Annotated in this window: 54 protein-coding genes and 2 riboswitches (1 of these 56 cut by a window edge); of the genes, 26 read left to right on the top strand and 28 right to left on the bottom strand. The window is 71.2% G+C overall.

Annotated features, from left to right (window positions below; all coding sequences use genetic code 11):
- From ABT324_RS24790 to lgt, 6 genes are all read left to right on the top strand, one after another.
- On the top strand, positions 1-75 hold the final stretch of the coding sequence (locus tag ABT324_RS24790) for an anthranilate synthase component I (protein WP_351182195.1). Its footprint begins 1,503 nt before the window's first position; 75 of the gene's 1,578 nt are visible here — the last part of the coding sequence; its start codon lies beyond the left edge, outside the window; it ends in the stop codon at positions 73-75.
- A complete protein-coding gene (locus tag ABT324_RS24785) occupies positions 53-655 on the top strand; it encodes a Trp biosynthesis-associated membrane protein (RefSeq protein WP_351182192.1) in 603 nt (200 codons plus the stop codon). The genes ABT324_RS24790 and ABT324_RS24785 overlap by 23 nt, the downstream gene beginning before the upstream one ends.
- A gap of 278 nt (positions 656-933) precedes the next feature.
- Entirely contained in the window at positions 934-1,746 is an 813-nt protein-coding gene (trpC, locus tag ABT324_RS24780) for an indole-3-glycerol phosphate synthase TrpC (RefSeq protein WP_351182189.1), read from the top strand.
- 38 nt (positions 1,747-1,784) lie between these two features.
- Entirely contained in the window at positions 1,785-3,053 is a 1,269-nt protein-coding gene (gene trpB, locus ABT324_RS24775; protein WP_351182186.1) for a tryptophan synthase subunit beta, read from the top strand.
- The gene (gene trpA / locus ABT324_RS24770) at positions 3,050-3,844 is read left to right on the top strand and encodes a tryptophan synthase subunit alpha (RefSeq protein WP_351182183.1); all 795 of its coding nucleotides are present in this window, start codon (positions 3,050-3,052) and stop codon (positions 3,842-3,844) included. Before trpB ends, trpA begins: the two co-directional genes overlap by 4 nt.
- Positions 3,845-4,061: 217 nt before the next feature.
- Positions 4,062-5,111: a prolipoprotein diacylglyceryl transferase gene (lgt, locus tag ABT324_RS24765; protein WP_351182180.1), complete on the top strand. Its 1,050-nt coding sequence runs from the start codon at positions 4,062-4,064 to the stop codon at positions 5,109-5,111.
- Here lgt and ABT324_RS24760 read toward each other — a convergent pair.
- A complete protein-coding gene (locus ABT324_RS24760; protein WP_351182177.1) occupies positions 5,108-5,863 on the bottom strand; it encodes an IclR family transcriptional regulator in 756 nt (251 codons plus the stop codon). The two genes, lgt and ABT324_RS24760, sit on opposite strands and share 4 nt — an antisense overlap.
- Before the next feature lie 79 nt (positions 5,864-5,942).
- Here ABT324_RS24760 and asnB point away from each other — a divergent pair, with 79 nt between their 5' ends.
- Positions 5,943-7,436 carry an asparagine synthase (glutamine-hydrolyzing) gene (gene asnB / locus ABT324_RS24755; RefSeq protein ID WP_351182174.1) on the top strand — a complete coding sequence of 498 codons (1,494 nt, stop codon included), beginning with the start codon at positions 5,943-5,945 and terminating at the stop codon, positions 7,434-7,436.
- 5 nt (positions 7,437-7,441) lie between these two features.
- On the opposite strand, the gene ABT324_RS24750 is transcribed toward asnB, so the two are convergent.
- Positions 7,442-7,783: a helix-turn-helix transcriptional regulator gene (locus ABT324_RS24750; RefSeq protein WP_351182171.1), complete on the bottom strand. Its 342-nt coding sequence runs from the start codon at positions 7,781-7,783 to the stop codon at positions 7,442-7,444.
- 128 nt (positions 7,784-7,911) lie between these two features.
- Here ABT324_RS24750 and ABT324_RS24745 point away from each other — a divergent pair, with 128 nt between their 5' ends.
- Entirely contained in the window at positions 7,912-8,109 is a 198-nt protein-coding gene (locus tag ABT324_RS24745) for a hypothetical protein (protein ID WP_351182168.1), read from the top strand.
- A complete protein-coding gene (locus ABT324_RS24740; RefSeq protein ID WP_351182165.1) occupies positions 8,100-8,513 on the top strand; it encodes a PIN domain nuclease in 414 nt (137 codons plus the stop codon). The genes ABT324_RS24745 and ABT324_RS24740 overlap by 10 nt, the downstream gene beginning before the upstream one ends.
- Here the strand turns inward: ABT324_RS24740 and ABT324_RS24735 are convergent, their stop codons facing one another.
- From ABT324_RS24735 to ABT324_RS24725, 3 genes are read right to left on the bottom strand one after another with little or no spacing between them, the layout of a single operon-like run.
- Entirely contained in the window at positions 8,514-9,287 is a 774-nt protein-coding gene (locus tag ABT324_RS24735; RefSeq protein ID WP_351182162.1) for an ABC transporter ATP-binding protein, read from the bottom strand.
- Positions 9,284-10,309, bottom strand: a complete 1,026-nt coding sequence (locus ABT324_RS24730; RefSeq protein ID WP_351182159.1) for a FecCD family ABC transporter permease — start codon at positions 10,307-10,309, stop codon at positions 9,284-9,286. The genes ABT324_RS24735 and ABT324_RS24730 overlap by 4 nt, the downstream gene beginning before the upstream one ends.
- Entirely contained in the window at positions 10,306-11,256 is a 951-nt protein-coding gene (locus ABT324_RS24725; protein WP_351182156.1) for an ABC transporter substrate-binding protein, read from the bottom strand. The genes ABT324_RS24730 and ABT324_RS24725 overlap by 4 nt, the downstream gene beginning before the upstream one ends.
- A 760-nt stretch (positions 11,257-12,016) precedes the next feature.
- Between ABT324_RS24725 and gltB the strand changes: the two genes are divergently transcribed.
- The 3 genes from gltB to ABT324_RS24710 all read left to right on the top strand — a co-directional run bounded on the left by gltB (position 12,017) and on the right by ABT324_RS24710 (position 19,156).
- Positions 12,017-16,567 (top strand): glutamate synthase large subunit, encoded by a 4,551-nt coding sequence (gene gltB, locus ABT324_RS24720; protein ID WP_351182249.1) that lies wholly within the window; start codon positions 12,017-12,019, stop codon positions 16,565-16,567.
- Complete coding sequence (locus ABT324_RS24715; RefSeq protein WP_351182154.1) at positions 16,560-18,062, top strand: glutamate synthase subunit beta; 1,503 nt, start codon at positions 16,560-16,562, stop codon at positions 18,060-18,062. Before gltB ends, ABT324_RS24715 begins: the two co-directional genes overlap by 8 nt.
- Before the next feature lie 275 nt (positions 18,063-18,337).
- Positions 18,338-19,156 carry a hypothetical protein gene (locus ABT324_RS24710; protein ID WP_351182151.1) on the top strand — a complete coding sequence of 273 codons (819 nt, stop codon included), beginning with the start codon at positions 18,338-18,340 and terminating at the stop codon, positions 19,154-19,156.
- A gap of 89 nt (positions 19,157-19,245) precedes the next feature.
- Here the strand turns inward: ABT324_RS24710 and ABT324_RS24705 are convergent, their stop codons facing one another.
- Both ABT324_RS24705 and ABT324_RS24700 read right to left on the bottom strand, forming a co-directional pair.
- Positions 19,246-21,537, bottom strand: coding sequence for a HelD family protein (locus ABT324_RS24705; protein ID WP_351182148.1), 2,292 nt, complete (start codon positions 21,535-21,537; stop codon positions 19,246-19,248).
- 132 nt (positions 21,538-21,669) lie between these two features.
- Positions 21,670-23,076, bottom strand: coding sequence for a GntT/GntP/DsdX family permease (locus tag ABT324_RS24700; protein ID WP_351182145.1), 1,407 nt, complete (start codon positions 23,074-23,076; stop codon positions 21,670-21,672).
- A 152-nt stretch (positions 23,077-23,228) separates the two neighbouring features.
- On the opposite strand from ABT324_RS24700, the gene ABT324_RS24695 reads away from it, so the two are divergent.
- Complete coding sequence (locus ABT324_RS24695) at positions 23,229-23,981, top strand: FadR/GntR family transcriptional regulator (protein WP_351182142.1); 753 nt, start codon at positions 23,229-23,231, stop codon at positions 23,979-23,981.
- 193 nt (positions 23,982-24,174) lie between these two features.
- Here ABT324_RS24695 and ABT324_RS24690 read toward each other — a convergent pair whose 3' ends face one another.
- The 3 genes from ABT324_RS24690 to ABT324_RS24680 all read right to left on the bottom strand — a co-directional run bounded on the left by ABT324_RS24690 (position 24,175) and on the right by ABT324_RS24680 (position 28,529).
- Positions 24,175-24,870: a transglycosylase SLT domain-containing protein gene (locus tag ABT324_RS24690; protein ID WP_351182139.1), complete on the bottom strand. Its 696-nt coding sequence runs from the start codon at positions 24,868-24,870 to the stop codon at positions 24,175-24,177.
- A gap of 315 nt (positions 24,871-25,185) precedes the next feature.
- Positions 25,186-27,543, bottom strand: a complete 2,358-nt coding sequence (locus ABT324_RS24685) for an ATP-binding protein (RefSeq protein WP_351182136.1) — start codon at positions 27,541-27,543, stop codon at positions 25,186-25,188.
- A gap of 260 nt (positions 27,544-27,803) precedes the next feature.
- Positions 27,804-28,529: a DUF4190 domain-containing protein gene (locus tag ABT324_RS24680; RefSeq protein ID WP_351182133.1), complete on the bottom strand. Its 726-nt coding sequence runs from the start codon at positions 28,527-28,529 to the stop codon at positions 27,804-27,806.
- 154 nt (positions 28,530-28,683) lie between these two features.
- Between ABT324_RS24680 and ABT324_RS24675 the strand changes: the two genes are divergently transcribed.
- Positions 28,684-29,349 (top strand): DUF2461 domain-containing protein, encoded by a 666-nt coding sequence (locus ABT324_RS24675; RefSeq protein WP_351182131.1) that lies wholly within the window; start codon positions 28,684-28,686, stop codon positions 29,347-29,349.
- Here the strand turns inward: ABT324_RS24675 and ABT324_RS24670 are convergent.
- Positions 29,327-29,689: a VanZ family protein gene (locus ABT324_RS24670; protein ID WP_351182128.1), complete on the bottom strand. Its 363-nt coding sequence runs from the start codon at positions 29,687-29,689 to the stop codon at positions 29,327-29,329. The genes ABT324_RS24675 and ABT324_RS24670 overlap by 23 nt on opposite strands.
- Before the next feature lie 74 nt (positions 29,690-29,763).
- Here ABT324_RS24670 and pyk point away from each other — a divergent pair, with 74 nt between their 5' ends.
- Together pyk and tesB are read left to right on the top strand one after the other, a co-directional pair.
- Positions 29,764-31,185: a pyruvate kinase gene (gene pyk / locus ABT324_RS24665; protein ID WP_351182246.1), complete on the top strand. Its 1,422-nt coding sequence runs from the start codon at positions 29,764-29,766 to the stop codon at positions 31,183-31,185.
- A gap of 72 nt (positions 31,186-31,257) precedes the next feature.
- Entirely contained in the window at positions 31,258-32,196 is a 939-nt protein-coding gene (gene tesB, locus ABT324_RS24660) for an acyl-CoA thioesterase II (protein ID WP_351182125.1), read from the top strand.
- Between the two features lie 12 nt (positions 32,197-32,208).
- Here tesB and ABT324_RS24655 read toward each other — a convergent pair whose 3' ends face one another.
- Positions 32,209-33,282, bottom strand: coding sequence for a 5,10-methylene-tetrahydrofolate dehydrogenase (locus ABT324_RS24655; protein WP_351182122.1), 1,074 nt, complete (start codon positions 33,280-33,282; stop codon positions 32,209-32,211).
- Positions 33,283-33,378: 96 nt separating this feature from the next.
- Positions 33,379-33,885, bottom strand: coding sequence for an Lrp/AsnC family transcriptional regulator (locus ABT324_RS24650; RefSeq protein ID WP_351182119.1), 507 nt, complete (start codon positions 33,883-33,885; stop codon positions 33,379-33,381).
- A 91-nt stretch (positions 33,886-33,976) separates the two neighbouring features.
- On the opposite strand from ABT324_RS24650, the gene ABT324_RS24645 reads away from it, so the two are divergent.
- The 3 genes from ABT324_RS24645 to ABT324_RS24635 all read left to right on the top strand — a co-directional run bounded on the left by ABT324_RS24645 (position 33,977) and on the right by ABT324_RS24635 (position 37,391).
- Positions 33,977-34,588 carry a LysE family translocator gene (locus tag ABT324_RS24645; RefSeq protein WP_351182116.1) on the top strand — a complete coding sequence of 204 codons (612 nt, stop codon included), beginning with the start codon at positions 33,977-33,979 and terminating at the stop codon, positions 34,586-34,588.
- 283 nt (positions 34,589-34,871) lie between these two features.
- Positions 34,872-36,452 (top strand): D-alanyl-D-alanine carboxypeptidase/D-alanyl-D-alanine endopeptidase, encoded by a 1,581-nt coding sequence (gene dacB / locus ABT324_RS24640; protein WP_351182113.1) that lies wholly within the window; start codon positions 34,872-34,874, stop codon positions 36,450-36,452.
- Positions 36,453-36,791: 339 nt separating this feature from the next.
- A complete protein-coding gene (locus tag ABT324_RS24635) occupies positions 36,792-37,391 on the top strand; it encodes a DedA family protein (RefSeq protein ID WP_351182110.1) in 600 nt (199 codons plus the stop codon).
- Here the strand turns inward: ABT324_RS24635 and ABT324_RS24630 are convergent, their stop codons facing one another.
- From ABT324_RS24630 to ABT324_RS24620, 3 genes are all read right to left on the bottom strand, one after another.
- Complete coding sequence (locus ABT324_RS24630) at positions 37,392-37,661, bottom strand: DUF6191 domain-containing protein (RefSeq protein WP_351182107.1); 270 nt, start codon at positions 37,659-37,661, stop codon at positions 37,392-37,394. It abuts the gene before it with no gap.
- Between the two features lie 70 nt (positions 37,662-37,731).
- Positions 37,732-38,046: a bifunctional 3-phenylpropionate/cinnamic acid dioxygenase ferredoxin subunit gene (locus tag ABT324_RS24625; RefSeq protein WP_351182104.1), complete on the bottom strand. Its 315-nt coding sequence runs from the start codon at positions 38,044-38,046 to the stop codon at positions 37,732-37,734.
- Between the two features lie 258 nt (positions 38,047-38,304).
- Positions 38,305-38,949: a DedA family protein gene (locus ABT324_RS24620; protein WP_351182101.1), complete on the bottom strand. Its 645-nt coding sequence runs from the start codon at positions 38,947-38,949 to the stop codon at positions 38,305-38,307.
- A 174-nt stretch (positions 38,950-39,123) separates the two neighbouring features.
- Here ABT324_RS24620 and ABT324_RS24615 point away from each other — a divergent pair, with 174 nt between their 5' ends.
- The gene (locus ABT324_RS24615; RefSeq protein ID WP_351182098.1) at positions 39,124-40,251 is read left to right on the top strand and encodes a sensor histidine kinase; all 1,128 of its coding nucleotides are present in this window, start codon (positions 39,124-39,126) and stop codon (positions 40,249-40,251) included.
- Positions 40,242-40,892, top strand: a complete 651-nt coding sequence (locus tag ABT324_RS24610) for a response regulator (RefSeq protein WP_351182095.1) — start codon at positions 40,242-40,244, stop codon at positions 40,890-40,892. The genes ABT324_RS24615 and ABT324_RS24610 overlap by 10 nt, the downstream gene beginning before the upstream one ends.
- 48 nt (positions 40,893-40,940) lie before the next feature.
- On the opposite strand, the gene ABT324_RS24605 is transcribed toward ABT324_RS24610, so the two are convergent.
- The 4 genes from ABT324_RS24605 to ABT324_RS24590 form a co-directional block, all read right to left on the bottom strand.
- Positions 40,941-42,323 (bottom strand): amino acid permease, encoded by a 1,383-nt coding sequence (locus tag ABT324_RS24605; RefSeq protein ID WP_351182092.1) that lies wholly within the window; start codon positions 42,321-42,323, stop codon positions 40,941-40,943.
- A gap of 376 nt (positions 42,324-42,699) precedes the next feature.
- Entirely contained in the window at positions 42,700-43,980 is a 1,281-nt protein-coding gene (glyA, locus tag ABT324_RS24600; protein WP_351182089.1) for a serine hydroxymethyltransferase, read from the bottom strand.
- Positions 43,981-44,004: 24 nt separating this feature from the next.
- Positions 44,005-45,108 (bottom strand): glycine cleavage system aminomethyltransferase GcvT, encoded by a 1,104-nt coding sequence (gcvT, locus tag ABT324_RS24595; protein WP_351182086.1) that lies wholly within the window; start codon positions 45,106-45,108, stop codon positions 44,005-44,007.
- A 117-nt stretch (positions 45,109-45,225) separates the two neighbouring features.
- Positions 45,226-45,325, bottom strand: a riboswitch (glycine riboswitch).
- Positions 45,326-45,423, bottom strand: a riboswitch (glycine riboswitch).
- 109 nt (positions 45,424-45,532) lie between these two features.
- Positions 45,533-46,171, bottom strand: coding sequence for a TetR/AcrR family transcriptional regulator (locus tag ABT324_RS24590; protein ID WP_351182083.1), 639 nt, complete (start codon positions 46,169-46,171; stop codon positions 45,533-45,535).
- A 101-nt stretch (positions 46,172-46,272) separates the two neighbouring features.
- Between ABT324_RS24590 and ABT324_RS24585 the strand changes: the two genes are divergently transcribed.
- The 3 genes from ABT324_RS24585 (at position 46,273) to ABT324_RS24575 (ending at position 48,371) form a co-directional block, all read left to right on the top strand.
- Complete coding sequence (locus ABT324_RS24585) at positions 46,273-47,451, top strand: acyl-CoA dehydrogenase family protein (protein WP_351182243.1); 1,179 nt, start codon at positions 46,273-46,275, stop codon at positions 47,449-47,451.
- A 57-nt stretch (positions 47,452-47,508) separates the two neighbouring features.
- Positions 47,509-47,667, top strand: coding sequence for a hypothetical protein (locus ABT324_RS24580; protein ID WP_351182080.1), 159 nt, complete (start codon positions 47,509-47,511; stop codon positions 47,665-47,667).
- 143 nt (positions 47,668-47,810) lie between these two features.
- Entirely contained in the window at positions 47,811-48,371 is a 561-nt protein-coding gene (locus tag ABT324_RS24575) for a hypothetical protein (RefSeq protein ID WP_351182077.1), read from the top strand.
- A 6-nt stretch (positions 48,372-48,377) separates the two neighbouring features.
- Here the strand turns inward: ABT324_RS24575 and ABT324_RS24570 are convergent, their stop codons facing one another.
- On the bottom strand, positions 48,378-48,818 hold the full coding sequence (locus ABT324_RS24570) for a GtrA family protein (protein ID WP_351182074.1): 441 nt from the start codon (positions 48,816-48,818) through the stop codon (positions 48,378-48,380).
- Between the two features lie 432 nt (positions 48,819-49,250).
- The gene (locus ABT324_RS24565; protein WP_351182071.1) at positions 49,251-50,156 is read right to left on the bottom strand and encodes a sulfite exporter TauE/SafE family protein; all 906 of its coding nucleotides are present in this window, start codon (positions 50,154-50,156) and stop codon (positions 49,251-49,253) included.
- Positions 50,157-50,894: 738 nt separating this feature from the next.
- Between ABT324_RS24565 and ABT324_RS24560 the strand changes: the two genes are divergently transcribed.
- Entirely contained in the window at positions 50,895-51,686 is a 792-nt protein-coding gene (locus tag ABT324_RS24560) for a M23 family metallopeptidase (protein ID WP_351182068.1), read from the top strand.
- A 121-nt stretch (positions 51,687-51,807) separates the two neighbouring features.
- Here ABT324_RS24560 and ABT324_RS24555 read toward each other — a convergent pair whose 3' ends face one another.
- The 4 genes from ABT324_RS24555 to ABT324_RS24540 all read right to left on the bottom strand — a co-directional run bounded on the left by ABT324_RS24555 (position 51,808) and on the right by ABT324_RS24540 (position 54,543).
- On the bottom strand, positions 51,808-52,626 hold the full coding sequence (locus ABT324_RS24555; protein ID WP_351182065.1) for an RNA polymerase sigma factor SigF: 819 nt from the start codon (positions 52,624-52,626) through the stop codon (positions 51,808-51,810).
- Positions 52,623-53,066: an ATP-binding protein gene (locus tag ABT324_RS24550; RefSeq protein ID WP_351182062.1), complete on the bottom strand. Its 444-nt coding sequence runs from the start codon at positions 53,064-53,066 to the stop codon at positions 52,623-52,625. Before ABT324_RS24550 ends, ABT324_RS24555 begins: the two co-directional genes overlap by 4 nt.
- 92 nt (positions 53,067-53,158) lie before the next feature.
- On the bottom strand, positions 53,159-53,788 hold the full coding sequence (locus tag ABT324_RS24545; protein ID WP_351182059.1) for a vitamin K epoxide reductase family protein: 630 nt from the start codon (positions 53,786-53,788) through the stop codon (positions 53,159-53,161).
- A complete protein-coding gene (locus ABT324_RS24540) occupies positions 53,785-54,543 on the bottom strand; it encodes a DsbA family protein (RefSeq protein WP_351182057.1) in 759 nt (252 codons plus the stop codon). The genes ABT324_RS24545 and ABT324_RS24540 overlap by 4 nt, the downstream gene beginning before the upstream one ends.
- A 159-nt stretch (positions 54,544-54,702) precedes the next feature.
- Between ABT324_RS24540 and ligD the strand changes: the two genes are divergently transcribed.
- Complete coding sequence (ligD, locus tag ABT324_RS24535; protein ID WP_351182054.1) at positions 54,703-55,698, top strand: non-homologous end-joining DNA ligase; 996 nt, start codon at positions 54,703-54,705, stop codon at positions 55,696-55,698.
- Positions 55,699-55,762: 64 nt separating this feature from the next.
- Here ligD and ABT324_RS24530 read toward each other — a convergent pair whose 3' ends face one another.
- On the bottom strand, positions 55,763-55,918 hold the full coding sequence (locus ABT324_RS24530; protein WP_351182051.1) for a hypothetical protein: 156 nt from the start codon (positions 55,916-55,918) through the stop codon (positions 55,763-55,765).
- A gap of 98 nt (positions 55,919-56,016) precedes the next feature.
- A partial coding sequence (locus ABT324_RS24525; protein WP_351182048.1) for a GntR family transcriptional regulator occupies positions 56,017-56,575 on the bottom strand: 559 nt, incomplete at its 5' end.

Genomic DNA, 56,575 nt, shown 5'->3' with positions numbered 1-56,575 from the left:
ACGGCGGAGACGTTGTCCCGGCCGCGCGGTGAGCAGGTGACGGAGGAGCGGGTTGACCACCGAGCCGGGATCTGAGCCGAGCCGGTCCCGCGGCCTGTTGTGGCTGGTCTTGCTGCTGGCGCTGGCCGCTGCCGGGACGCTGTGGGGCGCCAGCGCGCTGGTCTGGGCCGAGCAGCTGTTCCGCGGCTCGTTCGGCAACGAGGCCCTGGTCGGGCTGACGGGTGCGGACCTGCGCCCGGAGCTCGTGCCGATGGCGCTGGCGTCGCTGGCCGCCGTGGCCGCGGTGCTGGCCACCGGCGGCTGGTTGCGGCGGCTGGTGGGCCTGCTGGTGGTCGTCGCGGGTGCTGCGCTGGCGTGGCGGGCGGTGCAGGCGTTCACCGGCTTGCCGGTGACGAGCGCACCGGGCGCGCCGCCGGGCAGCGCCCCGGTCGGTGCGGTCGTCGCGCAGCCGTACGGGCCGTTGTTGGTGCTGGTGGGTTCGGTGCTGCTGGTGCTGGCTGGGCTGCTGGTGCTGCTCCGGGCCGGGCGCATGCCGGCGATGGGCGCGAAGTATTCCGCCCCCGCGACGGCCAAGCAGAAATCCCACGATCCGGACAGACAGATGTGGCAGGACCTGGACGCCGGTCGGGACCCGACCGACGACCAGGATCGCTGAATTTATTTCAAGTTTCTCGCGAGGTCGGAAAACCCAGTTCGGCACGGTTCCGAACGGCCGCGCCAGCTGCGCACAAGGGCCGAAGGTCCTTGCTGCGCTGGGACGTTCCGGACACCCCTTGGTGGGCCGGACCCCGGGCGAGGTTTAGCATCGGCCATGCGACGGCACGGCGGGAAGGGGAGTGTCGTGATCGAGCGCAATGAGTTCAACTGCGCATCCAACTCGTGGAACGAGGACTTGCGGGTGGCTGTTCGGGGCAGGGCCGGCGAGGTGTTCGCGTGACCGTTCTGGAATCAATCATCGAGGGCGTTCGCGAAGACCTGGCAGTCCGCGAATCCGCGATTCCGTTCGACGAGATCAAGCAGCTGTCGGCAGCGGCACCGCCGCCGCACGACGTGCTCGCCGCGCTGCGGGCCCCCGGAGTGGGTGTCATCGCGGAGGTCAAGCGGCGCAGCCCGTCCAAGGGCGACCTGGCTGAGATCGGCGAACCGGCCGAGCTGGCCGCCGACTACGCCGCCGCCGGGGCACGCGTGATCAGCGTCCTCACCGAGGGGCGCCGGTTCGGCGGGTCGCTGGCCGACTTCGACGCGGTGCGCGCCCGGGTCACCGGCACGCCGCTGCTGCGCAAGGACTTCATCATCAGCCCGTACCAGGTGCACGAGGCCCGCGCGCACGGCGCCGACATGGTGCTGCTGATCGTCTCGGCGCTGGAGCAGAACGCCCTGGAAGCGCTGCTGGACCGGGTCGAGTCCCTGGGCATGACCGCGCTGGTCGAGGTGCACACCGCGGAGGAGGCCGACCGCGCGCTCGAGGCAGGGGCGAAAGTAATTGGCATCAACGCCCGCAACCTGCATACGCTCGAGGTGGACCGCGACGTGTTCGGCCGGATCGCGCCGGGACTCCCGCAGGACGTCCTCAAGATCGCCGAGTCAGGCGTGCGCGGCCCCAGCGACCTGATGGCCTACGCGGGATCGGGCGCGGACGCGGTACTGGTCGGCGAGGGCCTGGTGACCAGCGACAATCCCAAGACGGCCGTCACCCAGCTGGTGACCGCCGGGTCCCACCCCGCATGTCCGCGGCCGAGTCGGTGACCGGGCGCGCGGGGTCGGCGGAGCACAGGAGGTAGGCAATGACCGTGGGGGCGGACACCGCACGCGCGCACCGGCAGGGCAGGGCCGTGCCGGAAGGGCACGACCCGGACGAGCGCGGCCACTTCGGGGACTACGGCGGCCGGTTCATGCCGGAGGCGTTGATCGCGGCGCAGGACGAGCTCGCCGCCGAGTACGCCAAGGCGCAGCGCGACCCCCAGTACCTCGCCGAGCTCGACGACCTGCTGCGCAACTACGCGGGGCGCCCGTCGCTGCTGACCGAGGCCAAGCGGTTCGCCGAGCACGCGTGTGGTGCGCGGATCCTGCTCAAGCGGGAGGACCTCAACCACACCGGCTCGCACAAGATCAACAACGTGCTGGGCCAGGCGCTGCTGGTCAAGCGGATGGGCAAGCGCCGGGTCATCGCCGAGACCGGTGCCGGGCAGCACGGCGTGGCCACCGCCACCGCCTGCGCGCTGCTCGGCCTCGAGTGCGTGATCTACATGGGCAAGGTCGACACCGAGCGGCAGGCCCTCAACGTGGCGCGGATGCGGCTGCTGGGCGCGGAGGTCATCCCGGTCAGCACCGGTTCGGCGACCCTCAAGGACGCCATCAACGAGGCGCTGCGGGACTGGGTCGCCAACGTCGACCACACCCACTACCTGCTGGGCACCGCCGCGGGCGCGCACCCGTTCCCGATGATGGTCCGCAACTTCCACCGGGTGATCGGGGACGAGGCCCGCGAGCAGGTGCTGGAGCTGACCGGTCGGCTGCCCGACGCGGTCGCGGCCTGCGTCGGCGGCGGCTCCAACGCCATCGGCATCTTCCACGGCTTCATCGACGACCCGGGCGTGCGGCTGGTCGGCTTCGAACCGGCCGGGCACGGCATCGAGTCCGGCGAGCACGGCGCGACCCTCAGCGAGGGCATCCCGGGCACGCTGCACGGCGCCCGCTCCTACCTGCTGCAGGACGACGACGGGCAGGTCACCGAGGCCTACTCGATCTCGGCCGGGCTGGACTACCCGGGCGTCGGGCCGGAGCACTCGTACCTGAAGGACACCGGCCGCGCCGAGTACCGGTCGGTGACCGACGACGAGGCGATGCAGGCCTTCCAGCTGCTGTCCCGGACCGAGGGCATCATCCCGGCGATCGAGTCCGCACACGCGCTGGCCGGGGCGCTGGAACTCGGCAAGGAGCTCGGCCCGGAGGCCGTCATCGTGGTCAGCCTCTCCGGCCGGGGCGACAAGGACATGGACACCGCGGCGAAGTACTTCGGGCTCGTCGACGAGGCTCAGGAGGGTGCGCGGTGAGCCTGCGCGAGGTTTTCCAGACCTGCCGGGAGGAGCAGCGCGCCGCGCTGATCGGGTACCTGCCCGCCGGGTACCCGACGGTGGCGGGGTCCAAGGAGCTGTTCCGGGCGATGCTGCCGGGCGCCGACGGCTCAGCCGGGTGCGACGTCGTCGAGGTCGGCATCCCGTTCTCCGACCCGGTGATGGACGGCCCCACCATCCAGGCGGCCAGCGACCAGGCGCTGCGCGCGGGCTTCCGGCTGCGCGACGTCTTCGACGTGGTCTCCTCGATCGCCGAGTCCGGGGGCAACGCCGTGGTGATGACCTACTGGAACCCGGTGCACCGCTACGGCCCGAGCGCCTTCGCCCGCGACCTCAAGGCGGCCGGTGGGCTCGGCGTGATCACCCCGGACCTGATCCCGGACGAGGGCGAGGACTGGATCGCCGCCACCGACGAGCACGGCCTGGACCGGATCTTCCTGGTCGCCCCGTCCTCCACGGAGGAGCGGCTGGCCCTGACCGCGAAGGCCTCCAGCGGGTTCATCTACGCGACGTCGGTGATGGGCGTGACCGGCGCCCGCGAGAGCGTCGGCTCCGCGGCGGCGGGCCTGGTCCAGCGCACCCGCGCGCACACGGACCTGCCGATCGGCGTGGGCCTCGGGGTCCGCTCCGGCGAGCAGGCGGCCGAGGTCGCCTCCTTCGCGGACGGCGTGATCGTCGGCTCGGCCTTCGTGACCCGGGCCGAGCAGGACGGTGCCGAAGGGGTCCGCGAGCTCACCGAGGAACTGGCCCGAGGCGTCCGCAGCCGCTGAAGCCGGGCTCGGCGCTGCGGGCCTCGACCCTGAACCTGTCGACGCGACTTCCATTGGAGTTGGATGTCCAATTCCAGTGGAAAGCGCGCACCGTTCAACCGAACGGGTGAGGGTGGTGCGCTGATCGCCCGAGCCGGGCGCCCGGGCCCGAGTTCCGCCCACACCGCTGATCGGGGGCCGCGCACCCCGCGCGGGCGCGCCCGATACCGTTAGCGCTGTGAGTGCCCCGGTAGCCGCCACGGCGAATTCGTTCCTGGCCACCATCCCGAGCCCGCCGCAAGGGGTCTGGTACATCGGCCCAGTCCCGCTGCGCGCCTACGCGCTGTGCATCATCGCGGGCATCGTCGCCGCGGTCTGGATCGGCAGCCGGCGCTGGGTCGCGCGCGGAGGCACCGACGGCATGGTCATCGACATCGCGGTGTTCGCGGTGCCGTTCGGCCTGGTCGGCGGGCGGCTCTACCACGTGGCCACGGACTGGCACAAGTACTTCGGCCCGGACCGCAACCCGCTCGACGCGTTCAAGATCTGGGAAGGCGGCCTGGGCATCTGGGGCGCCGTCGCGCTCGGCGCGGTGGGCGCCTGGATCGGCTGCCGCCGACGGGGCGTACCGCTCGCCGCCTTCGCCGACGCCGTCGCGCCCGGCATCGTCCTGGCACAAGCCATCGGCCGCCTCGGCAACTGGTTCAACCAGGAGCTCTACGGCGCCGAGACCACCGTGCCGTGGGGCCTGGAGATCTACCGGCGCGTCGACCCGGCCACCGGCCTCAACGACCCGATCGGCGGGGTCGCCATCGACTCCAGCCCGATGTTCGTCGTGCACCCGACGTTCCTCTACGAGCTGCTGTGGAACCTGCTGGTCTTCGCCGTGGTCATCTGGGCCGACCGCAAGTTCCGCATGGGCCACGGCCGGGTCTTCGCGCTCTACGTCGCGGGCTACACCCTCGGCCGGTTGTGGATCGAGATGATGCGCACCGACGACGCCACCCTCCTCTTCGGCGTCCGCATCAACGTCTTCACCTCACTGATCGTCTTCGCCGGCGCGGTGCTGTACCTGGTGATCGTCCGAGCCGGGCGCGAAGACTCGGAGCTGCTGGTGGGCAAGCCGCTGCCGGGCGAAGCCCCGGCGGAGCCGGCGAAGCCGGAGGCGGAGCAGCCGGAGCCCGACGAGCCGAAGGCAGCCGAGGCGGAAGCCGAGGACGCCGGAGGCGGCAGCGGCTCGCAGGCGCGCAGCGCCGAGAGCGCGAACGGCGAGAAGGACGGCCGCTAGGCGGCGCCGAGCGCATGGGAGAGCCGCGAAGCGGCGTCGACCACCGCGGCCGCGGTGCGGTCGAGGTCGTCCGGCGGTAGCCGGAAGACCGGGGCGGAGACGTTGAGCGCGGCGGCGGTCGCGCCGCGGAAGTCGCGGACCGGGGCCGCGACGGCGACCAGGCCCGGCTCGGATTCCTCGGCCGCGACGCTGTAGCCCGCGCGCTGCTCGGCGCGCAGGCGCGCGCGGATCTCGTCCGGGGTCCGGGGCGCTCGTTCGGTGCCTGGCAGCCTGTCCGGTTGGGCGTTGAGGATGGCGTCGACCTCGTCGTCGGGGCGGCCGGAGAGCAGGGCTCTGCCGCTGGCCGTGCAGTTGAGCGGGGAGAGCCTGCCGATCCACTCGTTGGCCTGGAGCGCTCGTCCTGGGCGTTCGGCCAGCACTGTCACGGCGGCGTTGCCGCTGAGCACCGTCAAGTACGCCGCTTCGCCCGTGGTGCGCATCAGGCCACGCGCCACGGGCGACGCCTGCTGCAGCAGGCGGCTCTCGCTGGCCGCTCCGGCGAGCGCGAACAGCTGCCAGCCCAGCCGGTACTCGAGCGTTTCCGGGTCGCGTTCGACGAAGCCGCCTTCGGCCAGCACCTTCAGCGTGCGCGAGACCTGCGTCTTCTCCTTGCCCAGCGCTTCGGCGACCGACTGCACCCGCAGCGGTCCGGGGCCCAGTGCGCGCAGCACGTCCAGGGCTCGTTGGACGCTGCTCAATCCTTCGGCGGTCACCACCTCATTGTCGACCAGCGCGTGCGCATGGAGCAACTGAGGTTGTTTCAGGCGCCCACCGTTCCTACGGTCGAGCTCCATGTGTGGAATCGCCGCTGTGCACCATCCGACGTCCGTGCCGACCGCCGCGGGGCAGCCGATGCTCGACGCGATCGAGCACCGCGGCCCGGACGGCCGGGACCACCGGCAGGTCGGCGGGTACGCGTGGCTCGGGCACGTCCGGCTGTCGATCGTCGACCTCGACGGCGGGCGCCAGCCGCTCGCCGGGCCGGGCGGGTGGTCCCTGGTCTGCAACGGGGAGATCTACAACCACGCCGAACTGCGCGACGAGCTCGGCGAGCAGGACTTCCGGACCGCCTCCGACAGCGAGTCCGCGCTGGTGCTCCTGGCTCGGTTCGGGCCCGCCGCGCTGGGCCGGTTGCAGGGCATGTGGGCGCTGTGCGCGGCCGCGCCGGACGGCCGGTTCGTCGCCGCTCGGGACCGGCTCGGCATCAAGCCGCTGTACTGGGCCGAGGTCGGAGGAACCCGGTACTTCGCCTCCGAGCTGCGGGCGTTCCCGACCGAGGTGCAGGCGGCCGTCGAGACCTTCCCACCCGGGTGCTCCTGGACACCGGAGACCGGGCTCGTCCGGTTCGCCGACCCGGTGCCGGAGGTGCTGCCGGACCGGGCCGGGCTGCCCGCCGAGATCGCCGAGAAGATGACCCGCGAGGTGCTGGTCGACTCCGTCCGGCGGCACCTGATGGCCGACGTCGAGGTCGGGGTGTTCCTCTCCGGCGGTCTGGACTCCAGCATCGTCGCCGCCATCGCGGCGGAGGAGCGCGCCGCGGTCGGGCAGCGGCTGAAGACCTTCGCGGTCGGCACCGCCGACTCGCCGGACCTGCGGGCCGCCCGCGCCGCCGCGGAACACCTCGGGACCGAGCACCTTGAAGCGGTCTTCGACGCCGATCGCGCGATCGCCGCGCTCGACGCGGTGGTGGCGTCCGTCGAGTCCTTCGACGCGAGCCTGATCCGCAGCGCGGTCCCCAACTGGTTCCTCGCCGAGCTGGCCGCCGGGCACGTCAAGGCGGTGCTGACCGGGGAAGGCGCGGACGAGCTGTTCGCCGGGTACGGCTACTACCACCGCTCGCACGCCACCGACCTGCCGGGTGAGCTCGCCCGCACCCTCGGCGAGCTGCACGGCCTCAACCTGCAGCGCTGCGACCGCGTCACGATGGCGCACGGCCTGGAAGCCCGCGTGCCGTTCCTGGACGCCGACGTCATCGCGCACGCGATGTCCCTGCCACCCGAGCTGAAGGAGCTTGAGGACGGCGTGGAGAAGGCCCACCTGCGCCGCGCGTTCACCGGCTGGCTGCCCGACGAGCTGCTGTGGCGGCGCAAGTCCCAGTTCGGCACCGGCAGCGGCGCGCAGGACCTGCTCACCCCGCACTGGGAGTCGCGGGTGACCGACGTGGACCTGGCCACCACCGACGCCCCGGTCCGGAGCAAGGAGGAGCTGGCCTACCACCGGATCTTCCGCAACGCTCTCCCGGGCGTCCGCCCGGAAGCCGTCCTCACCCGCTTCGCCACCGCCTGACCGGCCTACTGGGCGCCGAAGGCCACCGCGTTGCCCTCGGCGCCCTCGCGGTCACCGGCGTGCGGCGAGGCCACCAGTTCCAGGCGGACGCCGACAGCTCGCCCGAGGCGGTCCAGCAGTTCGATGGTGGGCAGGCTGCCGCCGCCCTCCCACCGGGCCACCGAGGACTGCGTGGTGCCCATCCGCCGCGCGAGCTCGACCTGGGTGAGCCCGGCCTCGGTGCGCAGCCCGTGCACGAGCCGCGCCAGCGACAGGGCCAGCGAAGCTTCCGCGTGCGACCTGCCGTGTCCCTCCTGGTCGGTGATCGGATTCTCCCGCTTCACCTGATCGAGTCGTTCTTCCTGCATGTCCGCCATCATAGCTGGCATGCGATATAGCGCGCAGGGTATTGTCGCTGGTGTCGCCCCGGTTCGGAGTGGTCCCAACGTGAAATCGAGAGGTATATCCAGGGATGTCGACGTATATACTGACGGATGTGAAGCACCTGGTTGATGTGGACGAGGCTGCCCTTGCTGCGGCTCGGGAACAGCTGGGTACGAAGACGATCAAGGACACGATCAACGTCGCGTTGCGGCAGGTCAGCGGGATGAGCGCGCACGGCGACGATGTCGAGGCCGCGCTCGACGTCCTCGCAGGAATCGAGTTCGAGGACCGTGAGGCCGCGTGGCGCTGAGGTACCTCGCCGACACGAGCGTGCTGTCCCGGTTGGGGAAGGAGCCGGTGCGCAAGATCGTCGGCGAGCTGGCCCGGTCGCATGCCCTCGCCCGGTGCGCGGTGACGGATCTCGAGCTGGGGTACTCGGCACGCAACTCGGCGGAGTGGGACGCCATCCAACGCGCGGTCGCGGTGTGCCCGCTGATCGAGGTCGAGCACGCCGACTTCGTCCGCGCTCGCGGAGTCCAGCGCGCGTTGTCGGCGCAAGGGCTTCGCGGCCGGAAGATCCCGGATCTGCTGATCGCTGCGGTCGCCGAGCGGAGCTCGCTCACCGTGCTGCACCACGACCAGGACTACGAGTTGATCGCGGAGATGACCGGCCAGCCGGTGGAGTGGGTGGTGGAACGCGGTTCGATCGACTGATCAACCCCGGATCGGTGCGATGACGGGGGAGCCGTCGGGGGTGTGGAGGACGGTCACGCGGGCCGTGTAGCGCTCCTCCAGGGCTTCCGGGGTGAGGACCTCGGTGGGGGTGCCCTCGGCCGCCACCCGGCCGGAGTCCAGCAGCAGCAGGCGCTCGGCGTACTGCGCCGCCAGGGTCAGGTCGTGCAGCGTCGTGACCACGGTGGTGCCCAGCTCGCGGCGGAGCTCGTCGACCAGGTCGAGCAGGGCTTGCGCGTGCCCCACGTCCAGGCCGGTGGTCGGCTCGTCGAGCAGCAGCACCCCCGCCCGCTGGGCCAGGGCACGGGCCAGCACGGCGCGCTGCCGCTCGCCGCCGGAGAGCGTGGCCAGGGCTCGGTCGGCCAGCCGCTCGAGGTCGAGGCGGTCGAGCACGGTGCGCACGACCTCCAGGTCTCCCCGGCCTTCGCGGCCCAGCAGGCCGAGGTGCGGGGTGCGGCCGAGCAGCACGTAGTCGGTGACGGTCAGGCCGATGGGCAGCTGCGGGATCTGCGGTGCGTAGCCGATCGCGCGGGCACGCTCGCGGCGGCGCAGCTCGGCCAGCGGGCGACCGTCGACCAGCACCGCGCCCTCGTGGCGCACCAGCCCGGCGATGGCCTTGAGCAGCGTCGACTTGCCCGCGCCGTTCGGGCCGATGATGCCCAGCCAGCCACCGGCGTCCACCGCGGCCGACACCCCGGAGAGCACCGTGTCGCGCCGGTAGCTCGCCGACAGCTCGCGCACCTCCAGGCTGCTCATGCGCGCCTCCGGTGCAGCAGCAGGGCGAAGAACGGGGCTCCGGTGAACGCCGTGATCACGCCGATCGGGATCTCCGCCGGGGCCAGCAGGGTGCGGGCCAGCAGGTCGGCCAGCACCAGGAACGCGCCGCCGAGCAGCAGCGACATCGGCACGATGATCCGGAAGCTGCCGCCCATGCCCAGCCGCACCAGGTGCGGCACCACCAGCCCGACGAACCCGATCAGCCCCGCCGTCGACACCGCGGCCGCGGTGGCCAGCGACGCCGCCACCAGCACCAGGAACCGCACCCGCGCCGGGTGCACGCCGAGCGCGGCGGCCTCCTCGTCCCCGGTGCCCAGCAGGTCCAGCAGCCGCGCGCAGACGCACAGCACGACGGCGGAGAGCACCAGGTACGGCAGCACGATCAGCACTTCCCGCCACCCCGTGGTGGACAGTCGCCCGAGGATCCACATGTAGACCTGCTGCAACGACTCCACCCGCAGCTGCTGCACGAAGGTCTGCCCAGCGGTGAGGAACGCCCCGACCGCGACCCCAGCCAGCACCAGCGTGGTGGTCTCCCGGCCCGCCGAGCGCCCGACCAGCCAGGTCAGGCCGACCCCGCCCAGCGCGCCGGCGAAGGCGGCGGCCTGCACCGGCACGGACAGCGAGGCCTGCGGAGCGCCGGTGAGCACCACGGTGACCGCCAAGCCCGCGCCGGCCGCCGCGCCCAGCAGGTACGGATCGGCCAGCGGGTTGCGGAACACCCCCTGGAACGCCGCCCCGGACACCGCCAGCGCCGCGCCGACCAACGCCGCGAGCACCACCCGCGGCACCCGCAGGAACCAGAGGATGGCCGCTTCGCGCTCGGACAGCGGCGACTCGCCGCCGGTGAGCTGCGCGACGACCTCGGCGAGCACCCGCCGCCAACCCAGCTCGGCCGCGCCCAGCAGCACCGACAGCACCACGCTGGCCACCAGCACCGCCACCCCGATCACCAGGTGCCGGGGGCGCAGCTTGGTCTGCGGCAGGGCGCGCCCGGTCACCTCTGCTGGGCCTTGGTGATCCCGTCTGCGATGGCGCGCACCATCTCGGTCACCCGCGGGCCCCACCGGCTGGCGATGTCGTCGTCGAGCTCAACGACCAGGCCCTCGCGCACCGCGTCCAGCGTGCCCCAGCCGGGCCGGGCACCCACCGCGGCGCTGGTGATCTGGCAGCACTTGGTGTCGGCCAGGAAGATCAGGTCCGGGTTGGCCTGCAGGATGTGCTCCTCGGACAGCTGCGGGAAGCTGGTCTCCGCCGGGTCCGCGATGTTGTGCATGCCGAACAGGCTGTAGATGTTGCCCACGTAGCTCGCCGAGGTCGCGGTGTAGAAGTCCGGGCTGATCTCGTGGTAGTAGCTCAGCGGCTCGGCCGGCTTCGGGGTCTTGCGCACGATCTCGTCGATCTCGGCGCGCGTCCGGTTGACCAGGTCGGTGGCCTGCTGGGTGTGCCCGGTGGCCTGGCCCAGCACCTCGATCTGCCGGTAGGTCTCGTCCAGGTTCGCCGCCGCCGGGGTGAGTAGCGTCGGCACGTCGGCCGCCGCCAGGCCCTTGGCCAGCTCGGCGGCGCTGTCCGGGGCGATGACCAGGTCGGGTTCCTTCGCGGCGAGGGACGCGGCGTCGGCCTCGAACGCCGAGGGGACCTCCTCCTTGGCGCGCGTCGCCTCCACCGGGTAGTTGGACAGCTGGTCGACCGCGACGACCTGGTCCCCGGCGCCGATGGCGAAGAGCGTCTCGGTGGCGGTCGGGGACAGCGAGATGATCCGCTTCGGCTGCTGCGGCAGTGTCACCGGGGGTTGGCCGGGCAGTTCCACCTTGACCGGGAACGCCGATGCCGGGTCGTCGGCCGGGGCGGTGGTCTGGGAGTGGGGTCGGGTGGCGCACGCCGTGACCCCGATGAGCAGGGCCAGTGCGGCGAGCAGCAGGGTGGCGAGTCGGCGGAGCCCGGTCATGTCTTCCCTACGGTTTCGGCCGGTGCGTGCAGGGCGCGGCCGGGGGCGACCGGACACCGCACCCCTGCACCGGGGGTGGCGGACATCGACACCACGCGCAAGGCGACCTGGCTCGTGCCCGGTGCTGGACCGGGCCATCGCAGTTGCGGCACAGCACCGGGTTCGCACCGGTTTCGCTTGGCGCTGGCGTCCCGCGAGCACCCGCGGGCGGGTGCTCTGAGCTGGAAAGATATCAGGGACCGATCAAGGCGCCGAGCGGCTGCGGGGTGTCCTGGAGCACGGGGCTACCCGAGCGGCGACCCAGCGGCTAGATTTGGCGACGCATCGTGTTCACCGGAGCCCGGCGTGGACCGCGGCTCGCAGCGTTCCACCAGGTGAGCGGCATGGCCGCTGCTGGCAGCGGGCGGAGTGGCCCACTGCACCCACCGCGCTCACGCGCGACGAACTGCCCCGGACCCGGCTCGGGAGGTCCGCGATGGAAGAACCCCAGCGCAGCGGCCGTTCGAGCCGCGTTCCGTAACCCACACGGGTGCGTTACAACAAGATGGTCAGCATCACTTCTGGAGTGCTGCTTCCGGGTATCGTGGCTGTTAAAGTTCCCTGAACGCTCCGGTCGCGAGCGGGCTTTCCAGGGCCCGAAAACTTCTGTCGCGACACCGGGAGAAATCTGCGGGCCAGCGTCGTCCCGTGCCCAGAGGTGAAGTCGGACCGCTCCGGCCGTCTGCTTCCAGCACGAGAAATGACGAGGGAGGTCTGCGCAGTGGTCTTCTCCGCCGTCCCAGCAGCCCAGGGCCTGTACGACCCGGCTGCGGAGCAGGATTCCTGCGGTGTCGCCATGGTCGCCGACATCCGCGGACGCCGCTCCCACGGAATCGTCGCCGATGCGCTGACCGCGCTGGCGAACCTGGAGCACCGAGGAGCCGCTGGCGCCGAGCCGACCAGCGGTGACGGTGCGGGCATCCTGGTCCAGCTCCCGGACGAGCTGCTGCGCGCCGAAGCCGGGGTCGAGCTGCCGCAGGCCGACGCGGCCGGGCAGCACCGCTACGCCGCGGGCATGGCGTTCCTGCCCGCCGACCCTGAGCAGCGCCGCCGCGCGGTCGAGCTGGTCGAGCAGGTCGCGGCCGAGGAGCGGCTGCGCGTGCTGGGCTGGCGCGACGTGCCGATCACCCCCGAGGAGGCGGGTGTGGGCACCACGGCGCTGAAGTGCATGCCGCACTTCGCGACCCTGCTGGTCGCCGGGCTGGGCGACGAGGCGGGCGTCGAGCTGGACCGCCTGGCCTTCTGCCTGCGCAAGCGCGCTGAGCGGGCCGCGGCGAAGGAGGGCCTGGACCTCTACTTCCCGTCGCTGTCCAGCCGCACCATGGTCTACAAGGGCATGCTGACCACCGAGCAGCTGCCCGCGTTCTTCCCGGACCTCACCGACGAGCGGCTGGTCAGCGCGATCGGGCTGGTGCACAGCCGGTTCTCCACCAACACGTTCCCGTCGTGGCCGCTGGCCCACCCGTTCCGCTACGTGGCGCACAACGGCGAGATCAACACCATCCGCGGCAACCGCAACCGGATGCGGGCCCGCGAGGCGCTGCTGGCCTCCGACCTGATCCCCGGCGAGCTGTCCCGGCTGTACCCGATCTGCGCCGAGGACGGCTCGGACTCCGCGTCCTTCGACGAGGTGCTGGAGCTGCTGCACCTGGGCGGTCGCAGCCTGCCGCACGCGGTGCTGATGATGGTGCCGGAGGCGTGGGAGAACCACGCCGAGATGGACCCCAAGCGCAAGGCGTTCTACCAGTTCCACGCCAGCCTGATGGAGCCGTGGGACGGCCCGGCCTGCGTCACCTTCACCGACGGTTCGCTGGTCGGCGCGGTGCTGGACCGCAACGGCCTGCGCCCGGCGCGCTGGTGGCGCACCGCCGACGACCGGGTGGTGCTGGCCAGCGAGACCGGCGTGCTCAACGTCGACCCGTCCGAGGTGGTGGCCAAGGGCCGGCTGCAGCCGGGCCGGATGTTCCTGATCGACACCGCGCAGGGCCGCATCGTCGACGACGAGGAGATCAAGTCCGAGCTGGCCAGCGAGCACGCCTACGAGGAGTGGTTGCACGCCGGGCTGCTCAACCTCGACGAGCTGCCCGACCGCGAGCACGTGGTGCACACCCACGAGTCCGTGGTGCGCCGCCAGCTGGCCTTCGGCTACACCGAGGAGGAGCTGAACCTGCTGCTGGCGCCGATGGCCACCAGCGGTGGTGAGCCGCTGGGCTCGATGGGCGCGGACACCCCGCCCGCCGTGCTCTCGCAGCGCTCGCGGATGCTCTACGACTACTTCGTGCAGCAGTTCGCGCAGGTCACGAACCCGCCGCTGGACGCCATCCGCGAGGAGATCGTCACCTCGGTGGCGCGCGTGATGGGCCCGGAGCAGAACCTGTTGACGCCGTCGGCGGCGTCCTGCCGGCACATCGTGCTGCCCAACCCGGTCATCGACAACGACGAGCTGGCCAAGCTCATCCACGTCAACGACGACGGCGACCTGCCCGGCTTCTCCTCCGCGGTGCTGTCCGGCCTCTACGAGGTGGGCGGCGGGGGCGCGGCGCTGGCCGACGCCATCGAGCGGATCCGCGAGGAGGCCTCCGAGGCGATCGCCGCCGGTGCGCGCGTGCTGGTGCTCTCCGACCGCGACTCCGACCACCGGATGGCGCCGATCCCGTCGTTGCTGCTGGTCTCCGCGGTGCACCAGCACCTGGTGCGGACCAAGGAGCGGCTGCGGGTGGCGCTGGTGGTGGAGAGCGGCGACGCCCGCGAGGTGCACCACATCGCCACGCTTCTCGGCTACGGCGCCGCGGCGGTCAACCCGTACCTGGCGTTCGAGACCATCGAGGACATGATCGCCACCGGGCAGATCACCGGCTTCCGGCCGAAGGTGGCGATCCGCAACTACGTGCAGGCACTGGTCAAGGGCGTGCTGAAAGTGATGTCCAAGATGGGCATCTCCACCGTCGGCGCCTACACCGCCGCGCAGGTCTTCGAGGCCGTGGGCCTGTCCGGCGACCTGGTCGGCGAGTACTTCGAGGGCACCACCTCCAAGCTGGACGGCGTCGGGCTGGACGAGCTGGCCGAGGAGGTCGCGCAGCGGCACCGCCGCGCCTACCCGGACAACCCGACCGAGCGGGTGCACCGCAAGCTGGAGGTCGGTGGCGACTACGCCTACCGCCGCGAGGGCGAGCTGCACCTGTTCACCCCGGAGACGGTGTTCCTGCTCCAGCACTCCACCAAGACCGGCAAGTACGACGTGTTCCGCGAGTACACCGCGGAGTGCGACCGGTTGGCGGCCGAGGGCGGCACGCTGCGCGGGCTGTTCAGGCTGGAGAGCGGCCGGGAACCGATCGACATCGACGAGGTCGAGCCGATCTCGGAGATCATGAAGCGGTTCTCCACCGGCGCGATGAGCTACGGCGCGATCTCGGCCGAGGCGCACGAGACGCTGGCGATCGCGATGAACCGCATCGGCGGCAAGTCCAACTCCGGTGAGGGCGGCGAGGACGTCGACCGGCTCTACGACCCGGAGCGGCGCTCGGCGGTCAAGCAGGTCGCCTCCGGCCGGTTCGGCGTGACCAGCGAGTACCTGGTCAACGCCTCGGACATCCAGATCAAGATGGCGCAGGGCGCCAAGCCCGGTGAGGGCGGCCAGCTACCCGGCCACAAGGTGTACCCGTGGGTGGCCAAGACCCGGCACTCGACGCCGGGGGTGGGGCTGATCTCGCCGCCGCCGCACCACGACATCTACTCGATCGAGGACCTGGCGCAGCTGATCCACGACCTGAAGAACGCCAACGAGCACGCCCGCGTGCACGTCAAGCTGGTCTCCGAGATCGGCGTCGGCACGGTCGCGGCGGGCGTGTCCAAGGCGCACGCGGACGTGGTGCTGATCTCCGGTCACGACGGTGGCACCGGTGCGGCGCCGCTGACCTCGCTGAAGCACGCGGGCACGCCGTGGGAGGTCGGGCTGGCCGAGACCCAGCAGACCCTGCTGCTCAACGGCCTGCGGGACCGCATCACGGTGCAGGTCGACGGCGGCTTCAAGACCGGTCGCGACGTCGTGGTGGCCGCGCTGCTGGGTGCCGAGGAGTACGGCTTCGCCACCGCGCCGCTGGTGGTCGAGGGCTGCGTGATGATGCGCGTCTGCCACCTCGACACCTGCCCGGTGGGCGTGGCCACCCAGAACCCGGAGCTGCGCAAGCGCTACACCGGCCAGGTCGACCACGTGGTGAACTTCTTCGAGTTCATCGCCCAGGAGGTGCGCGAGTACCTGGCGCAGCTGGGCTTCCGCACCCTGGACGAGGCGATCGGCCAGGTCTCCTCGCTCGGCGTGGACGAGGCGGTGCGGAACTGGAAGGCCCGCGGCCTGGACCTGGCCCCGGTGTTCGCCGAACCGCGGACCCCGTACTCGCCGGTGCGGCGCCGGGTCCGCGAGCAGGACCACGGCCTGGACCGGGCGCTGGACCGCACGCTGATCCAGCTCGCCGAGGCGGCGCTGGAGGACGCCCGCCCGGTGAAGCTGCAGCTGCCGGTGCGCAACGTCAACCGCACCGTCGGCACGCTGCTGGGTGCCGAGGTCAGCCGCCGCTACGGCGGTGCCGGGCTGCCCGCCGACACCATCCACGTGCAGTTGGAGGGTTCGGCCGGGCAGTCGCTGGGCGCGTTCCTGCCGCCGGGCGTCACGCTGGACATGGTCGGCGACGCCAACGACTACGTCGGCAAGGGCCTGTCCGGCGGGCGGATCGTGGTGCGCCCGCACCCGGATTCGGCGTTCGCCGCCGAGGACCAGGTGATCGCGGGCAACGTGATCGGCTACGGCGCGACCAGCGGGGAGGTCTTCCTGCGCGGCAAGGTCGGCGAGCGCTTCGGCGTCCGCAACTCCGGTGCGCTGCTGGTCGCGGAGGGCGCCGGTGACCACGCCTTCGAGTACATGACCGGCGGTCGCGCGGTGGTGCTGGGTGGCACTGGCCGCAACGTCGGCGCGGGCATGTCGGGCGGCATCGCCTACGTGCTGGACCTGGACCCGGTGCGGGTGAACACCGCGATGGTGGACCTGCAGCGGCCCAGCGCCAAGGAGCTGAAGTGGCTGCAGGAGGTCGTGCAGCGGCACCACGAGCTGACCGGTTCGGCGGTGGCGGCCTCGCTGCTGGGCGACTGGCCGCGGCGCTCGGCGGCGTTCCGCAAGGTGATGCCGCGCGACTACCAGCGGGTCCTGGAGGCCATGCGGATGGCCAGGATCGAGGGCCGGGACATCGACGAGGCGATCATGGAGGCTTCCCGTGGCTGACCCGAGGGGATTCCTGAAGCACACCCGGGCCGAGGCCCCCAAGCGCCCCACCGACGACCGGCTGGGCGACTGGCGGGAGGTCTACGCGGCGCTGTCCGCGGAGGACCGCAACGAGCAGGTCGCGACGCAGGCCGCGCGCTGCATGGACTGCGGCATCCCGTTCTGCCACTCCGGTTCGGCTGGTTGCCCGCTGGGCAACCTGATCCCGGAGTGGAACGACATGGTGCGCCGCGGCCGCTGGGAGGCGGCCAGCGACCGGCTGCACGCCACCAACAACTTCCCGGAGTTCACCGGCAAGTTGTGCCCCGCCCCGTGCGAGGCGGCCTGCGTGCTGGCGATCTCCCCGGACGCGGGCGGCGCGGTGACCATCAAGCGGGTCGAGGAGACCATCGCCGAGGTCAGCTGGGAGAACGAGTACGTCACCGCGCAGGTGGCCGAGGAGCACACCGGCAAGCGGGTGGCCGTGGTCGGGTCCGGTCCGGCGGGGCTGGCCGCGGCCCAGCAGCTGACCCGCGCCGGGCACGAGGTGACCGTCTACGAGCGCGACGACCGCATCGGTGGCCTGCTGCGCTACGGCATCCCCGAGTTCAAGATGGAGAAGTCCGTCCTGGACCGGCGGTTGGCGCAGATGCGCGACGAGGGCACGAGGTTCATCACCGGCTGCGAGGTCGGCGTGGACCTGTCGGTCGAGGACCTGCGGGCCGGCCACGACGCGGTGGTGCTGGCGGTGGGCGCGCTGCGCGGCCGCGACGACACCACGGTCCCGGGCCGCGAGCTCAACGGCGTGCACCTGGCGATGGAGCACCTGGTCCCGGCGAACAAGGAGTGCGAGGGTGACGGCCCGGCGTCGATCACGGCGCGGGGCAAGCACGTCATCATCCTGGGCGGCGGTGACACCGGCGCGGACTGCTACGGCACCGCGACCCGCCAGGGCGCGCTGTCGGTGACCCAGCTGGACAACTACCCGCAGCCGCCGACCTCCCGTGACGACGACCGCTCGCCGTGGCCGACCTGGCCGTACATCCTGCGCACCTACCCGGCGCACGAGGAGGCGGGGGAGCGCAGGTTCGCGGTGGCGATCGAGTCGTTCGTCGGCGACGACGAGGGCAACGTGCGCGTGGTCCGCCTGCGCCACGTGAAGGTGCAGCGCGACGAGAACGGCCGCCGCCAGGTGGTGCCGGTGTCCGACGAAGTCGAGGAGCTGCCCTGCGACCTGGCGCTGCTGGCGATCGGTTTCGAGGGCGTCGAGCACATGCCGCTGCTGGACGGCCTGGGCATCGACCTGACCAAGCGGGGCACGATCGGCTGCGGCTCCAACTGGGAGACGACCGCCCCGGGCGTCTTCGTCTGCGGCGACGCCCACCGAGGCGCCTCCCTGGTGGTGTGGGCGATCGCCGAAGGCCGCTCGGTGGCCAACGCGGTGGACGCCCACCTCACCGGCGCCTCCGAACTGCCGTCCCCGGTCCACCCCACGGCTCTGCCCCTGGCGGTCTGACCTGCTGACCCGAAGGGCGCCTCCCGCCAGATCCCTGGTAGGAGGCGCCCTTTTCGCGGGTGCCCGCTCGTGCCGGTACCGCAGTGGGCGCTCCCGCCCCGGAGCAGGAGCACCTCGCCTGACCTCCTCCCCACTGCCCGGGGTCCTGCGGACCGCGCTGGTGATATCGGCTGGTCAGCCAGGGCGGACGGGGCGTCACCAGTCGCGCTGGAGGCCTGCGCGACAGCTTGGTCGAAACCGCGGTGCCGGGCGGATCGCGCGGATAACCTCCGCACATGCGTTCATCGAAGCGGCGGTTCCACCGGTACTCGATCATCGCGGTGGTGTCGCTCGTCCTGGCGGGCGGCGGGTACTTCTGGTTCATGCACCAGCAGGTCACCGAGCCCGTCGGCATTCCGACCGGCGGGGAACCGCGGCGGGAGCCGATCTCACCGAACATCCCCGCGCCTGGCCAAGAGACCCTGATCAAGCTGCACACGTCGTCGGAGAAGGGGTGCGGTGGGGAACCGGGGTCGGGCAACAGGCGCTGCGAATTCGGCCCGGAATGGGGGCTGGACGGGAGCGACGAGCGTGAACTGGTCGTCGACTACCTGGACTTCAGCCGGGGTCTCGAGGCCAACGAGTACCTCGACGCCGAGCTCGAGGACCACCTCGAGGTCGAACTCGCCGCGCAGCTCGACGAGTTCGACACCGTCGAGGGGTATCTCGCTCGGGAGATGTCGGCCGGACTCGACCCGGTGCTCCAGGCCGAGCGCTACCTCGGCTGGGCGCGCGGTGCGCACACCCTGGCTCTCAACAACGTTGATCTCTCCAGCGTTGCGTCGTCCACCGGCGCCGAGGTTCGACCCCCGGACCCGGACGAGGGCCTGACCGAGCTCGCCGGGCCGTGGGACCAGGCTTACCTGTACGAGTGGAACTCGGGTGACCGCCGCGTCGCGACGCTCGTGTTCCGCAAGGGCACCCAGGTGGTCGAGGTCGAGTACAGCGGGTCGGACAAGACCTACTGGTTCTGGCAGGACGAGGTGCGGATGCCTGCGGACGAGGCCCGCGACGGCGTCAAGGCCGCGGCGGTGGAGATCGCCGCGAAGCTGTAGCCCCGCGAGTCACCAGTTCCCGTGCAGCGGTGGGCCGGTCTGCTCCGGCCGGGTCTGGCCAACCCCCTCGCTGCGGCTCCACGAAGTGCTCACGGCGTTCCGATGCCGCGCAGGACCTCGGGGAGGGCTTCGGTGTGGAGGACGCCGAGGCGTTGGGTTGCTCGGGTGAGGGCCACGTAGAGGTCGTTGAGGCCTCGTTCGGACTGCTCGGCGACCGCCGCCGGTTCCACCAGGAGGACCGAGTCGAACTCCAGGCCCTTGGCCTGCTCCACGGTCAGCAGGACCGCTGGGGAGTCCAGGTCGTCGGGGCGGGTGCCGGTGGCGGCCTCCGGTAGCGACTCCGCCAGCTGCGGGCCGAGCTCGGCCAGCACCTGCGGCGGCATCAGGACCGCGAGGCGGCCCTCGTCGATCTCCCGCAGTTCCGCGGTGACCGCGTCCGGCAAGGCGCTCGCCAGGTCGTCGACGCGGCGGGCCCAGGGCTGGTGGCCGCTGGTGCGCACCGAGGTCGGCGCGTCCAGGTCGGTGTCCATTTCGGACAGCACCTCGGCGGCCACCGCCATGATCTCCGCCGGGGTGCGGTAGTTGACGGTCAGCTCGACCATCTTCCAGCGGTCCTGGACGTAGGGGTGCAGGACGTCGTGCCAGGTGTTCGCCCCGGCCAGCGCGCCGGTCTGGGCGACGTCGCCGACCAGCGTCATCGACCGGCTCGGGCAGCGGCGCATCAGCACCCGCCACGCCATCGGCGACAACTCCTGGGCCTCGTCCACGATCACGTGCCCGAAGGTCCAGGTGCGGTCCTCGGCGGCGCGTTCGGCGGCGGTCAGGTCGCTGCGAGAGCGGAAGCGCTCCGCCAGCAGCTCCGCGTCGAGCACGTCGGAGACCCGCAGCCGCTCCTCGTCGGCGATCTCCTCGTCCTGCTCCATGATGTGCAGGACGCCTTGGGCGTAGGCGAGTTCTTCGCGCTCCTGGCGCTCGCGCTCCGCGCGGGCCTGCGCATCGTCCTCGCCGAGCAGCTCGGCGAGCTCGTCCAGCAGCGGCACGTCCGCCGGGGTCCACGGCGCGCCCTCGGCTCGCAGCAGCTCGTCGCGCTCGTCGTCGTCGAGGTGCTTGCGGGTCGCCGAAGCCAGCCGGTCCGGTGAGCTGAGCAGCTCGTCGAGCAGCTGCTGCGGGGTGATCTCCGGCCAGAGCTCGTCGAGCGCCCGGTCCACCTCCGGGTCGCCGCGCAGCTCCACGTTGATCTCGTCCAGGTCCCGCCGGTCGAGTAGGTCGCGGCCGAGCCGGTCGGCGACCTGCAGGGTCAGCGCGGAGAACATCTCGTTGCGGAAGACCCGGCGAGCCAGGTTGTGCGGCTTGCGGGAGCGGCGCGCGCGGGTGCGGGCCTGGGTTGCGGTCTTGCGGTCGATGCGCAGCGGCTCGCGGTCGAAGGTGACCTCGACGTGGTCGGCGGGCACCTGCTGGCGGTCGCGGACCGCCGCGGTGAGCACCTCCACCATGCTCTCGCGCCCCTTGATCTCCGCCGCCCGCGCGGATTCCCCACCGGTCGCGGTGATCCCCGGGTACAGGCCGCCCACAGTGGACAGCAGCACGCCGGTCTCGCCGAGGGAGGGCAGCACCTGGCCGATGTAGCGCAGGAACGTCTCGTTCGGGCCGACGACCAGCACCCCGCGCTTGGACAGCTGCTCGCGGAACGTGTAGAGCAGGTAGGCCGCGCGGTGCAGCGCCACGGCGGTCTTGCCGGTACCCGGGCCGCCCTGCACCACCAGCACGCCGTTCATCCCGGCGCGGATGATGCGGTCCTGCTCGCCCTGGATGGTGGCGACGATGTCCTGCATCTGCCCGGTCCGGCGGGCGTCCAGCCGCGCCAGCAGCGTCGCCTCCCCGGCCAGCCCGAGGTCGCTGCCCTGCTCGGCGGCGTCGAGGTCGAGCACCTCGTCCTCGTAGTCCAGGACCTTGCGCCAGCTGGTGCGCAGGTGCCGCCGACGGCGCACCCCGTCGCGCGCGGCGGCGGTGGCCAGGTAGAACGGCCTGGCCGCCGGGGCGCGCCAGTCCAGCAGCAGCGGCTCGTACTCGTTGTCCTCGTCGAACAGGCCGAGCCGACCGACGTGGAAGGTCTCACCGCTGTCCAGGTCCAGCCGCCCGAAGCACATCCCGTGTTCCACCGCGCTGAGCTGGGTGAGCTTGTCGGTGTACATCCTGGTGGAGATGTCGCGCTCGGTGCGCGCCTGCGGCGGACCACCGCTGTCGCGAAGCGTGTCCTTCAACCGCTGGGTGGTCTCCTGCCGCAGGGCGTCGAGCTTGTCGTACAGCACGGTGAGGTACTGCTGCTCGGCTGCGATCTCCTGCGCGCGGACGGCATCCCGATCGGATCGGGCGTTGGACAATTGCGCCACCTCGTGCCTGGGGATGGGGGAAGCCCGACTCCGGGGCCCGACCCACCAATATACCGCGCGCAGTGCCCGTCCCCGACTCGTGAGCGGCGGTGGTTGCTCTTGCCACCATCGCCGCTCACGACCTCAGAGCAGCGCGGACAGCCCCAGGATCACGCCGAACGAGACCACCGACAGCAGCGTCTCCATTGCCGACCAGGTCTTCAGGGTCTGCCCGACGGTCATCCCGAAGTACTCCTTGACCAGCCAGAACCCCGCGTCGTTGACGTGCGAGAGGAACAGCGAGCCGGAACCGATGGCCAGCGCGACCAGCGCGCCCTGCGTCGGCGGCAGGCCCGCCACCATCGGCGCGACCATCCCGGCCGCCGAGATGGTGGCCACCGTGGCCGAACCGGTGGCGACCCGGATGCCGACCGCGATCAGCCAGCCCAGCACCAGCGGCGAGAGGTGCGCTCCGCTGGCCAGGTCGGTGATCATGTTGTTCACCCCGGAGTCGACCAGGGTCTGCTTGAAGCCACCGCCAGCGCCGACGATCAGGATGATCCCGGCGATCGCGGGCAGCGAGCCGCCGACCACCTCGGACAGCCGGTTGCGGCTGAACCGGGCACCGGTGCCGAGCACCACGATGGCGATCAGCACGGTCAGCATCATGGCCACGACCGGCGTGCCGACGGTGTCCAGCACCTGGTAGCCGAGGCTGCCCTCGGTCAGCGCCAGGTCGGCCACGGACTTGCCGAGCATCAGCACGACGGGCAGCAGCAGCATGGCGACCGCGGCGAAGAAGCTCGGCCGCTTCTCCGGGGTGGTCTCGGCCGACTTGCCGAGCACGTGGGTGGCCGGGGGCAGCTGCACGCGCTTGGCGATGAAGGATCCGAACACCGGACCGGCGACGATCGCGGTCGGGATGGACACCACCACGCCCAGTGCCAGGGTGACGCCGAGGTCGACGTTCAGCGCATCCACCGCGGCGAGCGGGCCCGGGTGCGGCGGCACGAGGCCGTGCAGGATCGACAGCCCGGCCAGCGCCGGGATGCCGATGCGCAGCATCGGCTGGTCGGAGCGGCTGGCGACCATGACCACCACCGGGACCAGCAGCACGACGCCGACCTCGAAGAACATCGGCAGCCCCAGCAGCGCGGCGATGAACACCATCGCCCACGGCAGGGTGCGGCTGGTGGTGCGGCGCAGGACCGTCTCCACGACCTGCTCGGCGCCGCCGGTGTCGGTGAGCAGCTTGCCGAGCATCGCGCCCAGCGCGACCAGCAGGCCGACGTCGCCGACGGTTCCGCCGAGGCCTTCGGTGAAGGTCGAGACCAGGTCGCCGAACGGCATCCCGGCCACCACGCCGAGCGTGGTCGCGCCCAGGGCCAGCGACAGGAACGGGTGCAGCTTCGCCCAGCTGATCAGCACGACGATGACGGCGATACCGGCCAGGGCCGCGATGAGCAGGCGGGTGTCGTGCGCGGTCCACGCGCCGGCTTGCGGGGCCTGGGCGAGGGCGGCGGCGAGGCTGCCGGAAAGGCTGGTTGGCATTGAGGGCTCCTCGTTGAGCAGCTGGTGCGCGGCACAGCCTAAGCAATAAGTATGACTTTATTGCCATGTGGACCGATTAAGTATGCTTGTTGTCCCGGTCACCCGTGGTCGGCGGCCTATGTTTGGGGGCGTTCAACGGCGAGAGGGGCGACATGGGCGGCGGGCTGCACGGCAAGGTCCTGGACGTGCTGGGGCGCGAGATCGCAGCTGGTGTCCACCCGCCCGGGAGCGTGCTGCGCACCGACGAGATGGAACAGCGGTTCGGCATCTCCCGCAGCGTGGCCCGCGAGGTCGTGCGCAGCCTGGCCTCGATCCGGCTGGTCGTCGGCCGCCAGCGGGTCGGCATCGTGGTCCGCCCCCGCGAGGACTGGAACGCCTTCGACCCGCAGCTCATCCGGTGGCTGCTGGCGGCCGACCGCACCGCGCAGCTGAAGACCCTGGCGGAGCTGCGCACGGCCGTCGAACCGATCGCCGCGGCCGCCGCCGCCCTGCGCGCCGCCGACGAGGACGCGGCCCGGCTGGTCGCGCTCTCCGAGCGGATGGTCGCCACTGCGCGCGCCGGTGACCTGGACACCTTCATGGCGGCCGACGTGGAGTTCCATCGGCTGGTGCTGCGGGCGTCGGGCAACGAGATGTTCGCCCAGCTGCACGAGGTCGTCGAGGAGCTGCTGCGCTGGCGGACCGGGCACGGCCTGATGCCGGAGCACCCGCGCCCGGTCGCCGTCCGCCTGCACTGCGAGATCGCCGAGTGCATCCGCAGCGGCGACCGGGCGAGGGCCGAGGAGGCCATGCGCGAGCTGGTCGCCGAAGCCCTGGAGGGAACCCTCGCCGGTCTCACGAGCACCCCGGCCCCGCGAGCCGCGGCTGGCATCACCGCCACCCCGGGAGACCGCAGTTTCAATTGAAACTGCGACTCCCCGTGCCTGCGGTTCGCAGTTTCAATTGAAACTGCGGCCTGGTGGTCCCTGGGCCGGACGGGGGGAGGCTCAGGGTGCCGGGACAGGCGGGGCGCCACCGGCGTGCCGTCGGGGGTCGGCACGCCGGTGGGCGTCGGGGGGTCTCGGGGATCGGGTGTTCCCTGAGGTCTGCGGGGTTGGGTCAGTAGCCGAGGTAGCTGCCGCCGGAGCGGACGCCGGAGACGCCGGGGACGTCGCCGACCGAGCCGTAGCGCGAGATCGCGTAGCGGGTGGCCGCGATGATGTTGTCCACCGGGTCGTAGATGTCCTCGTGCCCGGGCAGCGCGAAGGACTCGAAGGTCGGCTCGATGGTCTGCATCAGGCCGATCGACGGGGTCCCGGCCGCGGCGTTGGAGTCCCAGCTGTTGGTGGCGGTCGGGTCGCCGTTGGACTCGTGCATGATGATCACCCGGATCGCCTCGGCGTCGACCTGGTCGCGGGAGACCCCGTTCTTCTCCAGGACGCTGATCGCCTCGTTGATCCAGGCGCCGACCTGGTCGGCGGGCTTCTGCTCGACCGGCGACTGCTCCGGGACGGGAGCGGCTTCCGGCGCGGGCGCGGCCTCGGGGGCGGGCGGCGCGGCCGGGGCCGGTTCGGGGGCGGCGGCGGGCTCCGGCTGGAGCGGGACGGCCTGGTCGATGGGGGTGACCACGGCCGCGGTCCGCACCGCGGGCTGCTGGGCCTGGGGGCCGCTGAAGCCAGCGACCACGCCCAGCACGCCGAAGGCGGCTGCCGCGGTGCCGAGCTGCAGCGCCCGCGTCTTCGGGGGGACGCGGTGCTGGCGGCCGGGGGTCTCGCCGAGGAACGCCGCGCGCAGCCAGCTCGCCGTGTTCGGCACCGCCCTCTCCCAACGGTGCCAACCGGTCGGCCGGGGTTCTCGGTCGTCGGGGGTTCGGTTGTCGGGGGAAATCGGTTCGGGGGTCACGAGGCCCCAGACTCCAGCACGGAGAGTGCACGCGCACCGAGGATTGCACGTACTTGGATACCTAGATTCGTCCGAATGGAGGACTCAAAGCGGGATATTGGCTACTCAACGTGAAGATTACCCGAGGTTGATCGCCGTTGGTCGACGTCGAGCACCCAGATCAGCGAGGACGTCCGGCGGCGACCCTAGTGCCCGGCCGATCAAGCCAGCAAGGGGGACCGGGGAGCCTCAGCGCGGGGCGGTTTCGCCCGCTTCGCTCGCGGTGCGCTGCGCGGCCACCCACCCGGCGATCTGCGCGCGCGAGGAGAAGTCCAGCTTGGTCAGGATGTTCTGCACGTGGCCTTCCACGGTGCGCTGGGCGATCACCAGGTTCTCGGCGATCTCCTTGTTCGTGTTGCCCTGCGCCACGAGGTCCGCGATCTGCCGCTCGCGCCGGGTCAGCGGCATCGGGTGCACGTTCTCCTCGGTGCGCACCCGCGCGTGCCGCTTGGCCTCCAGCGCGAAGTCGATGATGTGTTGCACGGACAGCTCGCGGCCCCGGTCGAAGGCGTCCTGGAAGGCCTCCTCGCCCAGCGCGGTGCGGGTCTGCGCTTGGTGCTCCTCGTGGTCGGTGGCGAACCGGGCCCAGAAGCCGGGTGTGGCGCTCACGACGTCCCAGACCGAGGAAGCCGCGCCGAACAACCGGGCGGCGCGGTCGTACTTGCCCTGCTGCTGGGCGATCCAGGCGAGGGTGTCGATGCTGAACGCGATGCCCAGCCGGTTGTCCAGCTGCCGTTGCAGCCGGATCGCCTTCTTGGCCGCGGCCTCGCCCCGCTCGAGCTCCCCGCGCAGGGCCTCGACCTGCGCAGATGCCCACAGCGCGTAGGAGCGCCAGTACAGCTCGCCGTGCTCGGTGGACAGCCGGACGCACTCGGCGAGCAGCTGCAGACCGGCCTCGTGCTCGCCGTTGAGCCCCTTGACCATGCCGAGCCCGAAGAGCCCGAACAGCTCGCCGGGCAGCGACTCGCGCTTGCGGAACTGCCCCAGCGCGTCCTCGACCAGCGAGACCGCCCGGGAGGTGTCGTTGCCCGCGAACGCCGTGAGGCCGCGCACCAGCGCCAGGTACGGCTTCTCGGACTCCTCGCCGCGCTGCGTGGCCAGCACCGTCGCCTGCTCCAGCGTTGACCGCACGGTGTCCAGGTCGCCGTGCAGCAACGCGAACCAGGCGCTGACCCGCAACGCGCGCACCCGCTCGGGCACCTCGCGCGGAGCGCAGGAGAGCACCTGGTCCAGCCAGTGGCGGGCTTCGGCGTTGAGCCCGCGGATGACCCAGTACTGCCACAGGTCGGTGGCCATGCCCAACGCCACGCCCGCGGTGTCCGGGCTCGACGCTGCGGTCCGCAGCGCGGTCCGCAGGTTGCTCTGCTCGTTGCGCAGCCGCTGCACCCAGGCGATCTGGTCGGGGCCGATCCAGTCGGCGGCGAAGCGCCCGGCGAGGTCGCTGAACCACGCCAGGTGCCGCTGCCGGACGGCTGCCAGCTCGCCGAACTCCTCGAGCTTGTCCTGCCCGTACTCGCGCAGCGCGCGCGGCAGCCGAAAGCGCGCCTCGCCGCCGTCCTCCTCGCGCAGCAGCACGGACTTGTCCACCAGCGAGTGGACCGCGCTCAGCACGTCGGTGTCGGACAGGCCGTTGCCGACCACGTGCTCGGCGGCGGCCAGGTCGAAGGTGCCGGAGAACACCGACATCCGCGCCCACGCCAACCGGTCCTGGTCGGAGGCCAGTTCGTAGCTCCAGTCGATCAGCGCGCGCAGCGTCTGCTGCCGCGCCGGGGCGCCGCGGCGGCCCTCGGTGAGCAGGTCGTACCGCTCGGCGAGGCGTTCCTCCAGCTGCTGCAGGGACAGCGAGCGCAACCGCACCGCGGCCAGTTCGATCGCCAGCGGGTTGCCGTCGAGGTGGGAGCACAGCCGCATCAGCGCGGCGGCGTTGTCGCTGGTCACCTCGAACTCGGGCACGGCGGCCCGGGCCCGGTCGATGAACAGGCGGACCGAGGCGAACTGCTCGTAGGCCTCCGGCGGCGGCAGGTGCTCGACGTTGGGCACCTGCAGCGGCGGGACCACCATGGTGGCCTCCCCGGCGACGCCGAGGGACTGCCGGCTGGTGGCCAGCACCCGCACGCCCGGGCACCACCGCACCACCGCGTCGACCAGCAGCGCGACGTCCTCGACCACGTGCTCGCAGTTGTCCAGCACGAGCAGCAGCTCGCGGTTCTTGAGCTGCTCGACGACGGTGTCCAGGTCCTCGCCCGTGGTCGGGCCGCCGATGCCCAGCTGCTCGATGACCGCGTCGACGACCAGCGAGCCCTCCCGCACGTCCTCCAGCTCGACGCACCACGCCTTGTCCCGGAACGAGCGGCGCATGTTGCCCGCGACCCGGATGGCGAGCCGGGTCTTGCCGACGCCGCCGGGGCCGGTGAGGGTGACGACCCGGGATTCGGCCAGCAGCCGCTTGGTGAGGGTGATCTCACGACGCCGGCCGACGAAGCTCGTGACGTCGGCCGGGAGGTTGCCCGCTGGCTCCCGCACACGGGCTCGCGCAGTAGAGACCACGCCCCGAGCTTAACCGCCGAAATGCCCGCTGACCTGCGATCTTGCGCCCGCGCATGGCGTGTCACCCGGTTGAGTGGCTTATCCCTCGGACGTGTGAAGGTGCTACCGGGCACGCAACCCCGCGAGCACGGTCCTCAACGCCTGGTCCGGTCGAAGTGTTGAGAAGGTGCCCACGGCCGAGCGGGGAGAGGACACCCGGACCGCGGTTCCCGTTGGAGCTGGACGTCCCCACCCAATGGGAACCGCGCCGCACCGCGGTGTCAGACCTGGCCGACGAAGAACGCGGTGTCCTGGGCGAACGGGCTGGGCTGCACCGAGATCTGCAGCTCGCCAGGTTCGGCGCCGATCTCGAACACTGCGGTGTAGGTGACCTCGCCGCCTGGCGGGACCTGCGCGTTCGGCAGCGGGTCGCCCGCCATGTAGTGCTGCTGGGCGACCCGGCCGCCGTGCTGCGCGGTGATGGTCGACGTGATGACGTTGTACTCGCGGTCGCTCTCGTTGCGGACCGTCACCTCGAGCTGGACGTAGCGCTTGCCGGCCGGTGGCTGCAGGAACTGGTTCGACTCCGTGTAGGGCTGGGGTTGCGCGATCGAGATGACCTCGCCGGTGGACCACTTGTGCGCCTGCCCGAACTCCAGCCGGGTCGGCTCGCCGGTCGACTCGACCGTGCCGTCCTGCCCGACGCTGGTGCCGAGCGCCTTGTCGAGCTCGCGGACGAACATCCCCTGGATCACCACCGTGGCCACGATGGCCAGCACGCACAAACCGGTCCCGATCCCCGCCATCACCTTCTTGTCCCCGAAGAGGGCGATGATGCCGAGCACCAACCCGACGAGGGCGGCCAGCGCGGTGAGGTTGTTCAGGATCGGGATGATCGAGCCGACGACTCCCACGATCCCGAGCACCAGCGCAGCGATCGCGAGGCCGCCGAACTTGGCCTTCGGCGGCGGCGGTGCGTACTGCTGCGGTGCGTACGGCTGGCTCATGGAGGTCCCCCTGCCTGGTCGTCACTGGATTGTTGGTCTTGGGTGAGCTCTAGCTAGATCGCCGCGCATCATACGAACGTTGCGTAATTGCGATCACACCTAGGGTGATCATGCCGTGGGCTGGCGCTGCGCGAGCGGGGGATAGGCTCGTGCCGTGCGGTTCGAGGGTTTCGGGGATGGGGCTGTCGAGTTCTTCGACGGGCTGGAGGCGGACAACTCGAAGGCGTTCTGGCAGGACAACCTGGCGTTCTACCGGGAGCACGTGCGGGCGCCGGTGGAGGCGCTGATCGCCGAGCTGGAACCCGAGTTCGCGCCCGGTTTCGGGACGGGGAAGGTCTTCCGGCCGCACCGGGACGTGCGGTTCAGCCGGGACAAGTCGCCGTACAAGACGCACTGCGGGGCCGTGATCGAGCAGGGGCGCGGCGGTGGCGCCTACTACGTCGAGATCAGCGCGGCGGGGCTGATGGTCGCCGGCGGGTGCTTCCACACCGAATCCGACCAGCTCGCCCGGTTCCGCACCGCCGTGGACGCCGAGATCCACGGCGAGCAGCTGCGGCGGCTGCTGGACGCCCTGGTGGCGTCAGGCTGGGAGGTCGCCGGGGACCAGCTCAGGAGCCGTCCGCGCGGCTTCGCCGCCGACCACCCGCGGTTGGACCTGCTGCGGCACCGCACGCTCTACGCGTTCCAGCGCTGGGAACCTGATGACACGCTGCACGAACGCGACTGCCTGGACCGGGTCCGGCGGGCCTGGGCGCAGGTGCGGGAGCTCAACCAGTGGTGCGCCGACCACATCGGGGTCACCGGGAAGAAGCGCCGCTGACCTTGCGCAGCAGGGCCGCGGCCGCCCAGCCGACCGCCGCGCCCGCGACGTCCACCAGCCCGTCGACCACGTCGCAGCTGCGGCCGATCGGCAGCAGGCCCTGCAGCACCTCCGAGGCCGCCGCGTAGCCGACCAGCGCGGGCAGCAGCTTCATCGTCGGGAACCCGGCGATCCGGCCGGTGGCCGCCAAGGCCGCGAACAGCGCGAAGTGCACCACCTTGTCGGTGCCGGGCGGCGCGCTCGGCACCCCGGCGGCGGGCATGAACAGGATGAGCAGGCTGGCCACCACCGCGACCCCGAACGGTATCCGGGTGAGCTGCGTTCTGTAATGATCCAGCAACGATCTCCTCGTCGGGCCTGTCCGAGGCATGGCGCGTGCTGCGCACGTCGGTCAACAGACTACGCTGGCATGATGTGAGTCGACGAGCCAAGATCGTTTGTACCATGGGCCCCGCCACTGCCACACCGGAGAAGATGGCGGAGCTCGTCAGCAGCGGAATGGACGTCGCCCGGCTGAACTTCAGCCACGGCAGCCACGCCGATCACCAGCAGGTCTACGACATGGTCCGGGCCGCGGCCAAGGAATCCGGTCGCGCCGTGGGCATCCTCGGCGACCTGCAGGGACCGAAGATCCGACTCGGCAAGTTCGCTGCCGGGCCGGTCGAGTGGCGGACCGGCGACATCGTGCGCATCACTGTCGACGACGTCCAGGGCACCCATGACCGGGTGTCCACCACCTACAAGGGCCTCGCCAACGACGCCAAGAGCGGCGACCGACTCCTGGTCGACGACGGCAAGGTGGGGCTGGTCGTGACCGACGTCGAGGACAACGACGTCGTGTGCGAGGTGACCGAGGGTGGTCCGGTTTCGGACCACAAGGGAATCTCGTTGCCGGGCATGGATGTTTCGGTGCCCGCGCTGTCCGAGAAGGACATCGAGGACCTGGAGTTCGCGCTGGAGCTGGGCGTGGACTTCATCGCGCTGTCCTTCGTCCGCAGTCCGGCCGACATCGACCTGGTGCACCAGGTCATGGACCGGGTCGGCCGCCGCGTCCCGGTGATCGCCAAGTTGGAGAAGCCGGAAGCGGTGGACAACCTGGAGGCCATCGTGCTGGCCTTCGACGGCGTCATGGTCGCCCGTGGTGACCTCGGCGTCGAGCTCCCCCTTGAGCACGTGCCGCTGGTGCAGAAGAAGGCGATCCGGATCGCGCGTGAGAACGCCAAGCCGGTCATCGTCGCCACCCAGATGCTGGACTCCATGATCAACAACTCGCGTCCGACGCGTGCGGAGACCTCCGACGTCGCCAACGCGGTGCTCGACGGCACCGACGCGGTGATGTTGTCCGGCGAGACCAGCGTTGGCCGCTACCCGGTGGAGACCGTGCAGACGATGGCGCGCATCGTCGAAGCGGTCGAGGCCGGGTCGACGGCACCGCCGCCGCTGAGCCACGTCCCGCGCACCAAGCGCGGCGTGATCTCCTACGCGGCGCGTGACATCGGCGAACGCCTCAACGCCAAGGCCCTGGTGGCCTTCACGCAGTCCGGTGACACCGTGCGCCGGTTGGCCCGCCTGCACACCAGGCTGCCGCTGCTGGCGTTCACCCCCGAGGAGTCGGTGCGGAGTCAGCTCGCTCTCACTTGGGGGACCGAGACGTTCTTGGTGCCTAAGGTCGACACCACGGACCAGATGGTGCGGCAGGTGGACCAGGCGATGCTGTCCCTGGGCCGCTCGCAGCGCGGTGACATGGTCGTCGTGGTGGCGGGCTCGCCGCCCGGCACGGTCGGTTCCACCAACCTCATCCGCGTGCACCGGTTGGGCGAGGAAGACCACGTCTGATCCGTTCCTTCGGACGGGAGCCACCCGGCGCTCCCGTCCGGCCGATCCGGCGTACGACCTGAGGAGCTCGCAGTGACCGAAGCGGCCCGAGCCGCCGCCGCAGACCCGGCGGGAACCCGGTTGCCGGGGGACGTCCCGCTGGACGTCAACGGCATGCCGCACGGCCAGCCGGTGCTGGACAACCTGGTGGCCCTGCTGGACCTGGAGCGCATCGAGGAGAACATCTTCCGCGGGGTCAGCCCCGCCTCCTCGCCGGTGCGCGTGTTCGGCGGTCAGGTCGCCGGTCAGGCGCTGGTCGCGGCCGGTCGCACGGTCCCGCCGGAGCGGCGGGTGCACTCGCTGCACGCCTACTTCATTCGGCCCGGCGACCCGAGCATCCCGATCGTCTACGAGGTGGACCGCACCCGTGACGGGCGCTCGTTCACCACCCGCCGGGTGGTGGCGGTGCAGCGCGGCAAGGCGATCTTCTCGCTGTCGGCCTCGTTCCAGGTCGACGAGGGCGGCATCGACCACGCCGAGCCGATGCCGGAGGTGCCGGACCCGGAGTCGCTGCCGACCTTCGGCGAGCAGATCGGCTCGCTGATCGACAAGCTCGGGCGCGCGCAGCCCCGCCCGATCGACGTGCGCTACGTGACCGATCCACCGTGGGTGAGCCGGGAGAGCGGGCCGCGCGAGGCCCGCAGCCAGGTGTGGATGCGCGCCGACGGGGTGCTGCCCGACGACGACCTGCTGCACGTGTGCATCGCGGCGTTCGCCTCGGACATGACGCTGCTGGACGCGGTGCTCGCCCGGCACGGCGTGTACTGGGGCCTGGACGAGGTCAACGGCGCGAGCCTGGACCACGCGATGTGGTTCCACCGCCGCTTCCGCGCCGACGAGTGGCTGCTCTACGACTGCGCCTCGCCCAGCGCCTCCGGCGCCCGCGGCCTGGCCACCGGTCGGTTCTTCTCCCGCGACGGCCAGCTCGTCGCCACGGTCGTCCAGGAAGGCCTGCTGCGCGTTGGCGGCTGACTCGCGCGGCAGTCAGTCCTCCTGGTCCTTCTCCTTGGCATGCTGGGCGCGCCGCCGTTCCTCGCGGTAGCCGTAGGCGGCTTGGCGCACCGCAGCGTCGGTTTCCAGGCTCGACCCCAGCGCCCCGGCGATCATGGCCATCGAGGCGACCATCCACGCCAGGCGCGCGTAGGCAGCTCCGTCGGCGGGGTGGCCGAGCATCTTCCCGAGGACGCTCGCGTCGATCAGGGCCAGCGCCCCGGTGAGGCTCACCACGTAGACCACGGCGTAGAGGCAGGCCACGCCCAACGACAGCGTGGTGATCGTCGAGGTGTTGTAGAGCACCGCCAGCCGCCGGTCCCGGACCGCGCCCCGCCCGACGCGCTCCCACAACCCGTGCGCGGCGATCAGCCACACCGTCATCAGGGCGAGCGCGAAGACTGTGGTGGTCAGCGCGCGCAGCGGGCTCAGCACGTCGCCGAGCTGCCAGACCGTCGAGGTGAACAGGCCGAACCCGGCTGCGGCGAGCGCGGCCGCCAGCGCGCTGGACAGGCCCCAGACCAGCTGCCACGGCCGGTTCGCCCGGACCATCCCGGACACCAGCCGCAGCCAGCCCCGCACCCGGGCGGTGGTGTAGCGGATGTCCACCGGGCCGTCGTGCTGCACGCGGTGCACCGGGCCGACCGGGGGCCGCCGTTCGGTGCTGTCCTGCCGCAGGTCCTCCAGCAGCCGCGTCATCATCTGGTAGGTGCGGTGGTAGGTCCGGAGCGCGCCGAGCGCGGGCAACGACACGAGCGCGACGCGGCGCTTGGTGCTGACGTCGGCGAGCAGCGGCCGCCGCTCGAGCAGCAGCGGCAGGTCGGTCAGGCAGATCGCCAGGTCCCAGTTCCGCTCGCGCCGGTGCGCGTCGACGGAGTCGAGCAGGTCCTCGCTGGTGTTGTGGCCCGCGGTGAGCGGATCGCAGTGCACTTCGATGGTCCAGCGCTCGTTCGTGCGGCGGCTCAACCAGTCGGTGGTCCGCTCGGCGGTGCGCTGACCGACCTGTGTGGGCATGTCGGGGTCGGTGACCAACCCCAGCACGCGATCAGCCTGCTCCTGCTCTGCCAACGACAGCCCTCCTGCGGTGCGTCGAACGTGCCTTGATCCACCCACCCTGGTGCCCAGCGTTCCGCAGCGCAACGGGAGTGCCGCTGCGCTGGCGCTTCACTGGGTGCGGCGGCGGCGCTTCGGACGGAGGTGGCGCGGTGGGGTCAGGGCCTTGGTGTGCAGCTGTTCCAGGACGATCGAGCTGGTGAAGTGGCGGACCTCGGTGCGGGAAGCCACCTTGTCCACCAGGAACTCCTGCAGGTGCTTGGTGTCGGCCACCGCCACGTGCAGCAGGAAGTCGGCCTGGCCGCTGACGTGCAGCAGCGAGCGGGTCTCCGGCTGCTTCATCACGAACTCGCGGAACTGGTCGACCACCTGCCGGGTGTGCGGGCGGACGTTGATCGCCACCACCGCCTCCAGCGCCAGCCCGGTCGCGGCCGGGTTGACGTCGATGTGCGACCCGGTGATCACGCCCTGTTCCCGCAGGCGGCGGACCCGTTGCAGGCAGCTGGAGGCGGCCAGGCCGACCCGCTCGGCGAGCACCCGGTTGGGCAGCGTCGCATCGTTCTGCAACTCCTCCAGGATGCGCCAGTCAACCGAATCAAGTTCTACGAAGTCCTGCACAACCGAACATCTTACGGCGCAGGTGGTGAGGAGGCGAACGGAAACCCGAAAATGGCCGCACTTCCCAACCACTTCTTTCGGAGGAGGAGTCGTGCACATCGCCTGGGGGCCGTTCCTGCTGGCGCTGCTGGTGATCGTCGTGGTACCCGGACCCGATTTCGTGCTGGTCACGCGCAACGCGGCAACCGGGGCGCGGTGGGGTTGGCTGGCCGCGGCGGGATCCACCTGCGGTCTGCTGGTGCACGCGACGGCGGCGACCCTGGGGCTGTCCGCGCTGGTGGTCGCCGTTCCGGCCGCGTTGCTCGTGGTGAAGGTGATCGGCGTGGCCTACCTGGCCTGGATGGGCTTCCAGATCCTGCGCAAGGCTGGCGCCGCCATCGGTGGTGAACCCGCCGTCGAGGTGCCCAACTCGGGGCGGGCGGTCTTCCTGCGCGGACTGCTGACCGATGTGCTCAACCCCAAGGTCATGTTGACCTTCCTGACGCTGCTGCCGCAGGCGATGGACCCGGCCGCCGACCCGGTGGCGCAGGCCGCGCTGCTCAGCGGGGTCGCGGTGGGCGGCTTCACAGCCTGGTGGTTGATCGTGGTGCCGTCGGTGCGGTGGTTGGCGGCGCTGCTGGCCGACCCGCGCCGCCGCAAGGCCTTCGAGCGGTGCTGCGGCGGTGCGCTGCTGGCCATGGCCACCTCCATCGCCGTCAGCTGACCCTCCACCAAGGCGCTGCACCGACGCACCACCGGCGTGTCGTGCGCTCGACACGCCGGTGATGCGCAGTTTCAATTGAAACTGCGGGCCGTCACCCCGAAGTACAGTTTCAATTGAAACTGTGAATTCCCCGGGCGGCTGGGGCCGACTGGGGCGTGGCTCGGTGCTCGGCGGGTGAGGGGGATTGAGGTGCGGTTCCACTGATCGCGCGAGCCGTTGACCGTGCGTGTCGATCTGCTTACGCTGCATGATCTCCGGTCGGTCGAGGCGAGGGAGCTGCGCGATGCGGCGACGGTGGGGTCTGGCGTTGGGGTTGGTCGTCGTGGTGGGGGCGCCGCTGGCCCTGGTCGCACCATCCGGTGCGGCCCCGAGCGGGCCGGACGCGCTGCGCGTCGACCTCGACGAGATCCTCGCCGACCCGAGGTTGGCCGGTTCGCACGCGGGCGTGGTGGTCCGCGACCCGGCCACCGACGAGGTCCTCTACAGCAGGCAGGCCGACGCGCGGGCCACCCCGGCGTCCAACGCCAAGCTGCTCACCTCAGCCGCCGCGCTGGAGGCGCTGGGCCCGGACCACCGGTTCCGCACCGAGGTGCTCACCGGGGCCCGGCAGGCCGGTCCGGTGCTGCTCGGTGACCTGCACCTGCGCGGAACCGGGGACCCGACGCTGCTCGCCGCCGACTACGACCGGCTCGCGGAGCAGGTCGCGGCGGCCGGGATCCGCGTCGTGCAGGGCGGGTTGCGCACCGATGACACCTACTTCGACGACGTCCCGCTGGGCACGGGCTGGGCCTGGGACGACGAGCCCTACTACTACTCGGCGCGGATCTCGGCGCTGACCGCCGCGCCCAACACCGACTTCGACGCCGGGACCGCGATCGTGCGGGTGAGCCCGACCGCGGAGGGGCAGCCCGCCGAGGTCCGGCTGGAGCCGGAGACCGACGTGGTGCGGATCGACAACCGCACGACCACCTCCGCCGAGGGCGGTGAGCCGGATGTGGTGGTCCAGCGCGACCACGGCGGGGACCGGGTCGTGGTGAGCGGATCGGTGCCGGTCGGGGCGGAACCGGTCGAGGACTTCACCACGGTGCCCGACCCGTCCGCCTACGCCGCCGACCTGTTCGCCCGGGCGCTCGCCGCGCACGGCGTGCAGGTGCGGTACGCGGGGGAGGGGACGGCGCCGGAGGGTGCTCGGGTGCTGGCGGAGCGGCAGTCGATGCCGTTGCGCGACCTGCTCGTGCCGTTCCTGAAGCTGAGCAACAACGGGCACGCCGAGGTGCTGGTCAAGGCGATGGGCCGGGAGGTCCGCGGGGAGGGGAGCTGGGCGGCCGGGCTGGCGGTGCTGACCGAGCAGTTGCGCGGGCTGGGCATGTCCCCGGAGGTGCTCCGCCTGGTCGACGGCTCCGGTCTGTCCACGATGGACAACGTGACGCCGGAGCAGCTGACCGTGCTGCTGGACAACGCGCAGCAGCGCCCCTGGTTCCGCGCCTGGTACGACTCGCTGCCGGTCGCCGGGGTCGCGGACCGCATGGTCGGCGGCACGCTGCGCAACCGGATGGCCGGGACCGCGGCCGAGGGCAACGTGCACGCCAAGACGGGTTCGTTGACCGGGGTGACCTCGCTGTCCGGCTACGTCACCGCGGCCAACGGCCGGGACCTGGTGTTCTCCGTGGTGTTCAACGACTTCGTGTCCGACTCCCCGAAGGACCTGGAGGATGCGATCGTGATCCGCCTCGCCGAGTACCGGGGTGCCGAGGACCAGCCGCACGGCCGCCCGCAGGTGCCGCAGCAGCGCGTCCAGCGGGACGATCCGCGCACCCGTGTCGACGAGGGCGCGCTGGAGTGCTCCTGGGTGAAGGCCTGCTGACAGTCGTGTTGGGGCAAGCGGTTTCGGGTGCCTCGCAGGAGAACAGCAGTCGGATGCGGGGAAAGCGGCTCGCCGCGGGTCGTTGCTGGGTGTTGCTGGCAGGTTTCGCACGGTGATCCCGACGTATCGGGTTTGCACAGGTAGTGGTGCTACACCTGACCGAAGGTGTGACCCCAGTCTCAGGGTCGGCTAGGGGGGATTACGGAGACCGTGCCGCCGTTACGCCGGTAGCGTGACAGGGGTCCGCGAAGACTTGCACGCCGAGGAGCCCGCCCCGTGACCTTCATCAGCGACGTTCTGGCAGCTGTCGGAAGTCTGCCGAAGCCGCTTCTGGTACTGGTGACCGGCGCTCTCGTGCTCGGCGAGTGCACCATCGGCCTGGGTTTCCTGGTGCCGGGCGAGAGCGGGCTGCTGATCGCCTCGGCCGCGGTCACCGATCTGGGCTTCTTCTTCCTGCTGGCCAGCGTTGTCGCGGTGTGCGCGGCGGTCGGGGACAACATCGGGTTCTGGCTGGGGCGTCGCTACCGGCTGCGGATGCGCGAGACCAAGGTCGTCCGCAAGCTCGGCCAGCACAACTGGGACCGGGCCGGGAACCTGCTGCGGAAGTGGGGGATCGGCGCGGTGCTGCTGGGCCGCTTTCTGCCGGTGGTGCGCACCATGATGCCCGCCGCGGCCGGGACCAGCGGCATGTCCTACCCGAAGTTCATGCTGTCCTCCCTGGTGGGGGCGATCGCGTGGTCCGCGACGCACGTGAGCATCGGCTGGCTGGCCGGGGCCTCGGCCAAGTACATCGAGGACGCGCTGGGGCGGGCGAGCTGGGTGCTGGTGGCCGTGGTCGTCGCGATCGGCGTGGCGGTGTGGCTGAAGCGCCGCCGCCGCGCGGCGAAGCAGGCCGAGGTCGCGGCCGCGGAGCCCGAGGACATCGAGTCCGCGGCCTGATCAGCGGGGTTTCTCCGGGCGCAGGATGATCTTCCTGCGGTCCAGGTCGACGCCGTGCGCTGGTGCACCGTTGGCTTCCTCGTCGCGCATCATCGACGTGGAGTCGCGGTGTTCCAGCTCGATCCGCTTGGTGCCGTGGAACAGCGCGGTGACCTCGTCGGCGTAGGCCCCGGCCAGCGGGGTTCCGGACCGCTTGCCGCGCCTCTTCTGCACCAGCTCGTAGCTGCCGACGGCGACCAGCAGCAACGTCATGCCGGGGAGGCCCCACATCAGCGCCGCCTCCACGTGCTCCGAACGATCCGGGGCCGGGTGGGGTTCCCGGCCCGGACCGGGTGGCGGGTCAGGCGACTTCGGCTGCTTCGGTTTCGACGTAGACCACGCCGTCGGCGACCTGCACCGGGTAGGTCCGCACCGGCCGTTTGGCGGGCAGGCCGCACGGCAGCCCGGTGCGCAGGTCGAACGCTGCGGCGTGCAGCGGGCACTCGACCCGGCAGTCCTCCACCCAGCCGTCCGCCAGCGAGGCGTCCTGGTGGGTGCAGGTGTCGTCGATCGCGAACAGCTCGCCGTCGACGTTGAACACCGCGATCGGCACGTGCGCCTCGACGCGGACGGCTTCGCCGGGTGGCAGGTCGGACATCGGGCAGGCTTCGAGCATCAGGACCTCCGTTGCGCTATCAGGAACACGGAGTGCGATGCGCAACAATGTGCGGTCTGCGGCGGGGCCGCGTCAAGGGGGTCCCCGCGGCGGCCTCCATCCGGGTTGCGCGGCGGGGGAAGCCTTGACGGTGGCGGGCGCCTGCGGCGACCGTGTTGCCGGTAGCGGAACCTGACTCGGATTACGCAACAACATGGAGGCGCTCATGGCACCCGCCCCGCAGCGGTGGTCGCTCCGACGACCACCGCCGCTCACCGGTCAGGCGCGGGCTCGGCGGGCGCGGCGGACGCGGGTCACGACGAACCAGGTGACCGCGACCAGCACCGCGAGGATGACGACGTTCTGGAAGATGCCGATGTAGGACTCGACCAGCCACCAGCTCTGCCCCAGCAGGTACCCGGCGAGGACCAGCGCGGTGTTCCAGACCAGGCTGCCGAGCGCGGTCAGCGCCAGGAACGGCAGCAGCGCCATCCGCTCCACCCCGGCGGGCAGCGAGATGAAGCTGCGGAAGATCGGCACCATCCGCCCGAGGAGCACGGCCTTGGTCCCGTGCCGCGCGAACCACGCCTCGGTCCGGTCGACATCGGCCACCTTGACCAGCGGCAACCGGACCGCGATGGCACGGGTCCGCGCCCGCCCGAGCCAGGCCCCGAGGTAGTACAGCACCACGGCCCCGACCACCGAACCCAGCGTCGTCCACAGGATGGCGCCGACCAGGCTCAGCGATCCCCGGGCCGCGGCGAACCCGGCCAGCGGCAGGATCACCTCGCTGGGAATGGGCGGGAACAGGTTCTCCAACGCCACCGCCAACCCGGCGCCGGGACCGCCGATGGTCTCCATGAGCCCGGTGACCCACCCGACCAACCCACCGGTCGAGATCTCTTGCTCCGCGAGGAAGTTCATGGTCGTCGAACCTAGGAACCCCCGCCCCCGCGCGGAATGCGGTTGACCACCGACTCGGCTGCGGCACCGCGCAGAGCTCAGCTGCGGAAAACCGCACCCCTGCGGGACATGCGGTGGTCCGGAGTGCTCGGGGTGCGGAAAACCTCAGGTTGTCGGCGTCCTTAGGCTGGGGTCATGCGTCGGTGGCTCGGGGGGCTCGTCGGATTGGCGCTCGGTGCCTGCACCGCGCTCCTTGAACTCGGGTACGTGCTGTGCTCCGCCGTGGTGCTGCCCTGGAGCCGGTCGCGGCCGTGGGCCTTCCGCGGCGCCCGAGCGCTGGCCGAGCTCGAACGTCGGCGCCTGGCCCGGTGCTTCGCCGATTCGCACGCCGACCAGCCGGACGGTGCTCGGGCGCTGCGTTACCTCGCGCTGCGCGGACTCGTCGGCCTGCTCGGCGGACTCCTGCTGCTGCTGATCGGCTACGGCGCGGTGGGGGCGGTTGTCGAGTTCAGCGAGCTGTGGACCTCGGCGGGTCCGCTCGAAGGGCGCACCCCGACCGAGAAGTTCTGGCTCACCGCCTACATGATCGTCTTCTGCGCGGTGATGGCGTACCTGGCGCTGGCTGGTCTCGTCGGCGTCGCGGCCCTCGAGCGGGCCCTCGGGCGGCGGTTCCTGGAGCCGGACCGGGCGCAGCGGTTGCAGCGCCGGGTGGAGGAGCTCGCGGTCACCAGGGCCGACGTCGTCGCCGCGATCCGCGAGGAGCGGCGCCGGATCGAACGCGACCTGCACGACGGCGTGCAGCAGCGGCTGGTGGCGCTGGGGATGCTGGTCGGCCGGGCCCGGCGCGCGGGCGACGGCGACCGGGCGGCGGAGCTGTTGGCGCAGGCGCACCAGGAATCGCAGGAAGTGCTGCGCGATCTCCGCGACGTCGCGTGGCGGGTGTACCCGGCGGCGCTGGACGCGGGTGGCCTGCACCCCGCGCTGGAGGCGTTGGCGGAGCGCGCCGGGATGCGCGTGGAGCTGCACTACGAGGTGGAGCCGCGCCCGGAGGTGGAAGTCGAAGCGGTGGCCTACTTCGTGGTCTCGGAGGCGGTCACCAACGCGGCCAAGCACACCGACGCGCGTATCGTGATCGTCCAGGTGCGACGAGGAGCGGGGTGGCTGGTGGTTCGGGTCGAGGACGACGGCGCCGGGGGCGCCTCCGCGGCGGGCGCCGGGCTTTCCGGCCTGGCGCGGCGGGTCGCCGCGCTGGACGGGAGGTTCGAGGTGGACAGTCCGGTCGGTGGGCCGACGGTGATCACCGCGGAGTTGCCGTGCGGGTGATCCTGGCCGACGACGCCACGCTGCTCCGGGAGGGCCTGGTCCGCCTGCTGGCCGAGGAGGGCCACCAGGTCCTCGCCGCGGTCGGCGACGCGCCGAGCTTGTTGTCCGAAGTGGACCGACACCGCCCCGACGTCGCGGTGGTCGACGTGCGGATGCCGCCGACCCACACCGACGACGGGTTGCGCGCCGCGCTGGAGATCCGCCAGCGGTTCCCCGAGGTCGGGGTGCTGGTGCTCTCCCAGTACGTCGAGAAGCGCTACGCGGTCGAGTTGCTCACCGGGGATTCGGCCCGGGTCGGCTACCTGCTCAAGGACCGGGTGGTGCAGGTCGACGAGTTCCTCGACGCGCTGCAGCGGGTGGCCGGGGGAGGGGTGGCCTTCGACCCGGAGGTGGTCCGCCGCCTGCTGTCGAGCGGCGACCGCGACCCGCTGGCCGACCTGACGCCGCGCGAGCGGGACGTCCTGGAGCAGATGGCCCAGGGCTGCACCAACGCCGGGGTGGCGGCCCACCTGCACATCTCCCAGAGCGCGGTGGAGAAGCACGCGAACGCGATCTTCGACAAGCTCGACCTGCCGCGCACCACCGGCTACAGCCGCCGCGTCCTCGCCGTCCTGCACTACCTGGAGTCGGCATCGGCCTGAGCAGCAGTCGGCCCGGCGCACCGGGCGTGCGCCGGGCCGACTGGTGGGTCACTTGCTGACGGGGGTGCGCTCCGGCTGCTTGTTCCGGATCGCCAGGTAGCCCACGGCCACCGCGACCACCAGCACCGGCGTGATGTACAGCGCGATGCGCGTTTCCGCGTCGAAGCCCAGCAGCACCACGACGAACGCCAGGAACGCCAGCACCACGTAGTTTGACCACGGGGCCAGCGGCATCCGGAACGGTCCGGCCTCGATCTCGCCGCGCGCCACCTTGCGGCGGTAGCCCAGGTGCGCGATGAGGATCATGCCCCAGGTGAAGATGGCGCCGACCGTGCTGGCGCTGGTGATGTAGGTGAACGCCTGCTCCGGGACGAAGTAGTTGAGCAGCACGCCGATCAGCATCACGCAGAACGTCACGGCGATGGCCCGCGCGGGCACCGCCCGGCCGCTGAGCCGGCCCACCGCGCGCGGTGCCTGGCCGTCCTGGGCCAGCGTGCGGATCATCCGGCCGGTGGAGTAGATGCCGCTGTTGCACGACGACAGCGCCGCCGTGGTCACCACGAAGTTGATCACGCCCGCGGCGGCCGGAATGCCGACCAGGGTGAAGGCGTGCACGAACGGGCTGCCGTCCGCCGGGAACTGGAACCACGGCACCAGCGCGGTGAGCGCGACCAGCGCACCGACGTAGAAGATCAGGATCCGCCACATCACGGCGTTGATGGCCCGCGGCAGCACCTTCTTCGGGTTGCTGCTCTCGCTGGCGGTCTGCCCGACCATCTCCACGCCGATGAACGCGAACATGACGATCTGGAAGGCCAGCAGGGCGGAGGTGCCGCCGTTCGGGAACAGGCCGCCGTGCGACCAGATGTTGCTCAGCGACGCTGTCGGCCCGACGTCGCTGAACCCGAAGACCAGGATCAGCGCGGCCAGCACGATCAGCCCGATGATGGCCAGCACCTTGATCAGCGCGAACCAGAACTCGAACTCACCGAACAGCTTGACCGCGATCAGGTTCACCCCGCTGAGCACGATCAGCGCGCCCAGCGCCGGGATCCACTGCGGCACCTGCGGGAACCAGAACTGGAAGTACTTGCCGACCGCGGTGATCTCGGCCATGCCGGTGACGATCCAGACCAGCCAGTAACCCCAGCCGACCGCGAACTTCGCCCACGGCCCGACGAACTCGCCCGCGTACTCGGCGAAGGAACCGCTCACCGGGCGGTACATCAGCAGCTCGCCGAGCGCCCGCATGACGAAGAAGATCATCACACCGGCGATCGCGTAGTTCAGGATCAGGCCGGTGCCGACCTGGTTGAGGGCCTTTCCGGAACCGAGGAACAGCCCGACACCAATCGCGCCGCCGATGGCGATCATGTTGATGTGCCGGGTGCTCAGATCCTTCCGGTACTCCTCGGTCGCTGGTTGGCTCATCGAAGTGAACTCCTCCAATAACGGGTGCGGGTTCTCGGTGCGCAGCCGCGTGGGCCGCTTCCCCGCAACGCGTTGCTCGGCAGCGTGTTTCGCTGGAGCTGCGCAGATACTCCGGCATCCGGTCGGTGCTGGCAAGGGATTCGGAGGAGTTGGAATCGAGCCTTTTCCGCGGGCGAATCGAACCGGTACTGGCGACCGGCGGGGGAAAACCGCATTTCGGTCACCGGGGAGGAATTGCGTTGAGGCCTGAATCACATTCAGCCAGATGTGCGTGAATGTTCATCCAGCCGGGTCGGAAAAGGACGCACCGGAAAAAACGGCTGGCGCGCGCGAATCGGATTCGCGCGCGCCAGCCGCAGGGGTGCTGCCGGAACCGTCAGAGGTTCGGGTACAGCGGGTGCTTGGTGGCCAGGGCTTCGACGCGGGTGCGCAGCTTGGCGCTGGTGCTCTCGTCGAAGTTCGGCTTGAGAGCCTCGGCGATGATGTCGGCGACCTCGGTGAACTCGGTCCGGCCGAAGCCGCGGGTGGCCAGCGCCGGGGTGCCGATGCGCAGCCCGGAGGTCACCATCGGCGGCCGCGGGTCGTTGGGCACCGCGTTGCGGTTGACCGTGATGCCGATCTCGTGCAGCCGGTCCTCGGCCTGCTTGCCGTCCAGCTCGGAGTTGCGCAGGTCCACCAGCACCAGGTGCACGTCGGTGCCGCCGGAGACCAGCTGCACACCGGCCTCCTTGGCGTCGGCGGCCGACAGCCGCTCGGCCAGGACCTGGGCGCCCTCGACGGTCCGGCGCTGCCGGTCCTTGAACTCCTCGCCAGCGGCGACCTTGAACGCCACCGCCTTGCCCGCGATCACGTGCTCCAGCGGCCCACCCTGCTGACCGGGGAACACCGCGGAGTTGAACTTCTTGGTGAACTCCTCGTCGGAGGACAGGATCACGCCACCGCGCGGACCGCCCAGGGTCTTGTGCGTGGTGGTGGTGACGACGTGGGCGTGCGGCACCGGGTTCGGGTGCAGGCCCGCGGCGACCAGCCCGGCGAAGTGCGCCATGTCCACCATCAGGTAGGCGCCGACCTCGTCGGCGATCTCCCGGAACCGCTTGAAGTCCAGCTGCCGCGGGTAGGCCGACCACCCGGCGATGATCAGCTGCGGCTTGTTCTCCCGCGCCAGCCGGGCGACCTCGTCCATGTCGACGCGGTGGTCGTCCTCGCGCACGTGGTAGGGCACCACGTTGTAGAGCTTGCCGGAGAAGTTGATCCGCATCCCGTGGGTCAGGTGACCGCCGTGGGCCAGGTCCAGGCCCATGATGGTGTCACCCGGCTTGAGCAGCGCGAACATCGCCGCGGCGTTGGCCTGCGCGCCCGAGTGCGGCTGCACGTTGGCGAACGAGGCGCCGAACAGCTCCTTGATCCGGTCGATGGCCAGCTGCTCGACGACGTCGACGTGCTCGCAGCCGCCGTAGTAACGGCGCCCCGGGTAGCCCTCGGCGTACTTGTTGGTCAGCACCGAGCCCTGCGCCTCCAGCACGGCCTGCGGCGCGAAGTTCTCCGACGCGATCATCTCCAGCGTGGTCTGCTGGCGGTTGAGCTCGGCGCCGACGGCCGCCGCCACCTCTGGGTCCACCGCGGCCAGCTTGTCGTTGAACAGGTCCGGTGTCGACATGGTGTTGCCTCCTGTGTGCATCTCTCAGGCGTTGCGGCGGTAGAACGGCAGCTCGACGACCTGCACCGCGACGGCCTTGCCGCGGATGTCGACCTGCAGCTGGGTGCCGGGTTCGCTGTGCTCGCGGTCCACGTAGGCCAGTCCGATCGGGTGGCCCAAGGTCGGGGACGGGGCGCCGCTGGTCACCACGCCGATCTCGGAGCCCTCGGCGTCCAGCACCCGGTAGCCGTGGCGGGGCGCGCGGCGCTGGTCGGTGCTCAGCCCGACCAGGGTGCGCTCGGTGGGCTTCTCCGCGGCAGCCGCCAGCGCTTCCTTGCCGACGAAGTCGCCGGGCTTGTCGAGCTTGACCACCCGGCCGAGGTTCGCGTGGTACGGCGTGAGGTCGGCGGAGAGCTCGTTGCCGTACAGCGGCATCCCGGCCTCCAGGCGCAGCGTGTCGCGGCAGGACAGCCCGGTGGGCTGCAGGCCGTGCTGCGCGCCCGACTCGGTCAGCGCCTGCCACACGGCCTCGGCGTCGCCCGGCGCGGTGAACAGCTCGAAGCCGTCCTCGCCGGTGTAGCCGGTGCGCGCCAGCAGCACGTCCTTGCCCGCGACCTGCGTCCGGTAACCCGCGTAGTACTTGACGCCGGAGAGGTCGGTGTCGGTCAGCGGCGCGAGAATCGCCACCGCGTTCGGGCCCTGCACCGCGATCAGCGCGTAGTCGTCGGAGACGTCCTCGTGCTGGGCGTCGAAGCCGCTGACCCGGTCGGCGAGCTCGGCGGAGACCACGGCGGCGTTCGCGGCGTTGGCCACCACCAGGAACTCCTGCTCGTCGAGGCGGTAGACGATCAGGTCGTCCAGCACGCCACCGGCCGGGTTGCAGATCATGGTGTAGCGGGCGCGGCCGGGGGTGATCGCGGAGGCGTTGGCGACCAGCGCGTGGTCGAGCGCCTCGGCGGCCTGCGGGCCGCTGATCCGGATCTCGCCCATGTGGGTCAGGTCGAACAGGCCCGCGGCGGTGCGCACCGCGTTGTGCTCCGCGGTGTCACCGGAGTAGCGCAGCGGCATCTGCCAGCCGGCGAACTCGGTGAAGGTGGCTCCGAGCGCTTCGTGGACGTGGTGCAAGGGCGTCCGTCGTGGCGACGACATGGTGTGGGACTCCTCCTGGTGGGCGCCGGTCGGCAGTCGAGGGCCGGTCAGCTCACTGCGCCCAACCTTATCGGGGGCACCTCGACCCCGACCTGCGCGGGCTTGCGCTGGTCGGGCGGTCTCCCCGGAGTCATTGGCCTGAGAGTTTCGCCACCCCGCGGGGGTGGCTTGCACCGTGGGCGAGAAGCGGGTGCTCCTGCTTTTCTCCGTGATCGCCTGGTGCCGCGCGGTGCCGGTGCCTGAGAGTTTGCTGGGGAGTATTGCTCCTTCGGCGCCCCGGTCCCGGTGGGCCGGAGTCTCTCCCGCACGACGTCGTAGGCGCTGTATTCGGTTCTGCGCCTTGGACGCTACGAACCCCCGGTGACCCACGTCAACCGGACGGGCGAGTGATCTCGTGCAGGCTTGCCCGGACTTCTGAACAGGTTCAGGTCGTTCGCGTGGTGTCCAGGGCCTGGTACTGCTTGCGGAGGCCGTCGATGAGGGCTTCGAGGGCCAGTTCGAAGCTGGCCTCGTCGATCTCCGCCGCGTGCTCGCGCAGCAGGTGGGCCCTGTTCAGGTGGGGGAAGCGGTCGTCGTAGAGGTCCGCGTCGTCCGGGAAGCCACCGCTGAACGAGCCCATCGCCGAGCCCACCACCAGGTACTTCGTCGAGGCGCCGATCATGGTGGCGTAGCGCTGCGGCCAGCCCGCGCGGGTCAGGCCGCCGTGCACCGCGTCCGCCCGGCGCAGGGCGTTCTCGCGGCGGGCCGGGCCGTAGGCCAGGAACGGCACCAGGTTCGGGTGGGCGACCAGGGCCGCGCGGTAGGAGCGGGCCCAGGTGCGCAGGCCCCTCGTCCAGTCCTGGTCGAAACCGGCGACGTCCACCGCGGCCATCACGTCGTCGGCGATCTCGTGCAGCAAATCTTCCTTGGTCGAGACGTGGTTGTACAGCGAGGCCGCGCGCACCCCGAGCCGTTCCGCGAGGCGGCGCATGGACAGCGCCTCCAGGCCGTCGGCGTCGATGATCTCCAGCCCGACGCGGCGGATGCGTTCCGGTGACAACCGGGGAGTGGTCGGTCTGGGCACGTCTTCTCCTCGTCAGGTCCCTTGCGGCGTTCGCCGGGACCGTCTTAGGCTGCCACAAAACTAACGACGTTAGTTAGATGGCCGCAGGAAGGGATCCGGCGATGGTCGACTTCTCGCTCTCCGACACCGAGCGCGACATCAGGGACTGGGTGCGTAACTTCGTCCAGCGCGAGCTGGTGCCGCTGGAACCGGAGGTGCTGCGGCGGGAGCGGGCCGGGGAGCGCGGCCTGACCAAGGACGAGCAGCACGAGCTGCAGCAGAAGGCGAAGGACGCCGGGTTCTGGGGCGTGCAGACGCCCGAGGAGTACGGCGGCATGGGCCTGTCGTCGGTGATGTCGGCGCTGATCGAGATCGAGCTCGGCCGCACCTACGTGCCGTTCCGGTTCGGCGGCTACGCCGACAACATCCTTTACCACGCCAACGAGGAGCAGAAGCAGCGCTACCTGCTGCCGACCATCGAGGGCACCCGCAAGTCCTGCTTCGCGATCACCGAGCCGGGGGCCGGGTCGGACGCCAAGGACCTGCGCACCACGGCGGTCAAGGACGGCGCGGAGTGGGTGATCAACGGCGAGAAGACCTTCATCACCGGCGGCATCGACGCGGACTTCGTGATGGTCTTCGCGGTCACCGACAAGGCCAAGGGCGCCAACGGGGGCGTCACCTGCTTCCTGGTCGACCGCGACATGGGCTGGAAGTCCGAGCCGATCGACATCATGGGCCCGTGGGAGCGCCAGCCAGCCGCGCTGGTCTTCGACAACGTGCGGGTGCCCGAGGGCAACGTCCTCGGCGAGGTAGGGCACGGCTTCGCGCTCGCCATGCAGTGGATCGGGCGCGGCCGCTACATGCTGCCCGCGCGGGCGCTGGGCGCCTGCGAGCGGCTGGTCGAGATGGGCGTGGAGTACGCCAAGCAGCGCGAGACCTTCGGCAAGCCGATCGCCGAGCGCCAGGCGATCCAGTGGATGGTGGCGGACTCGGCGGTGGAGATCGAGGCGCTGCGCTGGCTGGTGCTGCAGGCGGCCTGGCAGATCGACCAGGGCATGGACTCCCGGCACGCCCAGTCCATCGCCAAGCTCTACGGGGCCACCCGCGCCAACGAGATCGTCGACCGGGTGCTGCAGATTCACGGCGGCATGGGCTACACCAAGGAGCTGCCGATCGAGCGCTGGTACCGCGACCTGCGGCTGCTGCGGATCTTCGAGGGCACCGACGAGATCCAGCGCCGCACGCTGGCCCGCAACCTGCTCAGGGGGCACGCCTCGGTGCGCGGAGTGCTCGGCTGAACCCGGTGCGTGGGTAGTCTGGGGGCAAACCGTGGCACCGACGTGGTGGGAGCAACGATGTCGCTGTTCAAGAAGGTCTCGGAGTTCGCCAGCAGCCCGCAGGGCAAGAAGGTGATCGACCAGGCCAAGAAGTACGCCACCGACCCGAAGAACAAGGAGAAGCTCGACCAGGTCAAGGACAAGTTCTTCGGCGGCAAGGGCGACAAGAAGAACTGACCGGTCCACCCGAACGGCCCCTGCGACGGGGCCGTTCGCCGTTCCTGCGCCGGGTCGACCCGGTGGCGGTCGAAGACGCCTCGAACCGGGTGCTGATCAGCTAGTATCCGCCCGCATTCGCAGGCGTTCGGCAGGAGCGGACCATGTCGCAACTACCTCGGAACCAGCAGGGACCGCAGGGGCAGGTCCCCTCGCCGCAGCCACGGCAGGACCCACCCGGGCCTGGTGACCCCCAGCAGGCACCGCCGTCCTCGGGGCGGCCCGGAGCGGTGCTCGCCGCTGCTGCACTCGGGGGCGCCGTCGCGCTGGTCGTGCTCGGCGTCGCCGTCCACACGCTGGTCGCGGGGCTCGCCGGGGCCAGCGGGGGCGGGGAGGTCGCCGTGGTGCTGCTGGCGCTCATCGTCGGCTCGGTCGGCGTCATGCACGCGCTCGGCGTCCACCGGCTGCTGCACCCGCGGTTCCCGAACACCGCGATGATGGCCATGGCCGGATGGATCACGGTGACCGTGACCGGGTTCGGCGTGTTCCGCTCGATCCGCGGCCGCGGCGACGGCCCGGACCTCACCACGATGCTGGTGTGGGTCGGGTTGGCCGTCGTCGTGATCACGCTGATGCTGCTGATCACGCGTCCGTCCGTCACGCGGTGGGTGCGGGCCGTCCACGCGCGTTCCCGCCAGCTCGGCCACGCCCCCGGCAAGCGCTGAGCGCGGTCAGCGGCGACCGGGGAAGACCAGCCGGTCGACCAGGAAGAACTTGAGCACGAACGTCACCGCGTAGGTGCCCAGGAAGGCGCCCCAGACGACCACCACCTGCGCGCTGCGGGTGAGGGACTGCGCGAAGGCTTCGGCGTGGTGCGTGGCCAGGGCGGCCAGCAGGGCGGTGGTCACCGAGATGACCGCGTAGCGCAGGACCTCCCCGCGCAGACCGGTTCGCCCGGTGCTGCCCCAGGTGTGCCGGTTGAGCGTGAAGTTCGGGACCGCCCCGGCCAACCACGCCGTGATCGTCGCCGCCACCGGGGCCGCGCCCAGGGCGTAGACGGCGAGGAAGACGACCTGGCTGATCGCGGTGGCCACCACCGAGGCGGCGGCGAACCGGCGAAGCAGCCGCCAGTAGCGCTTCGCACCGGTCGTCTCGGGGGCCTGCGGTGCCATCTCGCCTCCGTGGGGTCCGCGTCCGGCCGAACGATACCGATCGCGGGTGAGCCGATCGCCCGAGCTCAGGGGAGTGGTGCGCAGCGCAGGCCCGCTGGTCTGGTGGCAGTGCGGAGATTGGGCCGCGTGGCGGCTTGGAATATACCAACGCAGCGGTGCACACTTGATCGCGAAACGTTTGCGGTCGCGTCGAAAGGCCGTGGTACGGGGAGCGGTGCCCCGGGCGCGGAGCCATCAGGACTCCCCACCCGGGGCACCTACCGTGTGTCGGGGGGCTTCCACACGGTCTACCGAACAGTAACTCGTTCGGTTGATCTCAGCGATACGGCACGTGGGTAAATCTTCGCTCAGAGTCAGGGCCGTGCGGGTGCCCCGAGGGTTGCGCTGAATTCTTGACGGGGTGGCGACCCGGGTGAGCCCCCACCCCCGGGCTCAGCCGTGCACCGCCTCCGCGGTGTCGGCCTTGTCGGTCTCCGGCTGGCGGCGCTCGGCGCGGAGCACCCGGACCGTGTAGGCGATGGCGGCGACCCAGGCCACCACGATGACCGAGTAGATGATCGCGTGCGACCCGCCGGGCAGCTCGAGGTCCTTGATCAGGGTCCGCGCGTTGGTGAGCACGATCAACCCACCGGCGCCGACGCCGATCAGCCGCATCGGCACGATGCGCACCAGGTAGGCCGCCAGCGGTGCGGCGACCACGCCGCCCAGCAGCAGACCACCCACGGTCAGCCAGGACAGCTCCTGGTCCGCCAGCGAGAGCAGGAAGCCGAGGCTCGCCGCCGCGGCGATCAGGAACTCGCTGGTGTCCACCGAGCCGATGACCTTGCGCGGCTCGACCCGGCCGGTGCTCAGCAGCGTCGGGGTCGCCACCGGGCCCCAGCCGCCGCCACCGGTGGCGTCCACGAATCCGGCGACCAGGCCGAGCGGGGCGAGCAGCTTGCCACTGACGCCGGTGAGCTGGCGGCGGCGCAGCGGCCGGAAGGCGAACCGCGCCAGCACGTAGAGGCCGAGCGCGAGCAGGATCGTGGACATCCACGGCTCCGCGGCCTCGGTGGAGAGGTTGCTCAGCGCGGTGGCACCGAGGAACGCGCCGATCGCACCGGGCACGCCGAGCGTGAGCACGACCCGCCAGTCGACGTTGCCGAACTTCCAGTGCGAGAGCCCGGAGGCCAGCGAGGTGCCCAGTTCGGCGAGGTGCACCGAGGCGGAGGCCAGGGCCGGGCTCATCCCGGCCGCGAGCAGGATGGTCGTGGACGTGACGCCGTAGGCCATGCCGAGCGAGCCGTCGACCAGCTGCGCGACGAATCCACCGATCGCGAAGATCAGGAACGCTTGCACGATGTCTCCGAGGGTGCGAGGGGTGCCGAGACCGGCGCGCGTGCGAACGCGCGCTGCGATGACGGGAGGAGTGGGGGAGTGCGGGCGGGGCTACCGCGCGCGCCGACACCCTGCGGAGGTGACGCGTCGGAGGTCCACGTGGAGGCGCTGCACGAGCAGCCGCCACTGATCACCAGGCGTCATGCAGGACAGTGAAACAGATCCCGCGATCGAGTGGCACCGCCTCCCAGAGTGCGGGAGGCCAGTTGCCGGGGTGGTCGGGTTCTGTGCGCAAGGCCACTCGTGCCGGTGGATGATCTTCGAAAGCCGGTTCCCTGCGCGGTTCTCCGGCCCTCCGCCCGGACTGTCTCCTGTGGACTCCCGTGTTCCCGGCATGGCTGGGCGGGGTTTGACGACCGGTTCGACGGTCGGCAGGGCGACCTGCGAAAACCGGAGTCCCGCTGATCGTCTTCGCCGCCTGTTGATCTCCGGTCGGGTGGCGTGGTCCTGGGGTCCGCGGCCGGACTTCGCCGTTATCTGGTGGTCATCTTCTCTGGGTACGCAGTGTGACTAACTGCGTGGTGTCCGTGGCTTGAAGTTCAGGTGAACGGGCTAGTGCTTGCGCTTGTTGATAACCCTCAGCTACGTTCCCGGCTCGTACGTCACGGTTCGGTCACAGCGATGTCTCGCTCCCCCGAGAGACATCACCCGCACCCCCGAGCGGGCAGTGGCCGGACCTCCCCGAGACGGAAGGTGAAGATGGGCAAGCACCGCAAGGAGGGCGGCCATCCCCCGAAGGCCGCCCTCCCGCTACGGAACAAGTTCGTCGCCGCAGTGGTGGCCGGTGGCGCTTTCGCTGCCGTGGGCCAGCCGCTGGCTGCGGCCGGAGAGCAGACCGAGGTCCCCGAACGGCGCGAAGCGGTGCACCCGCTCGCCGGGAGCAAGCAGCTGAGCCTGGCCGTCACCGGGACGCCGACCCGTCCCGCCGCGGTCCAGCTGCTCGCTCCGGCGGTCGAGACCGGCTCGGTCCAGGAAGCCGGTCAGATCGACAAGGCCGAGGCCCTCCAGCAGGCCCGCGCGGAAGCCGAGCGGGCCCGCCAGGAGGCCGAGCGCGCCGCCGCCGAGGCCAAGCGCGCGAAGGAGGAAGCCGCCCGCAAGGCCGCCAGCGGCTTCGTCAAGCCCGCCGAGGGCACCTTCACCTCCGGGTTCGGCTCCCGCTGGGGCACCAGCCACAACGGGGTCGACATCGCCAACAGCATCGGCACCCCGATCCGCGCGGTGGCCGCCGGCACCGTGATCGACGCCGGTCCGGCCAGCGGTTTCGGGCAGTGGATCCGGTTGCGGCACTCGGACGGCACGATCACCGTCTACGGCCACATCAACACCATCGACGTCAGCGAGGGCGAGCAGGTCGGCGCTGGCGAGAAGATCGCCACGATGGGCAACCGCGGCCAGTCCACCGGTCCGCACCTGCACTTCGAGGTGATCGTGGGTGGCAAGAAGATCAACCCGCTGTCGTGGCTGAGCGCCCGCGGCATCGAGGTGCGCTGAGCACCTCCCCGAGCAACCGCCCGGGACCTGCAATCCCCCGACGGGTCCCGGGCGGTTCCCCAACTCCGGGGGTCGCGCGCCAGGACCGCGCCTCAGCGGGCTGGCCGCCGCGCGGCACCGGTCACTGCTCGGCGCCGCTCCTGGCCGGTTTGTCCTCCTCGATCCGCTGGCGGAGCCAGCCGAGGGTGCGGGACAGCAGTCGCGAGACGTGCATCTGGGAGATGCCGATCTGCTCGGCGATCTGGGTCTGGGTCATGCCGCGGAAGAAGCGCATCACCAGGATCCGGCGCTCCCGGTCCGGCAGCTCCTCCAGCAGCGGCCGCACCATCTCGCGGTTCTCCACCTCGGCGAGCTCGGCGTCGTCGGAGCCGATCGCATCGCCCAGCGGGATCTCGTCGGTGTCGGTGAGCAGTTCGTCCAGCGAAGCGCTGCGGTAGGCGTTGCCCGCCTCCAGCCCGCGGTACACGTCGTCGGTGCTGATGCCCAGGTGGCTGGCCAGCTCGCTCGGCGTCGGGGCGCGCCCCAGCTCCTGGGACAGGCGGGCGATGGCCGCCGACACCGACAGGTGCAGCTCCTGCAGGCGGCGCGGCATCCGCACCGCCCAGCCGGTGTCGCGGAAGTGCCGCCGCACCTCGCCCATGATCGTCGGCACCGCGTAGGACAGGAAGTCCACGCCGCGCTCCGGGTCGAACCGGTCCACCGCGTTGATCAGACCGAGGGTGGCCACCTGGGTCAGGTCCTCCTGGGACTCGCCGCGGTGGCTGAAGCGGCGGGCGATGTGCTCGGCCACCGGCAGGTGCTCGGTGACCAGCTTGTCGCGGAGCTCGGAGTAGCGGGGGTCCTGCTTGCTCAGCTTCGCGAGCTCGCCGAAAAGCGGCGCCAGCCGGTCGTAGCGCTCGTTGCGCGAATGTGCCGTCGGCTTGGAATCCGCTCGTCTCACACGTGTGCCGTCCGTCCCTTGGTCAGTTCGATCCGCACCAGGTGGCTGCCGTTGGTGGCAGCGGGATCCGACTCGACCGAGGTTGACACAACGTCCGCAAGAGCGCTGAGCACGCGCCAGCTGAAAGTATCCTTGCGCGGCCCGAAGGCGTCGTCGCTGATCACCTCGGCGGTGACCGACAGCGCGTCGTCCGCGCTGCGGAACCGGCACACCAGGGTGGCGCCCGGGGAGGCCAGCCGGACCAGCGAGGAGCAGGCCTCGTCCACGGCCAGCCGGAGGTCTGCGATCGAGTCGACGTCGTAGTCGGCGCGCATCGCGAGGTCCCCGACGACAGCGCGCATCACCGCCAGCTGGGCGGGTTCGGCCGCAATGCGGACCTCGACCACGTTCGCCGCGGAGGTCATCGGCTCTCCCCTCGCGACCTCGCGTTCCACGCTCATCCCGGGCCACCTCGTCTCGGTCGGTGCGACGCGACCATCACTCGCAGTCACCTGGTACCCGAGCCCAGCACCGAACAAACGGGCGCTCCCGCCTACAGGAGGGTGATCCAGTAGTCCCAGAAGCGCACCAGGATCAGGACCACGATGACCAGATACCACAGGACCAGCACGAGGCTGTGGAACCGGGCCAGCGCCACGCCGACGGATCGGCCGCCGCCGAAGTTGCCCGAGCTGAGGTTGTGGAGGGTCGTGTACCAGAAGAGCGGGATGGTCACCGCCCACACGACCATACAGTACGGGCACAGCGCGCCGATCACGTACAGGCTCTGCACCATCAGCCAGTGGATGAACAGCACCGCGAGGGTGGTGCCGACCTGCATGCCCAGCCAGAACCAGCGCGGCGGGCGGAAGCCGACCAGCAGCGCGACCCCGGTGGTGACCACCACCGGGAACGCGGCCACCCCGATCAGCGGGTTCGGGAAGCCCAGCACCGCGGCCTGGGCGCTGTCCATCACCGAACCGCAGGAGATGATCGGGTTGATGCTGCAGGACGGCACGTAGCCGGGATTGGCCAGCTTCTCGAGCTTCTCGACGATCAGCGCGAAGGAACCGGCCAGCCCGACGAGGCCACCCACGACGTGGAGCCAGCCCAGGCCGCGGGGCTGGCGGGGCGCGCTCGGCTCGTCGGCCGCGGCCCGCTCGACGACGTGGGCGGCGGTCACTTGGCCAGCTCCGCGTCCAGCTTGCTGCGGAACGCCTGGTTGAGCTGGTCCCAGGACTGCACGTCCTGGCCGGGCTTGAACTGGCGGCCGTTGATGAACAGGGTCGGCGTGCCGCTGACCCCGGCCTTCTCGCCGTCCGCGGCGTCGGCGTCGATCTTGGCCTTGACCTGCGGGGAGTCCACGTCCGCCCGGAACTTGTCCAGGTCGAGGCCGATCTGCCCGGCGTACTGCTCGAACAGCCCGCGGGCCTTGGCCGCGTCATCGCTGACCTTGCCGTCCGGGGACGCCGCCCACGCCTGGTAGTTGTCGTAGAGCGCGTGGTACATCTCCGGGAACTTGCCCTGCAGCGCCGCGGCCTCGGCGGCCTGCGCGGCGGGCCGGGCCAGCGGGTGCATCTCGTCCAGCGGGTAGTTCCGGGCCACGAAGTTGATCCTGCCCGCGTAGTCCTGCTCGATCTGCTTGGTCATGTTCGTGTAGTAGCCCCAGCAGGCGGGGCACTGGTAGTCGAGGAACTCGACCACCGTCACCTCGCTGTCCGGCGACTCGACGAGCATGTTGCTGTCCGGCTTGCGCAGCAGCTCGGCCGCCACGGGCGGGCCCGCGGGCTCCTCGGTGGCCCCGCCGCTGCCGTCGCGGTTGAACCACAGGACGCCGCCGAGCACCACCACCGCGACGACCACCACGATGGAGGTGAGGACGACGTTGGTGGACAGCCGGGGCTGCTTCTTGGTCAACGGGTTCTTGTTCTTCGACATCGGGGGCTATCACCTTCGGCCTGGTCCAGGGGGTGCTTCCAGTTTCCCGCATTCACCCGTCCGTGAACCCGTGCGGGGTCGAACTCACAGGCGGCTCACAGGCCGTTCTCAGCTTCGGGTCGGTTTGCCCCGCACCCGGGGTCGGGTAGGCATGGTTCGATGAACGATCCGCTGCGCTTGGTCGACCACGCCGAGCAGGACGAGCTGCGGGCCTGGCGCGGTGGCACCTGGCACGAGCCAGCGCTGGCCACCCTGACCCACCACCAGTTCTCCGACCCCGGCTGGATCTTCGAGCGCAAGCTCGACGGGGTCCGGGTGGTCGCCGGTTGCGACGGCGGCCGCCCGGTGCTGTGGTCGCGCAACCACAAGCGGGTCGACGCGGCCTACCCCGAGATCGTCGACGCGCTGGCCGAGCAGGGCGCGGACCGGTTCGTGCTCGACGGCGAGGTGGTCGCCTTCGAAGGCGACCGGACCAGCTTCGCCCGGCTGCAGAAGCGGATCCACCTCACCGACCCGGGGGTCGCCCGGCGCACCGGGGTGAGCGTCTACTACTACGCCTTCGACCTGCTCGCCTTCGGCGGCGTGGACCTGACCAGGCTGTCGTTGCGCACCCGCAAGCGGCTGCTGCGCGAGTGCTTCGAGTTCGCCGATCCGCTGCGGTTCAGCGCGCACCGGGTGGGCACCGGTGAGGAGTTCTTCCGCGAGGCGTGCCGCCGCGGCTGGGAGGGGCTGATCGCCAAGCGCGCGGACCGGCCCTACCGGAGCGGTCGCAGCCGGGACTGGCTGAAGTTCAAGTGCGTCGCCGACCAGGAGTTCGTCATCGGCGGGTTCACCGAGCCCAAGGGTTCCCGGTCCGGCTTCGGCGCGCTGCTGGTCGGCTACCACCGCGACGGGCGCCTGCGCTACGCGGGCAAGGTCGGCACCGGCTACGACGAGCGGACGCTGCGGGACCTGCGGGCCCGGCTCGACGAGCTGGCCCGGGACGGCTCGCCCTTCGCCGACGAGGTGGCCGAGCCGACCGCGCACTGGGTGTCGCCGGAACTGGTGGCGCAGATCGGTTTCACCGAGTGGACCGAGGACGGCAAGCTGCGCCACCCGAGGTTCTCCGGGCTGCGCGCCGACAAGCGCCCCGAGGACGTCGTCCGGGAAGCCTGATCGGCGGATGTCGTGAGCTCGCAACCGCGTTCCGCGCTCACGACCTCCGCCGCGGGAGCCGCGGTCAGCGGCCGACCTCGATCGAGGCGTCGCTGGCGGCCGGTTGCACCGGGAGCTGGGTTTCCGCGGGACTGGGACTCCACGTCGCGAGCAGGACGGTCGTGACGACCATCATCACCGTTCCGACAACCGACACGATCGTGCGGCTGTTGCTCTGCATGGCGTGGGCCCCCGAGTTTCTCGCGTAGGGATGGGCGGAGTGGCGGCGACGCCTCGACCGGCGTCCCACCATGGGTGTCGCCGCCGGGCCCAACAACGTTAGCGACCAGGGCCATTGTTCCCGGTGTGATGCGGAACTCCCTGGTGGGAGGCACTTTCGGCGGGCTGCGACCACAAGCCCAGTTGCTGTAGGTGATGGATCAGCAACTCTCCGGTACGGGTCACGTGCTCGTGCATCGCGGTGCGCGCGCCAACAGGGTCGCGCTGCCGCAACGCGGACAGCAGGACTTCGTGGTCGGTGGCGGCCATCTCGCGCCAACCGGGCACCGCCGCGGCGACGTGCTGTGGCGCGTACCGCACCGCGATGCCGAGGAACCACGACAGCTTCGGGGAATCCGCGATCCGCCACAGCAGCGCGTGGAAGCGGCCCACCAGGCCGCCCATGTCGGCGAGCACGAACTGCGCCGCCAGCTGCATCTCGTCCACCAGCGGGGCGAGTTCGGCGAGCTGCTCGGCGCCGATCCGCTGCGCGGCGCGGGCGGCCAGCTCGCCGGCGATGCACGCCTGCACCCGGAGGGGGTCGGCGGATTCGGGGGGGCTCAGCGGCGCCCCGGTGTACCCCCGGCGGGGCCGGCGGTAAAAGATCCCCACTCCCCCC

This window comes from Saccharopolyspora sp. NPDC000359 (assembly GCF_040300525.1).
Classification (GTDB): domain Bacteria; phylum Actinomycetota; class Actinomycetes; order Mycobacteriales; family Pseudonocardiaceae; genus Saccharopolyspora.
The sequence above is the reverse complement of the archived record's forward strand: the minus strand, read 5'-3'. Positions and strand labels throughout refer to the sequence as shown.

What these genes read in the sequence shown, in the direction of transcription:
- trpB (WP_351182186.1), top strand. Translation starts at nt 1,785, where the DNA reads ATGACCGTGGGGGCGGACACCGCACGCGCGCACCGGCAGGGCAGGGCC.
- asnB (WP_351182174.1), top strand. Translation starts at nt 5,943, where the DNA reads ATGTGTGGAATCGCCGCTGTGCACCATCCGACGTCCGTGCCGACCGCC.
- ABT324_RS24750 (WP_351182171.1), bottom strand. Translation starts at nt 7,783, where the DNA reads ATGCAGGAAGAACGACTCGATCAGGTGAAGCGGGAGAATCCGATCACC.
- ABT324_RS24735 (WP_351182162.1), bottom strand. Translation starts at nt 9,287, where the DNA reads ATGAGCAGCCTGGAGGTGCGCGAGCTGTCGGCGAGCTACCGGCGCGAC.
- ABT324_RS24725 (WP_351182156.1), bottom strand. Translation starts at nt 11,256, where the DNA reads ATGACCGGGCTCCGCCGACTCGCCACCCTGCTGCTCGCCGCACTGGCC.
- ABT324_RS24710 (WP_351182151.1), top strand. Translation starts at nt 18,338, where the DNA reads ATGCGTTCATCGAAGCGGCGGTTCCACCGGTACTCGATCATCGCGGTG.
- ABT324_RS24700 (WP_351182145.1), bottom strand. Translation starts at nt 23,076, where the DNA reads ATGCCAACCAGCCTTTCCGGCAGCCTCGCCGCCGCCCTCGCCCAGGCC.
- ABT324_RS24695 (WP_351182142.1), top strand. Translation starts at nt 23,229, where the DNA reads ATGGGCGGCGGGCTGCACGGCAAGGTCCTGGACGTGCTGGGGCGCGAG.
- ABT324_RS24680 (WP_351182133.1), bottom strand. Translation starts at nt 28,529, where the DNA reads ATGAGCCAGCCGTACGCACCGCAGCAGTACGCACCGCCGCCGCCGAAG.
- dacB (WP_351182113.1), top strand. Translation starts at nt 34,872, where the DNA reads ATGCGGCGACGGTGGGGTCTGGCGTTGGGGTTGGTCGTCGTGGTGGGG.
- ABT324_RS24630 (WP_351182107.1), bottom strand. Translation starts at nt 37,661, where the DNA reads ATGTGGGGCCTCCCCGGCATGACGTTGCTGCTGGTCGCCGTCGGCAGC.
- ABT324_RS24625 (WP_351182104.1), bottom strand. Translation starts at nt 38,046, where the DNA reads ATGCTCGAAGCCTGCCCGATGTCCGACCTGCCACCCGGCGAAGCCGTC.
- ABT324_RS24620 (WP_351182101.1), bottom strand. Translation starts at nt 38,949, where the DNA reads ATGAACTTCCTCGCGGAGCAAGAGATCTCGACCGGTGGGTTGGTCGGG.
- ABT324_RS24615 (WP_351182098.1), top strand. Translation starts at nt 39,124, where the DNA reads ATGCGTCGGTGGCTCGGGGGGCTCGTCGGATTGGCGCTCGGTGCCTGC.
- ABT324_RS24605 (WP_351182092.1), bottom strand. Translation starts at nt 42,323, where the DNA reads ATGAGCCAACCAGCGACCGAGGAGTACCGGAAGGATCTGAGCACCCGG.
- glyA (WP_351182089.1), bottom strand. Translation starts at nt 43,980, where the DNA reads ATGTCGACACCGGACCTGTTCAACGACAAGCTGGCCGCGGTGGACCCA.
- gcvT (WP_351182086.1), bottom strand. Translation starts at nt 45,108, where the DNA reads ATGTCGTCGCCACGACGGACGCCCTTGCACCACGTCCACGAAGCGCTC.
- ABT324_RS24585 (WP_351182243.1), top strand. Translation starts at nt 46,273, where the DNA reads ATGGTCGACTTCTCGCTCTCCGACACCGAGCGCGACATCAGGGACTGG.
- ABT324_RS24580 (WP_351182080.1), top strand. Translation starts at nt 47,509, where the DNA reads ATGTCGCTGTTCAAGAAGGTCTCGGAGTTCGCCAGCAGCCCGCAGGGC.
- ABT324_RS24575 (WP_351182077.1), top strand. Translation starts at nt 47,811, where the DNA reads ATGTCGCAACTACCTCGGAACCAGCAGGGACCGCAGGGGCAGGTCCCC.
- ABT324_RS24570 (WP_351182074.1), bottom strand. Translation starts at nt 48,818, where the DNA reads ATGGCACCGCAGGCCCCCGAGACGACCGGTGCGAAGCGCTACTGGCGG.
- ABT324_RS24560 (WP_351182068.1), top strand. Translation starts at nt 50,895, where the DNA reads ATGGGCAAGCACCGCAAGGAGGGCGGCCATCCCCCGAAGGCCGCCCTC.
- ABT324_RS24550 (WP_351182062.1), bottom strand. Translation starts at nt 53,066, where the DNA reads ATGAGCGTGGAACGCGAGGTCGCGAGGGGAGAGCCGATGACCTCCGCG.
- ABT324_RS24540 (WP_351182057.1), bottom strand. Translation starts at nt 54,543, where the DNA reads ATGTCGAAGAACAAGAACCCGTTGACCAAGAAGCAGCCCCGGCTGTCC.
- ligD (WP_351182054.1), top strand. Translation starts at nt 54,703, where the DNA reads ATGAACGATCCGCTGCGCTTGGTCGACCACGCCGAGCAGGACGAGCTG.
- ABT324_RS24530 (WP_351182051.1), bottom strand. Translation starts at nt 55,918, where the DNA reads ATGCAGAGCAACAGCCGCACGATCGTGTCGGTTGTCGGAACGGTGATG.